General features: G+C 61.1%; 51 protein-coding genes (1 of these 51 cut by a window edge). 22 read left to right on the forward strand and 29 right to left on the reverse strand.

Annotated elements, in window-relative coordinates:
- A protein-coding gene (locus RV1423_RS02355) for a LysR family transcriptional regulator (RefSeq protein ID WP_034292729.1) crosses the window boundary here: on the reverse strand, positions 1-174 show its beginning. 747 nt of this gene lie to the left of the window's left edge; the window shows 174 of its 921 coding nt (coding positions 1-174); its start codon is at positions 172-174; the stop codon falls past the left edge of the window.
- A gap of 164 nt (positions 175-338) precedes the next feature.
- Here RV1423_RS02355 and RV1423_RS02360 point away from each other — a divergent pair, with 164 nt between their 5' ends.
- The 3 genes from RV1423_RS02360 to RV1423_RS02370 all read left to right on the forward strand — a co-directional run bounded on the left by RV1423_RS02360 (position 339) and on the right by RV1423_RS02370 (position 2,575).
- Positions 339-719, forward strand: a complete 381-nt coding sequence (locus tag RV1423_RS02360; protein ID WP_034292730.1) for a DoxX family protein — start codon at positions 339-341, stop codon at positions 717-719.
- Between the two features lie 88 nt (positions 720-807).
- The gene (locus RV1423_RS02365) at positions 808-1,671 is read left to right on the forward strand and encodes a pirin family protein (RefSeq protein WP_034292731.1); all 864 of its coding nucleotides are present in this window, start codon (positions 808-810) and stop codon (positions 1,669-1,671) included.
- Positions 1,672-1,696: 25 nt separating this feature from the next.
- Complete coding sequence (locus RV1423_RS02370; RefSeq protein ID WP_034292733.1) at positions 1,697-2,575, forward strand: pirin family protein; 879 nt, start codon at positions 1,697-1,699, stop codon at positions 2,573-2,575.
- Between the two features lie 220 nt (positions 2,576-2,795).
- On the opposite strand, the gene RV1423_RS02375 is transcribed toward RV1423_RS02370, so the two are convergent.
- Together RV1423_RS02375 and RV1423_RS02380 are read right to left on the reverse strand one after the other, a co-directional pair.
- On the reverse strand, positions 2,796-3,248 hold the full coding sequence (locus RV1423_RS02375) for a universal stress protein (RefSeq protein WP_034292735.1): 453 nt from the start codon (positions 3,246-3,248) through the stop codon (positions 2,796-2,798).
- Positions 3,249-3,259: 11 nt separating this feature from the next.
- Positions 3,260-3,562: a hypothetical protein gene (locus RV1423_RS02380; RefSeq protein ID WP_034292737.1), complete on the reverse strand. Its 303-nt coding sequence runs from the start codon at positions 3,560-3,562 to the stop codon at positions 3,260-3,262.
- 150 nt (positions 3,563-3,712) lie between these two features.
- Between RV1423_RS02380 and RV1423_RS02385 the strand changes: the two genes are divergently transcribed.
- A complete protein-coding gene (locus RV1423_RS02385) occupies positions 3,713-4,873 on the forward strand; it encodes a class I SAM-dependent methyltransferase (protein WP_034292739.1) in 1,161 nt (386 codons plus the stop codon).
- A 94-nt stretch (positions 4,874-4,967) separates the two neighbouring features.
- Entirely contained in the window at positions 4,968-5,366 is a 399-nt protein-coding gene (locus tag RV1423_RS02390) for a hypothetical protein (protein WP_034292741.1), read from the forward strand.
- Positions 5,367-5,398: 32 nt separating this feature from the next.
- On the opposite strand, the gene RV1423_RS02395 is transcribed toward RV1423_RS02390, so the two are convergent.
- Positions 5,399-6,298, reverse strand: a complete 900-nt coding sequence (locus RV1423_RS02395; RefSeq protein ID WP_034292743.1) for a LysR substrate-binding domain-containing protein — start codon at positions 6,296-6,298, stop codon at positions 5,399-5,401.
- Positions 6,299-6,438: 140 nt separating this feature from the next.
- Between RV1423_RS02395 and RV1423_RS02400 the strand changes: the two genes are divergently transcribed.
- Together RV1423_RS02400 and RV1423_RS02405 are read left to right on the forward strand one after the other, a co-directional pair.
- Entirely contained in the window at positions 6,439-7,302 is an 864-nt protein-coding gene (locus tag RV1423_RS02400; protein ID WP_034293105.1) for a class II aldolase/adducin family protein, read from the forward strand.
- 193 nt (positions 7,303-7,495) lie between these two features.
- On the forward strand, positions 7,496-8,821 hold the full coding sequence (locus tag RV1423_RS02405; RefSeq protein ID WP_034292745.1) for an ABC transporter substrate-binding protein: 1,326 nt from the start codon (positions 7,496-7,498) through the stop codon (positions 8,819-8,821).
- A gap of 352 nt (positions 8,822-9,173) precedes the next feature.
- On the opposite strand, the gene RV1423_RS02410 is transcribed toward RV1423_RS02405, so the two are convergent.
- Positions 9,174-9,635 carry a MarR family winged helix-turn-helix transcriptional regulator gene (locus RV1423_RS02410; protein ID WP_034292747.1) on the reverse strand — a complete coding sequence of 154 codons (462 nt, stop codon included), beginning with the start codon at positions 9,633-9,635 and terminating at the stop codon, positions 9,174-9,176.
- A 95-nt stretch (positions 9,636-9,730) separates the two neighbouring features.
- Here RV1423_RS02410 and RV1423_RS02415 point away from each other — a divergent pair, with 95 nt between their 5' ends.
- The 4 genes from RV1423_RS02415 to katG all read left to right on the forward strand — a co-directional run bounded on the left by RV1423_RS02415 (position 9,731) and on the right by katG (position 16,280).
- Positions 9,731-10,858 (forward strand): HlyD family secretion protein, encoded by a 1,128-nt coding sequence (locus tag RV1423_RS02415; protein ID WP_034292749.1) that lies wholly within the window; start codon positions 9,731-9,733, stop codon positions 10,856-10,858.
- Positions 10,855-12,396, forward strand: a complete 1,542-nt coding sequence (locus tag RV1423_RS02420; RefSeq protein WP_034292751.1) for an MDR family MFS transporter — start codon at positions 10,855-10,857, stop codon at positions 12,394-12,396. Before RV1423_RS02415 ends, RV1423_RS02420 begins: the two co-directional genes overlap by 4 nt.
- 7 nt (positions 12,397-12,403) lie before the next feature.
- Positions 12,404-13,843, forward strand: a complete 1,440-nt coding sequence (locus RV1423_RS02425; RefSeq protein ID WP_034292753.1) for an efflux transporter outer membrane subunit — start codon at positions 12,404-12,406, stop codon at positions 13,841-13,843.
- Between the two features lie 172 nt (positions 13,844-14,015).
- Positions 14,016-16,280, forward strand: a complete 2,265-nt coding sequence (gene katG, locus RV1423_RS02430; protein WP_034292755.1) for a catalase/peroxidase HPI — start codon at positions 14,016-14,018, stop codon at positions 16,278-16,280.
- Positions 16,281-16,396: 116 nt separating this feature from the next.
- On the opposite strand, the gene RV1423_RS02435 is transcribed toward katG, so the two are convergent.
- On the reverse strand, positions 16,397-17,878 hold the full coding sequence (locus RV1423_RS02435) for an MDR family MFS transporter (RefSeq protein WP_034292756.1): 1,482 nt from the start codon (positions 17,876-17,878) through the stop codon (positions 16,397-16,399).
- Positions 17,879-18,356: 478 nt separating this feature from the next.
- Between RV1423_RS02435 and RV1423_RS02440 the strand changes: the two genes are divergently transcribed.
- Entirely contained in the window at positions 18,357-20,039 is a 1,683-nt protein-coding gene (locus tag RV1423_RS02440; protein WP_081768651.1) for a methyl-accepting chemotaxis protein, read from the forward strand.
- A gap of 5 nt (positions 20,040-20,044) precedes the next feature.
- Here the strand turns inward: RV1423_RS02440 and RV1423_RS02445 are convergent, their stop codons facing one another.
- Genes RV1423_RS02445 through RV1423_RS02455 form a run of 3 tightly spaced genes read right to left on the reverse strand, consistent with a single transcriptional unit; the run spans position 20,045 to position 25,740 of the window.
- A complete protein-coding gene (locus RV1423_RS02445) occupies positions 20,045-21,499 on the reverse strand; it encodes an efflux transporter outer membrane subunit (RefSeq protein WP_034292759.1) in 1,455 nt (484 codons plus the stop codon).
- Positions 21,499-24,621: an efflux RND transporter permease subunit gene (locus RV1423_RS02450; RefSeq protein ID WP_197034868.1), complete on the reverse strand. Its 3,123-nt coding sequence runs from the start codon at positions 24,619-24,621 to the stop codon at positions 21,499-21,501. The genes RV1423_RS02445 and RV1423_RS02450 overlap by 1 nt, the downstream gene beginning before the upstream one ends.
- Positions 24,622-24,639: 18 nt before the next feature.
- Positions 24,640-25,740, reverse strand: a complete 1,101-nt coding sequence (locus tag RV1423_RS02455; protein ID WP_034292761.1) for an efflux RND transporter periplasmic adaptor subunit — start codon at positions 25,738-25,740, stop codon at positions 24,640-24,642.
- Between the two features lie 286 nt (positions 25,741-26,026).
- On the opposite strand from RV1423_RS02455, the gene RV1423_RS02460 reads away from it, so the two are divergent.
- From RV1423_RS02460 to RV1423_RS02485, 5 genes are all read left to right on the forward strand, one after another.
- Positions 26,027-26,740 carry a TetR/AcrR family transcriptional regulator gene (locus RV1423_RS02460; protein WP_034292763.1) on the forward strand — a complete coding sequence of 238 codons (714 nt, stop codon included), beginning with the start codon at positions 26,027-26,029 and terminating at the stop codon, positions 26,738-26,740.
- Between the two features lie 217 nt (positions 26,741-26,957).
- Positions 26,958-28,211, forward strand: a complete 1,254-nt coding sequence (locus RV1423_RS02470) for a SpoIIE family protein phosphatase (protein ID WP_034292767.1) — start codon at positions 26,958-26,960, stop codon at positions 28,209-28,211.
- Positions 28,212-28,219: 8 nt separating this feature from the next.
- On the forward strand, positions 28,220-28,786 hold the full coding sequence (locus tag RV1423_RS02475) for a SiaB family protein kinase (RefSeq protein WP_034292769.1): 567 nt from the start codon (positions 28,220-28,222) through the stop codon (positions 28,784-28,786).
- Between the two features lie 61 nt (positions 28,787-28,847).
- A complete protein-coding gene (locus RV1423_RS02480) occupies positions 28,848-29,240 on the forward strand; it encodes a DUF1987 domain-containing protein (protein WP_034292771.1) in 393 nt (130 codons plus the stop codon).
- Positions 29,237-29,968, forward strand: coding sequence for a GGDEF domain-containing protein (locus RV1423_RS02485; RefSeq protein ID WP_034292773.1), 732 nt, complete (start codon positions 29,237-29,239; stop codon positions 29,966-29,968). Before RV1423_RS02480 ends, RV1423_RS02485 begins: the two co-directional genes overlap by 4 nt.
- 3 nt (positions 29,969-29,971) lie before the next feature.
- Here the strand turns inward: RV1423_RS02485 and RV1423_RS02490 are convergent, their stop codons facing one another.
- Positions 29,972-31,351 (reverse strand): sensor histidine kinase, encoded by a 1,380-nt coding sequence (locus RV1423_RS02490; RefSeq protein ID WP_034292774.1) that lies wholly within the window; start codon positions 31,349-31,351, stop codon positions 29,972-29,974.
- Positions 31,348-32,043 carry a response regulator transcription factor gene (locus tag RV1423_RS02495; RefSeq protein WP_034292775.1) on the reverse strand — a complete coding sequence of 232 codons (696 nt, stop codon included), beginning with the start codon at positions 32,041-32,043 and terminating at the stop codon, positions 31,348-31,350. The genes RV1423_RS02490 and RV1423_RS02495 overlap by 4 nt, the downstream gene beginning before the upstream one ends.
- A gap of 94 nt (positions 32,044-32,137) precedes the next feature.
- Here RV1423_RS02495 and RV1423_RS02500 point away from each other — a divergent pair, with 94 nt between their 5' ends.
- Genes RV1423_RS02500 through RV1423_RS02510 form a run of 3 tightly spaced genes read left to right on the forward strand, consistent with a single transcriptional unit; the run spans position 32,138 to position 34,908 of the window.
- Entirely contained in the window at positions 32,138-32,941 is an 804-nt protein-coding gene (locus tag RV1423_RS02500) for an ABC transporter ATP-binding protein (RefSeq protein ID WP_034292777.1), read from the forward strand.
- A gap of 28 nt (positions 32,942-32,969) precedes the next feature.
- On the forward strand, positions 32,970-33,842 hold the full coding sequence (locus RV1423_RS02505; RefSeq protein ID WP_034292779.1) for an ABC transporter permease: 873 nt from the start codon (positions 32,970-32,972) through the stop codon (positions 33,840-33,842).
- Positions 33,843-33,885: 43 nt separating this feature from the next.
- Entirely contained in the window at positions 33,886-34,908 is a 1,023-nt protein-coding gene (locus RV1423_RS02510) for an ABC transporter substrate-binding protein (protein WP_034292781.1), read from the forward strand.
- Between the two features lie 223 nt (positions 34,909-35,131).
- Here the strand turns inward: RV1423_RS02510 and RV1423_RS02515 are convergent, their stop codons facing one another.
- From RV1423_RS02515 to RV1423_RS02540, 6 genes are all read right to left on the reverse strand, one after another.
- A complete protein-coding gene (locus RV1423_RS02515) occupies positions 35,132-35,920 on the reverse strand; it encodes a phosphodiesterase (RefSeq protein ID WP_034292783.1) in 789 nt (262 codons plus the stop codon).
- A gap of 31 nt (positions 35,921-35,951) precedes the next feature.
- Positions 35,952-36,800, reverse strand: a complete 849-nt coding sequence (locus RV1423_RS02520) for a carbohydrate ABC transporter permease (protein ID WP_051516429.1) — start codon at positions 36,798-36,800, stop codon at positions 35,952-35,954.
- Entirely contained in the window at positions 36,797-37,711 is a 915-nt protein-coding gene (locus RV1423_RS02525) for a carbohydrate ABC transporter permease (RefSeq protein WP_051516430.1), read from the reverse strand. The genes RV1423_RS02520 and RV1423_RS02525 overlap by 4 nt, the downstream gene beginning before the upstream one ends.
- Positions 37,712-38,050: 339 nt before the next feature.
- Positions 38,051-39,325, reverse strand: a complete 1,275-nt coding sequence (locus RV1423_RS02530; RefSeq protein ID WP_034292785.1) for an ABC transporter substrate-binding protein — start codon at positions 39,323-39,325, stop codon at positions 38,051-38,053.
- A gap of 49 nt (positions 39,326-39,374) precedes the next feature.
- Positions 39,375-40,490 carry an ABC transporter ATP-binding protein gene (locus RV1423_RS02535; protein WP_051516431.1) on the reverse strand — a complete coding sequence of 372 codons (1,116 nt, stop codon included), beginning with the start codon at positions 40,488-40,490 and terminating at the stop codon, positions 39,375-39,377.
- 2 nt (positions 40,491-40,492) lie between these two features.
- The gene (locus RV1423_RS02540) at positions 40,493-41,389 is read right to left on the reverse strand and encodes a DeoR/GlpR family DNA-binding transcription regulator (RefSeq protein ID WP_051516432.1); all 897 of its coding nucleotides are present in this window, start codon (positions 41,387-41,389) and stop codon (positions 40,493-40,495) included.
- A 202-nt stretch (positions 41,390-41,591) separates the two neighbouring features.
- Here RV1423_RS02540 and RV1423_RS02545 point away from each other — a divergent pair, with 202 nt between their 5' ends.
- Together RV1423_RS02545 and RV1423_RS02550 are read left to right on the forward strand one after the other, a co-directional pair.
- The gene (locus RV1423_RS02545) at positions 41,592-42,791 is read left to right on the forward strand and encodes a porin (RefSeq protein WP_034292787.1); all 1,200 of its coding nucleotides are present in this window, start codon (positions 41,592-41,594) and stop codon (positions 42,789-42,791) included.
- A 19-nt stretch (positions 42,792-42,810) separates the two neighbouring features.
- A complete protein-coding gene (locus tag RV1423_RS02550; protein ID WP_034292789.1) occupies positions 42,811-43,716 on the forward strand; it encodes a glycerophosphodiester phosphodiesterase family protein in 906 nt (301 codons plus the stop codon).
- A 71-nt stretch (positions 43,717-43,787) separates the two neighbouring features.
- Here RV1423_RS02550 and RV1423_RS02555 read toward each other — a convergent pair whose 3' ends face one another.
- From RV1423_RS02555 to RV1423_RS02615, 12 genes are all read right to left on the reverse strand, one after another.
- Positions 43,788-45,077, reverse strand: a complete 1,290-nt coding sequence (locus tag RV1423_RS02555) for an MFS transporter (protein WP_051516433.1) — start codon at positions 45,075-45,077, stop codon at positions 43,788-43,790.
- A 460-nt stretch (positions 45,078-45,537) separates the two neighbouring features.
- Positions 45,538-46,275, reverse strand: a complete 738-nt coding sequence (locus RV1423_RS02560; RefSeq protein ID WP_034292793.1) for a hypothetical protein — start codon at positions 46,273-46,275, stop codon at positions 45,538-45,540.
- Positions 46,275-48,254, reverse strand: a complete 1,980-nt coding sequence (locus RV1423_RS02565) for a DUF3274 domain-containing protein (RefSeq protein ID WP_051516434.1) — start codon at positions 48,252-48,254, stop codon at positions 46,275-46,277. The genes RV1423_RS02560 and RV1423_RS02565 overlap by 1 nt, the downstream gene beginning before the upstream one ends.
- A gap of 115 nt (positions 48,255-48,369) precedes the next feature.
- On the reverse strand, positions 48,370-49,131 hold the full coding sequence (locus RV1423_RS02570) for a hypothetical protein (protein ID WP_155835003.1): 762 nt from the start codon (positions 49,129-49,131) through the stop codon (positions 48,370-48,372).
- Between the two features lies 1 nt (position 49,132).
- On the reverse strand, positions 49,133-49,504 hold the full coding sequence (locus tag RV1423_RS30925; RefSeq protein ID WP_034292798.1) for a hypothetical protein: 372 nt from the start codon (positions 49,502-49,504) through the stop codon (positions 49,133-49,135).
- Positions 49,505-49,767: 263 nt separating this feature from the next.
- The gene (locus RV1423_RS02580; RefSeq protein ID WP_034292800.1) at positions 49,768-50,778 is read right to left on the reverse strand and encodes an SIS domain-containing protein; all 1,011 of its coding nucleotides are present in this window, start codon (positions 50,776-50,778) and stop codon (positions 49,768-49,770) included.
- Positions 50,771-51,901 carry an N-acetylglucosamine-6-phosphate deacetylase gene (gene nagA, locus RV1423_RS02585; protein WP_034292802.1) on the reverse strand — a complete coding sequence of 377 codons (1,131 nt, stop codon included), beginning with the start codon at positions 51,899-51,901 and terminating at the stop codon, positions 50,771-50,773. Before nagA ends, RV1423_RS02580 begins: the two co-directional genes overlap by 8 nt.
- A gap of 13 nt (positions 51,902-51,914) precedes the next feature.
- Positions 51,915-52,829, reverse strand: a complete 915-nt coding sequence (locus RV1423_RS02590) for a BadF/BadG/BcrA/BcrD ATPase family protein (RefSeq protein ID WP_034292805.1) — start codon at positions 52,827-52,829, stop codon at positions 51,915-51,917.
- A gap of 7 nt (positions 52,830-52,836) precedes the next feature.
- Positions 52,837-53,961, reverse strand: coding sequence for an ABC transporter ATP-binding protein (locus RV1423_RS02595; RefSeq protein ID WP_034292807.1), 1,125 nt, complete (start codon positions 53,959-53,961; stop codon positions 52,837-52,839).
- 26 nt (positions 53,962-53,987) lie between these two features.
- A complete protein-coding gene (locus tag RV1423_RS02600) occupies positions 53,988-54,896 on the reverse strand; it encodes a carbohydrate ABC transporter permease (RefSeq protein WP_081768654.1) in 909 nt (302 codons plus the stop codon).
- 9 nt (positions 54,897-54,905) lie between these two features.
- Positions 54,906-55,820, reverse strand: coding sequence for a carbohydrate ABC transporter permease (locus RV1423_RS02605; RefSeq protein WP_034292809.1), 915 nt, complete (start codon positions 55,818-55,820; stop codon positions 54,906-54,908).
- 275 nt (positions 55,821-56,095) lie between these two features.
- On the reverse strand, positions 56,096-57,367 hold the full coding sequence (locus tag RV1423_RS02615) for an ABC transporter substrate-binding protein (RefSeq protein ID WP_034292813.1): 1,272 nt from the start codon (positions 57,365-57,367) through the stop codon (positions 56,096-56,098).
- Positions 57,368-57,671 lie beyond the last annotated feature (304 nt).

Genomic DNA, 57,671 nt, shown 5'->3' on the forward strand with positions numbered 1-57,671 from the left:
GTAGCCGCTGCGGTCGAACAGCGCCACGCTGAGCTGGTTTTCGAGCGTGCCGATGGCGTAGCTGACGGCCGACTGGGCGCGGCCCAGCAAGCGGGATGCAGCCAAAAAGCTGCCGCTGTCGGCGACCTGGACGAATACGCGCAACTGGTCGAGGGAGAAGCGTTCTATGTTCATGGAGGCAACATTATCTATTTATTAGATATTGATTATAGAAAAATAATCAATTTCTTGTCGTGGGAATTCGCATTATTCTGACTCTGCTTTCTGATTCACCACGTTTCAGAGTTATTGACCGGACACTTACGCTTTATCCAAAACAATTTTCAGGGAGTTTCATCATGACCATTTCCAAATCCGCTTACACATTCGGACGCATCCTGCTGGCTTCGCTGTTCGTGGTTTCCGGCATCTTCAAGATCATCGGCTTTTCCGGCACGGTCGGTTACATGGGCAGCCTCGGCTTGCCGGCGCCGACGTTGGCCGTCATCGTCACGATCTTCGTCGAAGTCGGCGCCGGTCTGGCGCTGATGAGCGGCAGCCGCCTGGCGCGTCCGTCCGCCTTGCTGATCGCCGTCTTCACCGTCGGCGCGACCCTGGCCGCACATCGTTTCTGGGCCGTTGATCCGGCCGCCATGCAAGGCCAACTGACCAACTTCCTGAAGAACTTGTCCATCATCGGCGGTTTGCTGGTTTTCTGGTCGATCAAGCCAGCCGAGTAAGCCGCCAAACGCATCAAAAACGCATCAATCCAGACCATCAGGCGACGGCAGTTCCCGGAGCTGCCATCCCCCCAACAGGAGAAATACCATGAGCACCACTTTTACCCGCCAGCTCGAACGGCTGGTCAACGGCATCCCGACCCAGGATGGCGCAGGTGTCAGCCTCACCCGCGTGCTGACGCATGATCTGCAACGCCGCCTGGATCCTTTCCTGATGCTGGACGCTTTTCATTCGGACGAACCGGACGATTATCTGGCCGGCTTTCCCGACCATCCGCATCGCGGCTTCGAAACTGTGACCTACATGCTGCAAGGGCGCATGCGTCACCGCGACAATGCCGGCAACGAAGGTTTGCTGGAACCGGGCGGCATGCAATGGATGACCGCCGGCCGCGGCCTGGTGCATTCCGAGTTGCCGGAGCAGGAAGACGGCCTCATGAGCGGTTTCCAGTTATGGGTGAACCTGGCCGGGCGCGACAAGATGACGACGCCGGCCTACAGCGACATCCCGTCGACAGGCATTCCCGAAGCGACGCCGCAAGAGGGCGTGCAGGTGCGCGTGTTGGCCGGCGAGGCGTTCGGCGTCAAGGGCGCGGTCGAACGGCCGACCACCGCTCCGCTGTACCTGGATATCCACATCGCGGCCGATATCGTGGGCAATAAACGGCTCGCCTTGCCGATTCCGGCGACGCATAATGCCTTCCTGTATGTGTACGAGGGCGAGTTGCTGATCGGACAAGATCAACGCGTAGCCTCCGCCGGCCGCATGGCGATCCTGAGCAATACGCCGGGAGCGCAAGGCGTGGAGATTCAGGCCGGCAAGGACAGCCGCTTCCTGCTGATCGCCGGTCAGCCGTTGAACGAGCCAATCGCGCAATGGGGGCCATTCGTGATGAATACCCGCGAGGAAGTCGAGCAGGCGATCGACGATTTCCGCGCCGGCCGCTTCTGATACTTTTTTGATAAAGGAACGTCACATGAGCAGCATCCGTCATCTGATCCACGGCCTGGTGCGCGACATCGGCTTCCCGGTGCGCCGCCTGTTGCCGGCCGCCGCCGTGCGCACCGTCGGCCCGTTCGTGTTCTTCGACCACATGGGCCCGGTGGAATTCGACAGCGGCACCACCGAAGGCGATGTGCGCCCGCATCCGCACATCGGCCTGGCCACGGTGACCTACCTGTTCTCCGGCGCCATGATGCATCGCGACAGCCTCGGCATGGTGCAGCGGATCACGCCGGGCGCGGTCAACTGGATGGCGGCGGGGCGCGGCATCGTGCATTCCGAGCGCATCCCGGACGACATCCGCGACGGCAAGGTACCGGTGCACGGCTTGCAGATGTGGGTGGCGTTGCCGAGGGATGAAGAGCAGGGCGAAGCCAGCTTCCGCCACTATCCCGCAGACAACATGCCGCGCATCGAGCTGGACGGCGCCAGTCTGCATCTGTTGGCCGGCAAGGCTTATGGCCAGCAGTCGCCGGTCAGGACCTCCAGTCCGACGCTGTATCTGTCCGGGCGCATCAAGGCCGGCGCCACGCTGACCTTGCCGGCCGATTACAGCGAACGCGCGGTGTATGTAGTGACCGGCTCGGCATCGCTGGACGGCGAGGCGCTGGACGCCGGCGTGCTGGCGATCCTGGAGCCGGGCGGCGAGGTGGTGTTGACGGCGCAGAGCGACACGCTGTTCATGCTGCTGGGAGGCGAGCCTATCGACGGTCCGCGCTTCGTCTGGTGGAATTTCGTGGCGAGCAGCAAGGAGTTGATCGAGAGCGCCAAGCTGGCGTGGCGCGCGCAGGACCGGTCGGTGTTTGCGGCAATTCCTGGCGAAGTGGAATGGATTCCGTTGCCTGAAAAATAAGTTTCGCTGCCTCCGACCGCACATGAGAACCGCCCTGACTCCGGGCTAATGCCGTTCAGTCAGACCTATTTTCCCAACCATCGTCCCTGCGCACACGGGGACCCAGTGTCGTGATGACGTCCGGTACGACGCTGGGTCCTGACTTTCGTCAGGACGACAGGTTGTGATGAACTGAGCTGAATGGCATTAGCCCGGAGTCAGGGCGGTTTTCATTGGCGTTTCAGGCTTCCTTGCCGCGGATGATCCAGACCGGCAAAGGACACTGGTGCATCACTTTCTCGGCGACGCTGCCCAGCACCAGGCGGCGAAAACCGGTGCGCCCGTGCGAACCGATCACGACCAGTTCGGCCTTGCTGTCCTTGGCAGCCTTGAGGATGGCGCCGGGCACATCGCCCGGTGTCGACTGGCTCTCGACCATGCGCGTATCGCCCTGCAGTCCTGTCGCAACGATGCGCGCCTTTGCTTCGTCCAGGATGGCCTGGCCGGCATCGACGACGGCGCCGTGTATGTCGGCCGAGGGCGTAAAGCCGGTGTCGTACAGCAGGTGGCTATTATCGACGACATAAAGCGCCTCGATCGTGCTGCCTAGTGCATGGGCCAGCTTGATTGCTTCGTCCAGCGCCTGATTGGCCGTTGTGCTGCCGTCAACGGGGACGAGGATCTTTGCGTACATGCATTGCCTTTCTAGATCATGCCCAGGATACGGCCAAGTTCTGCGATGTAAGGACTGTCCTTGAGGATGGCGCCTTCCACCGAATCCATGAGTTCCTGGGCCGAGTTGCGGGTCTTGCCGATGTGCTCGCGCAGTACATGCGTCTGCACTTCGGGGGTGTCCAGGTGGCTCTTGAGGGCGGAGAAATCGTTTTTCAGGTTCTCGGCCTGCGGACTATCGGCGGAAATTTTCTGCAACTCCACTTCCAGTTCGGCGAGGATCTGCTTCAATCGTACGTGGTTGGCATCGTCTTGGCGCAGGATGGGATCGGACATGTTGACTCCAGGAGGGTTGATGATGATGGTTGTTGATTATCTGATAGGCCATCATAAGAGATGTGGGGATATTGTGCTGAGAAAGAAGGGTACCGCACATTTGTTACACTGCGGCATTCCATTCAGTCACTCACCCAAGAAAGCACCGAAATGAACGATCACCCCGTTATAAGCTGGACCGAAGCAGGGGAAAATTGTTCTGCCCGCTGGCGCTCCGAAGCCGGCAATTCTGCACCCAAACATGTCGCTCTCGCCGATGACCGCATATCGGCGGATGTCGCCTACAAACTGGTCTGCGAAGGCACCGGTTTGCTCTGGCGCGGCGATTACCAGAACGCCCGCCAACTGTTGCAGGCGCTGGCGCGCCGCATCGACAAGAAGTCGGAACGCAAATCCGGCAAGGCGGCCAAGGCGCCGGAGAAACCGCCGGCGCCTGTCTCGGCAACCCAGGCATTCCATCAGCACCGCCAGGCCCAGGCTCAGCGCGCGCGCATCCTCGGCATGCTCTTGTTGCCGTTGGAGGCCGACTACAGCATTCCCTTGCGGCGTGCGCCCGACGTCAGCCAGGCTTGCATGGAAGCATATGGGCAGGGCGGCGAAGCCAGCGTGGTTTCATTGCGCGAAGTGCTCGGCCTGATTGGCGCGCATGAATGGCGCAAGAAGGGCGTGCCGGTGCCTGCGCTGGGCGCCGACATCCATCCCTATTACGGCGTGTTCTCGCCGGTGCGCGGCGAATATGTCGACCTGGTTGCGCAAGCTACCTTGCCAGCCACCGACCTGGCGTTCGACATCGGCACCGGCACCGGCGTCTTGGCGGCGGTGCTGGCCAGACGCGGCGTCAAACGCATCGTCGCCACCGACCAGAATCCGCGTGCGCTGGAATGCGCAGCAGACAATCTGGCGCGGCTCGGCGTCGCACAACGGGTAGAGCTTGTCACGGCCGACCTGTTTCCGCCGGGGCGGGCGCCGCTGGTGGTCTGCAATCCGCCGTGGGTCCCGGCCAAGCCGAGTTCGCCCATCGAATATGCCGTTTACGATCCCGACAGCCGCATGCTGCGCGGTTTTCTCGACGGTCTCGGGGCGCATTTGACGCCGGGCGGGGAAGGCTGGCTGATCCTGTCCGATTTTGCCGAGCATCTGGGTTTGCGTTCGCGCGAGGATTTGCTGGCGATGATCGACAAGGCAGGACTGCAGGTCGCCGGAAAACAGGACATCAAGCCGCGCCACCCGCGCGCCAGCGATGCCGAAGATCCGCTGCATGCCGCACGCGCGAAGGAAGTGACGTCGTTGTGGTGCTTGAAAACGAAATAATCAATAAAAACATATAATTACCAATTATTTTTAATGTGATTTATTGGATTTTTGTGATTGAAACGACTAATTTTATTGTCGGAAAGGCATGCCAATGAAAGCGATTTCCTTCCCCTCTCTGTTCGCCGGCTTGCTGCTGGCGCTGGGCGCGGCGGGCGCAGCGTCGGCGCAGCCGCGCGACCGTCTTCCCTACCCATACGGCTACGAGCGCCCCGAGCCTGAGCAGCCCGTCGTCACCACCAGCGCCAATACCTGCAGGTGCGAAGTGGCCGACACCAGCGGCAGCGCCTGCATGATCTACATGCGCACCAACGCCGCCGACTGGCTGGCGCAGAACGCGCCGCAGACGCGCATGCGTTCATCCAACGACGGTCGCTATTACGACACGCCGTTCGCGTTGGCGGCGAGCGCTTGTGCGGGACGCAAAGTCAACGCATCGACTGTCAAGGTGCACTGGCTGGACAAGAAAAACGCCATTCTGGAGTGGAAGTGATTTCTCTGAGATCGCTTCCAACTTATTGTTTATCATCGATTTAATTCCACCTGCGAGAAGATCCAGTCGCGGAAGCGCACGATCTTCTTGCTGTTCTTCTCCCCCTCGCGATAGCTGAGAAAATGCGTCTCGCGCAGGACTGATTTCAATTCTCCCCCATCGAGCCGCACCAGTTCGCCGTTGGCGATTTCCTGTTCCGCCAGACGCGTGCTTTCCAATGCGATGCCGACGCTGTTGACTGCCGCCGCCAGCGCCAATGAAGCGCGGTCGAAGGACGGCATCGGCCGTCCGGGCGGGAGTTTCATGCCGTTCAGCGCGAACCAGTCGCTCCAGCGCACCGGGTTAAGCGTCGACTGGATCAGCGTCATGGCTGCGATGTCGGCCAGCGTCGGCGCAGGTTTGTCCTTGAGCAACGCCGGTGCGCACAGCGGCACGATGGTTTCCGAGCCGATCGCTTCGCTGACGATGCCGGCGCGTTGCGGCGCGCTGCCGTAGGCGATGGTCAGGTCTAGTTCTTCATGGCGCAACAGATCCATCGGTTCTGCGCCGGACGACATGCTGATGTTGATGTCGGGATATTGCTGCATGAAGCGCGGCAGGCGCGGCCCCAGCCATTTGGTGGCGAAGCTGGGCGAACAATGCACCGCCAGCGCATCGCTGCGGCGCACCGGTCCGAGTTCTTCGCAGGCGGCTTCCATCAGGTCGAAGGCGACCGACAACTGATCGAGCAGGCGGCGGCCGTCGGCGGTCAGTTCGACGCGGCGAAACGAACGGGTGAACAGGGGTTTGCCGAAATAGGTTTCCAGGCCGCGCACCTGATGGCTGATCGCCGAAGGGGACAAATGCAGTTCTTCGCTGGCGAGTGCAAAACTTTGCAGGCGGGCGGCGGCTTCAAAGGCGCGCAAGGAAAAGAAACTCGGAAGTTTTCGCATTGCGGCCCCGGCATCCGTTCATGAGGTGAATCAGATTCATCATATTGTGAATACTCGTCATTTGTCAAAGCGGAGGCCTTCTTGGGATGATCGGTCCATCGAAAAACGTATCAACACATCAATTCAGGAGACCAGCAATGATGATCGATATCGCCGAACGCGCGGCGCAGTCGGCCGCGTCCTACAGCGCCCTCAATGCTTCCGATCCCCGGGTGTCGGTCTATCAGCCCGAGCAGCAGGGTCTGAAATTCCCCGAAGTCCCGGTATTCGCCACCCACGCCGAAGAACGCCAGCATCGCAAGGAGCGCCTGGTCGCCGCTTGCCGCGCGTTTGCTCTGCATGGCCTCGACTACGGTTTCGCCGGACACCTGACGGTGCGCGATCCGGAGTTCCCGGACCTGTACTGGACCAACCCGATGGCGGTGCATTTCTCGCAGGTCAAGCTGTCCAACCTGATCCTCGCCAACCATCATGGCCAGGTGGTGCAGGGCTCGTATGCGTTGAACCGCGCCGGTTTCGTGCTGCACGCCGCCGTCCACGAGATGCACCAGGATATCGTCGCCATGTGCCACGCGCATACCGTGTACGGCACCGCGTGGGCGGCGCTGGGACGGCCGCTGGATCCGATTACCCAGGATGCGGCGGTGTTCTTTGAAGATCACGTGGTTATCACCGCCGAGGCCGGCGCGGTCGCCGTCAAGACCGAAGCCGGCAAGTCGGTTGCCGCCGCCTTCGGCAAGAACAAGGCCGCAATCCACCAGAATCACGGCTTGTTCACCGCCAGCCGCCACAGCATCGAGGATGCCGCGTTCTGGTTCATCGCGCTGGAACGCTGCTGCCAGGTCCAGCTCATGGTCGAAGCCACCGGCATCAAGCCGACCATGGTGTCGCCGGAGCGCGCCCGCTACAGTCGTGAAAACGTCGGCAACTCGTTCATCGGCTGGCTGCACTTCCAGCCGATTTATGAACAACTGGCGCAGACCAGTCCGGACATGTTCGACTAGTTTTGCTTCCTGTCTTTGCATCGAGGCAAGGATGCCGGCCATTTTCCATGGCCGGCATTTGCCGTTGCATCAACCACTGCCGCTGAAAGGAGATCGCCGCCCCAGACCACTTGCATCACCGCCGTCCTGATACGTCAAACCATATAACCGCGCGCACGCGGACCCATCCGTTCTAACACAAGGAGCAGGAGACATGACGAAGTTAAGCAGACGCGAATTTCTGATCGCCGGCGCAGCATCCGCGGCGGCCGCCTCGACGTTGGGGAACGCGGCATTCGCCGCCCCGACCGCACCCGGCGGCATCGACTACCCGATAGAAAAAGGCGCGACCCTGCGCGTCTTGCGCTGGAAGCGTTTCGTCCAGGGCGATGAGGATTTGTGGAACGAGAATGTCAGGAAATTCACCGAACTGACCGGGGTGGCGGTACGCACCGACAGCGAAGGTTTCGAAGACGTTCGGCCCAAGGCTGCGGTGGCTGCCAACGTTGGCAGCGGCCCCGACATCGTGCTGGGCTGGTTCGACGACCCGCATCAATACCCGACCAAGCTGATCGATGTCACCGACCTGGCGACCTCGCTCGGCAACCGTTACGGCGGCTGGTACGACGTATTCCAGAAATACGGCAAGAGCAACGGTAAATGGATCGCGATTCCGCTTGGCGTGATCGGCATTTGCCTGGTGTATCGCGACAGCCAGCTCAAGGCGGCCGGTTTCGAGGCCGTGCCGAAGGATTTGCCCGGTTTTCTCAAGATGGCCCAGGCGCTCAAGGCCAGGAACACGCCGGTCGGCTTCGCCCACGGCAAGGCGGTCGGCGACGCCAACAACTATGCGCACTGGTTACTGTGGGCACACGGCGGCAAGCTGGTCGACGAGCACGGCAACGTCGTCATCAATTCGGCCGAGACGCGCGCCGCGCTGGAGTACGGCAAGCAGCTTTACCAGACCATGGCGCCAGGCACGCTGTCCTGGCAAGACCCGTCCAACAACAAGGCCTATCTCGACGGCCAGATCAGCCTGACGAACAACGGCATCTCGATCTATTACGCCGCCAAGAATTCGACCGACCCCAAACTGCAGGAACTGGCCCGCGACACCCAGCACGCGCATTACCCGATCGGCGTTTCCGGCAAGCCGACCGAACTGATGCAGCTCACCCAGATGATGGCTTTCAGGCACACCAAGTACCCCAATGCAGCCAAGGCCTTCATGCAGTTCATGATGGAGCCGGACCAGTTCAATCCATGGATGAAGGCCGCCATCGGCTACGTCAGCCAGCCGCTCAGGGCCTACGAAAAGAACCCGGTCTGGACTGCCGACCCCAAGGCCACGCCGTACCGCGACGCCGCCTCGCTGATGCTGGACCATGGTCATGCCGGCCCGCTGGGGCAAGCGTCGGCGGCCTGTCTGGCGGACTATGTGATCGTCGACATGGTGGCGGAAGCCGCCAGCGGCTCCAAGACGGTGCAGCAGGCAATCGACAGGGCGGCGGAGCGGGCCAAGCGGTTTTACAAAACCTGATCCGGATGAAACATTTCCTTGTCCCGGTACAGGTCGGGACAAGGAGGGGGATTGCCGATGCAGTGCGGAATGAAACTTCAATAGAAATGGACGCGCCGCCGCTTCTGGCTGATTGCAGTCGTCAGGAGGTCGAATAATGTTGATTTTAGTGGCGCAATCTTGCCACGATGAGCTTCCGGTCGAGATCGCCGGGCTTCCGATGCTTCACGACAGGGCCTGGCGACGAGGCCGTTTTATTTTTCACTGAACGTGACAGACTCCAGACTGAAGTTGACCAATTTCGACCCGCCCTCCACGCCGACCGCGAATCCGCTGATTTGCTTAGCGCATTCTGAGCATCCTGAGTTTATGTCTACTCGTCCCGGCAACCGTCCTCCAACTCCAGCAAACGCTCATTGAGCCGCCCCAGCAGTTCTGCCAGTTGGGCAATCTCTTTCTCGCTCAGTACTTCAAAAAGCTGAGCGCCGAAGCGTTTGCGCACGGGCTCGGATGTGCTCAGCACTTCTTTTCCCAACTCAGTCAAAGAAATGTATTTGACGCGGCGGTCGGCGGCATCCGTTATCCGTTCGACAAGTCCGTCCCGTTCCAGGCCGTCTATCGCTTCCGTGATCGTGCGCGGTGCGAAACCGAATGCTTCCGCCAGATCGGTCGAGCGCGCTTTGCCGTCGCGCTGGATGCAACTCATTATTTTGATGCGCGCAATCGTAGCGCCTTGTCCCGCCATGAGCTTGTCGAGCGCGCGGTGCGAGCGCACGTAGAAATCGCGCAACGCTTCGGCTGCCTTGGTGTAGTCGTTTGTAAAGGTGGTAGACATGTTTTCTCTTTGTACCATATTATATGGTACCTCATTAATTTGCCGGCGAGCTTGTTTCTGGCTCACCAATGACACCAGTTCAGGATAAATCAAACATGACCGACGCGGTAGACAATCGCTCCGATGCGAAGCAAAACCCTCCCGAAGCAGAGTTGAAGGACGACAAACCAAAGAAGAGGCTGAATCCGCGCGCGCGATTCGTGCTTCGCGCGCTGTTGACGGCGGCGCTGTTGCTGGTTGCCGCGTGGTTCGTTTATTACCAGTTGCGCGGCAAGTACCTGGAAAGCACGAACGATGCCTTTGTCTATGCCGACAGCGTCACCGTCGCCCCCAAGGTTTCGGGTTATGTCGAGCATGTGTATGTGGCTGACAATCAGGATGTGAAGGCCGGCCAGCCGCTGGTGCGCATCGATCCGCGCGACTACGCCGCCCAGTCCTCGCAGTCGAAGGCGCAGATCGATGCCGCCGCCGCCAGCGAAGATGCGTCGAAGGCGCAGTTGCAGGAACAGAAGGCCGCGATCGCCCAGGCCCAGGCGCAACTGGCGTCGGCCGAAGAAGATGCGCGCTACGCCGCGTCGGAAGTGGAACGCTATACGCCGCTGGCGGCAAGCGGCGCGGAGACCCGCGAGCGCCTGACCACGTTGCGCAATCAGGCGGCGCAGGCCAAATCGACGGTGGCGTCGCGCCGCGCTGCGCTGGAGGCGTCGCAATTGCGCATGCACTCCATCGAGGCGCAGATCCGCCAGGCGCAAGCCCAGGGTGAGACGGCGCGGGCGCAATATGACGCGGCCAACGTCAATCTCGGCGCCACCGAAGTGCGCGCCAGCGTCGCCGGCAAGGTCGGCGACAAGCAGGTGCGGGTCGGCCAGTTCGTGTCGGCCGGCACGCGCATGATGACGGTGGTGCCGACCGATTTCTACGTGATTGCCAATTTCAAGGAAACCCAGATCGGCATGATGCGCACCGGCCAGCCGGTGACGATCAGGATCGACGCCTTGCCGGGCGCCAGATTCCAAGGACACCTGGATAGCATTTCGCCCGGCACCGGCGCGCAATTCTCATTGCTGCCGCCGCAGAATGCGACCGGCAATTTCACCAAGATCGTCCAGCGCGTGCCGGTGCGTATCGCCGTCGATGCGTCGGCGGAGGATCGCAAGGTCTTCGTCGCCGGGCTGTCGGTGACGGCGGAAGTCGACACCGGCGCCAAGGAGCAGGTTCATTGAGCGCTACACCTGAAGCCCAGAAAGCCGACGCCGGCGCATGGCTGGCGGTGGCCGCCGGCACGCTCGGGGCCTTGATGGCGACGCTGGATATTTCCATCGTCAACTCCTCGCTGCCGACCATCCAGGGCGAAATCGGCGCCAGCGGCACGGAGGGCACCTGGATTGCCACCGCCTATCTGGTGGCGGAAATCATCATCATCCCGCTGTCGTCGTGGCTGGAAAAGTTGCTCGGCCTGCGCACGCTCCTGTTGGCTGCGGCCAGTCTGTTTACGCTGTTTTCGGTGATGTGCGGTTTGTCGAGCACGCTGCCGATGATGATCGTCGGCCGCATCGGACAGGGCTTTACCGGCGGCGCGCTGATCCCGACCGCGATGACCATCATCGCGACGCGCCTGCCGCGCGCACAGCAGCCGGTCGGCAATGCGATGTTCGGCGCCACGGCCATCCTCGGGCCGGTGCTCGGGCCGGTGCTGGGCGGCTGGCTGACCGAGAACGTCAGTTGGCACTACGCCTTCTTCATCAACGTGCCGGTCGGCATTGCGCTGATCACGTTGCTGCTGGTGGCGGTGCCGTATGTACGGCCCAAACTGGAACAACTGGCCGAGGCCGACTGGTTCGGCATCCTGGGCATGGCGCTCGGTCTCGGCGGGCTGACGGTGGTGCTGGAGGAGGGCGAGCGCGAGCAATGGTTCTCCTCGCCCGATATCCGTTGGCTCGCCGCCGTGTCGCTGACGGGATTCGTCCTGCTGGGCATCGGCCAGTTGCGCGCCAGGCATCCGGTGATCCAGTTGCGGCTGTTGCGCGACCGCCAGTTCGGTTCGGTGGCGATGATGGCAATGATGGTTGGCGTCGCGCTGTACGGCACGGCTTACGTGATCCCGCAATTCCTCTCCGGCATCGCCGGCTACAACTCGCTGCAGTCGGGCGTGATCGTACTGTTATCCGGCGTGCCGATGATCCTGATGATGCCGTTCGCGCCGATGCTCATGCGCACGGTCGACATCCGGCTCGCGGTCGGCGCCGGCATGTTGCTGCTGGCCGTGAGCGCCTTCCTCGAAACCGACCTCAGTCCCTTGTCGTACGGCGGCTCCTTCGTGGCGTCGCAGCTCTTGCGCGGCCTCGGCACGGTGTTGGCGATGCTGTTCCTGAACCAGGCGGCGATCCGCTCGGTGCCGGCTTCGCAGGCGGGCGACGCGGCGGGAATTTATAGCGCCGCGCGCAATCTCGGCGGTTCGCTGGCACTGGCCAGCATCGCCGTGATCCAGGACCAGCGCTTGTGGCTGCACAGCCGGCGCCTGGAGGAGAGCATGCATGCCAATTCCGAGCTGGTGCAATCGAGCATGGCTGCGCAGGCGCATCTGCTGGGCGGCCAGGACACCGCCATGCAGATGCTCGGCACCACCATCCAGGCGCAGGCGCTCACCATGACCTACGCCGATCTGTTCTGGCTGCTGGGTGTGGCCATCCTTTGCATCTCGCCGCTGGTATTGTTTCTGCGGCCTTTGCCGACCAGTGCCCCGCCGGTTACGACTCACTGAAAATATCATGCGAACACTTCCTCTCATTCGTCTCCTTTCCCTTGCATCTGTCGCGACCCTGGCCGGCTGTGCGCTCGGCCCGGAGTATGCCGGACCGCCGGATGCCGCGCCGCAAGCAACGCAGGCCGGCCGCTTCGTGCGCGCCCAGGATGCCGCCAACGCCGAGGCGCCCGTCAACCGCTGGTGGGAAGCATTGGGCGATCCGGTGCTGAACGATCTGGTGCAACGGGCGCTGGCGGCCAATCCCAACCTCGGCATCGCCAAGGCGCGTCTGCAACAATCGCGCGCAGCGCTTAGCCTGGAGCAAGCCAATGCACAGCCGAGCGTCGGCGCTTCAGGGTTGGCAGGACACGCACGCCTGCCGCCCATCAATCTGGCGGGTTCGTCGGGCACCTCCGACTCTCCCGTCAACGTGAATTTGTACAGCCTCGGTGTTGATGCCACATGGGAAGCGGACCTGTTTGGCGCCCATCGCCGTTCGGTCGAGGCTGCCGGCGCCACCGCCGAGGCTGCGGAAGCTTCGCTGGCCGACGTTCAGGTCAGCCTTGAGGCGGAAGTGGCGAATGCCTACATCAACCTGCGCGACCGCCAGCGGCGCATCCGGCTTGCCGATGAGTCGATCCGAGCGCAAGAGCAGATGGCGGCGCTGACGCGCCAGCGCCTGGAGCGCGGCACCGCTTCCAATCTCGACCTGATCCGCGTGCAAAACCAGCTCGACGGCACGCGCAGCGACCAGGCGCCATTGCGGGCGGACCTCGATGCTTACCTGAACCAGTTGGCGACGCTGGCGGGGCAGGAGCCGGGAACATTGGACGACGTGCTCGCGTCCACCGACGCCTCGCCGCTGCCGTTGCCGCCTGCGCAGGTGGCGGTGGGCGATCCGGCGACGTTGCTGCGGCGGCGGCCCGATATTCGCGCGGCGGAACGCACCCTGGCCGCGGACACTGCCAAGATCGGCCAGGCCGAAGCTGCCCGCTATCCCAGCCTGAAACTGTTCGGCCTCATCGGTTTGGGCGGCGCACATCCTTCCGACCTGACCAGGCTGGATGACTTCACCGCCGTGGCGGCGCCGATGCTGAGCTGGAATTTCCTCGACTTCGGCCGCGCCAAGGCGCGCGTCACGCAAGCAGAGCGCGTACGCGACGAAGCGGAGATGAAGTACCGGCAATCGGTGCTGGAAGCTTTGCGCGACGCCGAGGATTCGCTCTCGCGCTTCCGTTATGGGCGCGTGACCGTCGCCACGGTCGCACGCACCAAGGCATCCGCCGACCGCGCGCTGGAACTGGCGCAGCAGCGTTACAGCGCAGGCACGGGAACACTGATCGACGTGCTGGACACGACACGGCAACAGATCTCCGCGCAGCAGAACCTGTCGCAGGCCGAAGCTGCCTTGACCCGCAGCTTCGTCGGCATCCAGAAAGCGCTCGGGCTCGGTTGGAGCAGTTGATTGCGGCCGGCGGCAAGATCGTGTCGGGCATCCATCATTCTTAGTCTTTGGCTTTGACCGTTATCGGGAAATTCAATTTCCGCCCCGATACCTGCGGTGCTACCATCTGGCAGATATTTATCCCTGCCCACGTCAGGGTGATGCTGCCGGATCAATCCAAGGAGGATGTCTCATGTCGAATGAAGCCAAGTGCCCTTTTAATCATGCCGCCGGCGGCGGCGCCACGAACCGCGACTGGTGGCCAAAGCAGTTGCGGCTGGATCTCCTGGCGCAGCATTCGTCGAAATCCAATCCGATGGATCCGGATTTCGACTATGCAGCGGCATTCAAGAGCCTCGACCTTGCCGCAGTGAAGAAGGATCTTGCCGCGCTGATGACCAATTCGCAGGAATGGTGGCCGGCCGATTTCGGCCATTACGGTCCGCTGTTTATCCGTATGGCGTGGCATAGCGCCGGCACCTATCGCATCGGCGATGGCCGCGGCGGCGCCGGACGGGGGCAACAGCGCTTTGCGCCGCTCAATAGCTGGCCGGATAACGTCAGCCTGGATAAAGCCCGGCGGCTGCTCTGGCCAATCAAGCAAAAGTACGGCCGGAAGATTTCCTGGGCCGACCTGATGATTCTTACGGGTAACGTCGCGCTGGAGACGATGGGTTTCAAGACCTTCGGTTTCGCCGGGGGCCGCGAAGACGTGTGGGAACCCGACCAGGATGTCTATTGGGGAACCGAGAGCACCTGGCTGGGCGGAGACGCGCGTTATGGCAAGAGCAAGCCCGGTGACGACACGGGAGAGATCGTCGCCGACGCGGACTTGCACGGTAAAGAACAGGACCGTACCGATAGCCAGGAACGCAACCTGGAAAATCCGCTCGCTGCGGTGCAGATGGGGTTGATTTACGTGAACCCCGAAGGTCCGGAAGGCAATCCAGATCCGATTGCCGCGGCGCATGATATCCGCGAAACTTTTGCCCGTATGGCGATGAACGATGAGGAAACCGTTGCGTTGATCGCCGGCGGCCACACCTTTGGCAAGACCCATGGCGCCGGCGACGCGAAGCATGTGGGACGCGAGCCCGAAGCGGCAGGTCTTGAGCAGCAGGGACTTGGATGGAAGAGCAGCTTCGGCACCGGCGTGGGAAAAGACGCGATTACCAGCGGCCTGGAAGTGACCTGGACCCAGACGCCGACAAAGTGGAGCAACCACTTCTTCGAAAACCTGTTCGGTTATGAGTGGGAATTGACCAGGAGCCCGGCCGGCGCGCATCAATGGACGCCGAAGAACGGCGCCGGCGCGGGCGTCATTCCGGATGCGCACGACCCGTCCATGCGCCATGCGCCCACCATGTTGACTACCGATCTGTCTTTGCGCTTCGACCCGGCCTACGAAAAAATCTCGCGGCACTTTCATGCCCATCCCGACGAATTTGCCGATGCCTTCGCCCGGGCCTGGTTCAAGCTGACCCATCGCGACATGGGGCCGCACGCGCGTTATCTGGGGCCCGAGGTGCCGGCTGAAGCGCTGATCTGGCAAGATCCGGTTCCTGCCGTGGACCATGCATTGGTTGACGATAAGGACGTCGCCGCACTGAAGGCCAAGGTATTGGCGTCGGGATTGTCCGTGTCGCAATTGGTGTCGACGGCGTGGGCATCCGCGTCTACCTTTCGCGGTTCGGACAAGCGCGGCGGCGCCAATGGCGCACGCATTCGCCTTGCTCCGCAGAAGGAGTGGGCCGTCAATCAGCCCGAACAACTGGCCAAAGTGCTCAAGATTCTTGAAGCTGTTCAGAGCGACTTCAACGCGGCGCAGTCCGGCGGCAAGAAGGTCTCGCTGGCGGATTTGATCGTGCTGGCCGGTTGCGCGGGCGTCGAGCAGGCGGCAAAGAATGCCGGTCATGCGGTGACGGCGCCGTTCACTCCCGGACGAACTGACGCAACGCAGGAGCAAACCGACGTCGATTCATTCGCGCCGCTTGAACCGATCGCCGATGGTTTCCGGAACTACCTCAAAGGCCGGTACAGCATCCCGGCCGAGGCTTTGTTGATTGACAAGGCCCAGTTGCTGACCTTGACGGCTCCTGAGATGACCGTGTTGGTGGGGGGTATGCGAGTTCTGGGGGCCAATGTCGGCCAAACCAGGCACGGCGTGTTCACTGAGCGTCCCGGGGTATTGTCCAACGACTTCTTCCTGAACCTGCTTGACATGGGTACGCAGTGGACGGCGTTGTCGGAGTCCGGGGATATGTTCGAAGGACGCGACCGCAAGACCGGTGCAATCAAATGGACCGGCACGCGAGTCGATCTGGTATTCGGTTCGCACTCGCAGTTGCGCGCGCTGGCGGAGGTCTACGGCAGCGCCGATGCGCAGGCGAAGTTTGTCCATGATTTCGTGGCGGCCTGGACCAAGGTAATGAATCTTGATCGTTTCGACCTCAGGTGATCTTGGAGAGGGCGCCCTGGAAGTCTTATTCCCTGGCAAAGCGGCGAATCCTGTGATTCGCCGCTTTTATTTTGCCGTCTTCACGACTCGCGCTTCTTCAGAGGAGAGGCGCCGCATCAAAGCCCGTCATGCGCGGACACTTGCACCGCCTGCCTGAGGGAAACAGGAGGCACGACCATCGCGGCGAGCAGAATCGCCACAGCAATCAGGAACATGACCAGGAACGTGATGTGCAACGAATGATGCAAGGCCAGCCGCACCAGCGTGTTCTGCAGGCCGCCGGCGGCCTGCGCGTCGAGCAGTTGCTTGATCTGGTCGGCGGTGATCGTGACCGCGCCTGACGTATGGGCAAGTCCGTAGTTGAGCACCGCGCCGAACAGCGTCGCACCGAGCGTATTTCCCAGATTGCGCGAGAACAGGTTCGACGCCGTGGCGCTGCCGCGCTGGACGGGTTCCACGATTTCCTGGATCAGCACCAGCGAGCTGATGCTGGCAATACCCATGCCGAGTCCCATGACCAGCGAGCCCATGCCGGCCAGCACCGCCGGGCTATCGGGCGTCAGCAGCACAAAGAACAGAGCGCCCAGCGGGATGATGCCGCTGCCGAACATCATCAACTGCCGCAACCCGAAACGATGCAGCGATTTCGCCGTCATGGTTGCGCCGAGCGGCCAGCCGACCATCATCATCGTCAGCGCCAGACCGGCAACGACCGGAGTACGATGCAGCACGCCTTGCACATACACCGGCAGGAACGTCGTCAACCCCATCATCGCCATGCCGACGAACACCGTCGCGCAATTTGCCGCCGCGATCGGGCGATGGCCCCATATGCTGAACGACACCATGGGATCTGCCGCGCGCCGCTCCTGCCAGACGAACAATACGGTACAGGCGACGAATACCGCCAACTCGGACAACGCCCGCTCCATATTGGACGCGCCGGCGTCGGTCAAGGCCAGCATCAGCGCCCCGATCGCGGCGGTAAACAGCACGGCGCCCGGAATGTCGAGCGACGGCTTGCCATGTCTGTCGCTGTCGCGCAGAAACACGGTGAAGCCGACCGCGGATGCCAGTCCGATCGGCACGTTCAGCCAAAAAATCCAGGCCCACGACATATCGTGAATGATCAGGCTGCCGACCAAGGGGCCCAGCACTGCCGAAATCGCCCAGACGCTGGCGAGATAACCCTGTACCTTGCCGCGTTCCCGGGCCGGATAGAGATCGGCGACGATGGTCATGGCGACAGGCTGGATGGCGCCCGCGCCGACGCCCTGGATCAGGCGAAACACGATCATCGCCGGCATCGACCAGGCGAAGCCGGCCAGTATCGAGCCGACCAGGAAGATCGCGATGCCGGCCAACATCACCGGCTTGCGGCCATAGAGATCGGAAAGCTTGCCGAAGACTACCGTCATCGCGGTCTGCGTGAGCAGGAACGAGGAAAAGACCCAGCTATAGAGATGCAGCCCGCCGAGTTGCGTGACGATTTGCGGCATTGCGGTTGCGACGATGGTGGCTTCAAGTGCGACCATCGCCATCGAGGCCATCACTGCAGCGATGACGAGCGGGCGGTTGGATTGATGTGATTCGGACATGGCGTCGGTGTAGGGGCGTTGCCTGATCCACCACAAGGGGAGTTGCGGCGGCCTAAGCAATTGCGGTCAGATGGATGGCTTGTGCCGCATTATGCCGTGTCTCAGGGAAACGTGCCGAGGTGCAACAAAAACTGACCCTGACAAGCTTGCAAACATCAGAAGCCGGATCGAGGCTTATCTCGCAGAGTGGCACCCGCACCCGTATTGACCTGAGGTCATCGTCAGAGCTGCGTCCCGCCTTTAGTAACGGGGGGACAAATGTCTTATGACAACAAGGAACTTCCTGATAGGGGAGCGTGGAATTTTCCTATAGAGTTGCCGCATCATACCGAAGATTATTCACCGTTATTTCTCTATGGAATCTCGTTGTATTTCTGTAACGTGAAGTGGGTATTGTTTGAAGGGTATTGTATTTTATGCAGTAGTTATAAATCGAATTATCCATGTCGCACCGTATCGTTTCCAGGGGAGTAATGTCATGAATCTATCCAGCATGAAAGTATCCAGCCGGCTTTACCTTGGTTTCGGATTGACTCTGATCCTTCTGCTCGGGATTGCCCTTTTTAGCTATACCCGCCTGTCCGTCTTGAACGACAACGTCAATTTCCTGGTCAGCGACAGATATGCCAAGACCGTGTTGGTCGACTCGATATCCAATAACATCAACCTGATAGCCCGCGCAGTGAGAAACGTGGCCTTGTCCGGCAACGAGACCATGACATCGCAAGAGTTGGCCCGGATAAAGAAAGCCCGGGAGGAAAATACCGCAACCTTGCAAAAGCTCAGTGACGCCATCACCAGCGAAAAAGGCAAGAAGCTGATGGCGGCGCTGAAACAGTCGAGCTCGGAGTATTACGTCGAACAGGGAAATCTACTCACGTTGCTGGCAAAGAAGGATGCCGACGATGCCAACAAGCTGATCTTCGGCGCCATGCGCACCAAACAAGCCGCGATGTTTGAATCGCTCAAACAGCTATCGGACTATCAGCGTTCCCTGATGGACGACACTGTCGCAGAAAGTCAGGAAACCTACCACAATGCGTCCGTGTTGTTGGTCACGCTCAGCACAGCGGCGTTTGCACTAAGTCTGATTGCGGCGTTGCTGATCACCCGTAGCATCATTCGTCAACTGGGCGGTGAACCTGACTATGCAATGTCCATCGCCAGCGACATTGCTAGCGGCAATCTTGCGCGCTCGATCACCATTCGCCAGGGCGATCAAACCAGTCTGATTGCATCCATTCGCGTAATGCGCAATCGTCTTGCAGAGATTGTCGGCCAGGTGCGTGCCGGCACCGATACGATTGCTACGGCTTCCGGTCAGATTGCCAGCGGCAATCTGGACTTGTCGTCCCGAACCGAACAACAAGCCAGTTCGCTGGAAGAAACTGCGTCGGCAATGGAAGAGATCACCTCCACAGTGAAGCAAAATGCGGATAACGCACGCCAGGCGAATCAATTGGCGGTCTCCGCTTCCGAGGTGGCCATGGCCGGAGGCAACGTGGTCAGCCAGGTGGTGGAAACCATGGGGTCGATCAATGCCTCATCCAAAAAGATCGTGGATATCATCAGTGTGATTGACGGCATTGCTTTCCAGACGAATATTCTTGCCTTGAATGCCGCCGTGGAAGCAGCTCGCGCAGGCGAGCAGGGCCGAGGCTTTGCCGTGGTGGCGACGGAAGTGCGCAGCCTTGCACAACGCTCGGCTACTGCCGCCAAGGAGATCAAATCTCTGATCGACAGTTCCGTCACGCAAGTGGATACCGGCAGCAAGCTGGTGGCGCAGGCCGGCTCGACGATGAATGATGTCGTCAATAGCGTCAAACGCGTCACGGACATTGTCGGAGAGATCACATCCGCGAGCCAGGAGCAAAGCGACGGCATTGAACAGATCAACCTTGCCATCACGCAAATGGACGAGGTTACTCAACAAAACGCCGCGTTGGTCGAAGAAGCTGCCGCAGCAGCCCAGTCAATGCAGGAACAAGCAAGCAAGTTGTCCGACGTGGTCAGCATTTTCAAACTCGATCCGACAAAGACCGGACCTCAGATCCAGATATCGACGGGGCATGAACAAATCCGCGATATCACGCCTATGTTGCCCAGACTGCAAACGGCGAAGCCTGCAAAGAAGCCGGCTTTTTCAACAGGGCAAGGTTAAGGATCTCACGGGTTTTTCTCATTCGCCAACGGCATCCCCATTGCCTGGAACAACGATGCCGTATCTGCCAACCTCGTCGCCACGGCGCGAATCTCCGTCAGCCTGGCGTTCTGGAATTGCTTTTCTCCCGAACGCACGGCGCTGGGCGCAATGGCGCCGAATTCCGCACGTCGTTCAGCGTCGCGCCAGTATTGCTCATTGCGCTGCCGCGCGCCGGCTGCCGCCGCCAAGGTGTCGGCATCGTGGGTCAGGGCGCTGAGGCTGTCGGCGACATTCTGGAACGCGTTAAGTACCGTTTGACGATAATTGTCTTCCGACGCCCGATAGGCATCTTGCGCGGCGCGACGCCTTGCCTGGAGGGCGCCGCCATGAAACAGCGGCTGCGTCAGCGAAGCGCCGATGCCCCACACGGCGCCGCTGGAAGCGATGGATGTGGGCCAGGTGAAGCCGGCCTGGCCGAAGGAGGCGGTGAGCGACAGGCTGGGGAACATTTCGGCCGTAGCCAGTGCTTCCTGGGCGGCGGCCACTTTCAATGCCGCATCTGCTGCGAGGATGTCGGGACGCTGTCGCAACAACTCGGAAGGAATGCTCACCGGCACGCGGTCAGGCAGCGTCAGGGCGGCGAGATCGAGGTCGGGCGGTGCAGCGTCGGGAGTGCGGCCCATCAGGACGGCCAGCATATGGCGGGCAGCTTGCCATTGCGTGTGCAAGCCGGGCAGCGTGGCGCGCAAGGCGTCGGCATTGGCCTGGGCATTCAGCAGGTCGCCGCGCGAGGCGGAGCCGAGTTCGAGGCGACGCTGCATTTCCGTCGCATCGGCATCGGCAAGCGACACCAGCCGTTCCGTCGTCTCGACCTGCGCGCGCAGCGCCGCGCCGTTGATGGCGGCGATGACGACATTGGCAGCCAGCGCGCGGCGAGCGGCGTCAAGCTGGTAGGACTGGGCGTCGACTTGCGCGGCGAGCGCCGAGTTGGCGTAGCGTTCGACGCCGAACAGATCGAAGGTGTAGCTGATGTCCAGTTGACCGGCGAAGACGTTATACAGATTGGTCTGCGGTCCCAGATTCGGCAGCCCGAGCGCGCGTTGCCGGTTGGACTGGACGGTGGCGTCGATGCTGGGGAACGTCGATTCGCCGACTTGCGCGCGCAATTGCTCGCGGGCGCCGGCCAGGTTGTGCATCGCTTGCGAGAGGGAGTAGTTTTTATCCAGCGCTTCGTTGACCCAGGCGGACAACTCGGCCGAGCGATAGGCTTCCCACCAGGCCGGCACCGGCCGTGCGCCCAGCACGAATTTCTGAGGAGCGTTGGCCGGACCTGTTTCCGCAGGAGCAGCTTCGACGCCATAGTGCGCCGGTTGCGGCATGTCGGGGGCAATGCCTTTCGGACCGAGAGCGCAACCCGACAGGGCCAGCGCAACGAGACACAGCGCATAGCGGGGAGAGTGAAAATCAGCGGCGCGCATCAGCGGCTCCCTTCTGGCGGAATGGTGGAATTGGCTGGGCCGGTTTCATCCGGCTTGACCCGGTAGCAGAGCGCGTACAGCGCGGGCAGATAAAACAGGGTCAGTACGGTCGCGATGGTGATGCCGCCCATCAGCGCAGTCGCCATCGGACCGAAGAAATTGCTGCGCAACAGCGGTATCAGCGCCAGCACCGCGGCGGCGGCGGTCAGCGTGATCGGCCGGAAGCGCCGCACGGTGGCGCCGACGATGGCGTCGAGGCGGCCGCGACCGGCGGCGATGTCCTGCTCGATCTGATCGACCAGGATCACCGAGTTGCGCATGATGATGCCGAGCATGGCAATGGTGCCGAGCATGGCTACGAAGCCGAACGGCTGATGGAACAGCAACAGCGCGCCGACCACGCCGATCATGCCGAGCGGCGCGGTCATCACCACGATCAGGACGCGGCTGAAGCTTTGCAACTGCACCATCAGCAACAGCAGCACGGCGATGACCATCAGCGGCATCTGCGCCGAAATCGACGATTGCGCCTTGGCGTTTTCTTCGACCGGGCCGCCGACCTCGATGCGATAGCCGACCGGCAGTTCGCGCCGCAGCGCGCCAAGTTTTTCGTCGATTGCATTGCTGACGTCGATGCCCTGGGCGCCGGCGCGCACGTCGGCCTGCACCGTGATCGTCGGCTGGCGGTCGCGCTCCCAGATGATGCCGTATTCCAGTTCGTTGCGGATGCGGCCCAGCGTACTGAGCGGTACCGGGCCGAACGCGGTCGGTATCGCCATCGAATCCAGGCGCGCAGGATTGACGCGCTCGTTGCGGGGAGCGCGCAGATCGACGCTGATCAGTTTGTCGCGTTCGCGGTATTGGGTGACGTTGTAGCCGGACAGATTCATGGCCAGGAAATTGGACACTTGCTGCGAGGTCAGTCCCATTTCGGCGACGCGCTTCTGGTCGATCTCGAAGCTGATGGAGCGTTGCGCCGGTTCGTCCCAGTCGAACTGGACATTCGTGGCGCGCGACTCCTTGCGGATTTCGGCGGCGACCTTGTCAGCGACGGCGCGCACCTCGGGGATTTTCTCGCCGCTGATGCGGAACTGCACGGGAAAGCCGACCGGAGGGCCGTTTTCCAGACGCGTCAGGCGCGTGCGCAGGCCGCTGAATTGTTCACGCAATGGCGCTTCCAGCGCTTTCGCCAGCTTTTCGCGGTCTTCCACCGATTTGGCGGTCACCACGAATTGCGCGAAGTTGGTGCTCGGCAGTTGCTGGTCCAGCGGCAGATAAAAACGCGGCGCGCCGGTGCCGACGAAATTGATGACGTGGTCGATTTCCGGACGCCCCTTGAGGACGGCTTCCATGCGCATCGCCTCGCGCTGCGTTGCTTCAAACGAGGCGCGTTCGGGCAGGCGCAGATCGATCAGCAGTTCCGGGCGGTCCGAACTCGGGAAAAACTGTTGCGGCACCAGCCCGAAAGCGGCAAGGGAACCGAAGAACAGCAGCGCCGTGACGATCACGACGCGCCCGCGATAGTGGACGCACCACGACACCATGCTGCGCAGGCGCGTGTAGATGCGGGTCTGGTAAATCGCGTGGTCGTGATCTTCGGCGTCATGGTCGGCGTGCGGATGATCCATTGCGTCGTCGTCCTTGCCGGCATGCGCGTGCGGCTTTTCCTTGAGCATGTGAAAGCCCAGCAACGGAATCAGCACGACCGCCGCCAGCCACGACAGCAGCAGGGCAATCGCGGAGACTTCAAAAATCGAACGCGTATATTCGCCGGTGCCGGATTTCGCCAGCGCGATGGGAAGGAAGCCGGACACCGTCACCAGCGTGCCGGTCAGCATCGGGAAGGCCGTGCTGGTATAGGCGAAGGCGGCGGCGCGGCGGCGATTCCAGCCTTGTTCGAGTTTCACCGCCATCATCTCGACGGCGATGATGGCGTCGTCCACCAGCAATCCCAGCGCCAGCACCAGCGTGCCCAGCGACACCTTGTGCAGGCCGATGTCGAACATGTACATGAACAGGGCGGTCACCGCCAGCACGATGGGAATCGAGATCACCACCACCATGCCGGTGCGCAATCCCAACGACAGCAGGCTGACCACCAGCACGATGGCGATCGCTTCGGCCACGGCTTCGAGGAAATCGTCGACCGACTTCTCCACCGCGTGGGGCATGCTGGCGACGGCCGTCAGCTTCAGGCCGGCCGGCAGCCGCGTGCGCAGCGCGTCGGTCTTTTCGTCGAGCGCCTTGCCGAGCCGGATGACGTCGCCGCCCGGTTGCATGGTGACGCCGATGCCGAGCACCGGCTTGCCGTCGGCGCGCATTTGCTGTTCTTGCGGATCGTCGTAGCCGCGCGTGACGGCGGCGATGTCGCCGAGGCGGAAGTTGCGGTTGTTGATGCGGATGATCTTGTCGGCAATCGCCTTGACGTCGTTGAATTGCCCGCTCGGGCGCACATACAGGCGGTCGTCGGCGGTGGTGACGAGGCCGCCGGGGGCGACGGCGTTCTGGGCGCCGATCAGGTCGCCCAATTGTTGCGGAGTGATGCCCAACCGCGTCATCTGCGCGTTGGAAATGTCGATGTAGATGTGCTGGTTGCGGTCGCCGAAATAATCGATCTTGCCGACGCCGGGCACGCGCAGCAGTTCGCCGCGCAATTGATCGGCATAGTCGTGCAACTGCGCCGGCGAAAAGCCGTCGCCTTCGAGCGCATAGATGTTGGTATAGACGTCGCCGAATTCGTCATTGAAATAGGGACCTTTGACGCCGCCGGGCAAGGTCGCCGCTATGTCGCCGACTTTCTTGCGCACCTGATACCAGGTTTTCGGCACCTGGCCGGCGGGGGCGGTGTCCTTGATGGTGAAGAACAGTTGCGATTGTCCGGGGCGCGAATAGCTGCGCAGGAAATCGACGTCGGGCGTTTCCTGCAGCTTGCGCGCGATGCGGTCGGTGATTTGTTCCTGAACCTGGCGGGCGGTGGCGCCGGGCCAGTCGGTCTCGATGACCATGACCTTGAAAGTGAAGGGCGGATCTTCCGATTGCGACAGGCGCGAATAGGAACCGATGCCGAGCAAGGTCACCAGCGCCAGGATGAACGTGACCAGCGCCTGATGCTGCCGACAGATTGAAACGGCCGGGAGCGCTCATAGTGCGAAGTCCTCGGCATGCAGCGGCGCGATCGCTTTCACTTGTTCGCCTGCCGTCAGCGTGTGCACGCCCTGGACCACGATTTTCTCGCCTGTGGCGATGCCGTCACTCAAGGTCACGCTGCGTTCGCCATAGGCGCTGACCGTCACCGGACGCAATTCCAGCTTGCTGTCGGCGGGTCGCACGATCCAGACCGCCGGACGGTTGCCCTGATGGAACAGCGCCGTGGCGGGAATCACGGTGGCCGTCGCAGGATTCTTGTTCTGCTGCGATGCCTGTGATGAAACAGCGGCGGAGGCGCTGGTGTTGATCGCCACTTCGCCGCTCATGCCCAGACGCAGCGCCGGGTCTTGCGTCTCCAGCGTCACCTTGACACGGTAGGTGCGGCTCTGCGGATCGGCCGCCGGACTGACTTCGCGCACACGGCCGTTCAAGGTGCGATCCGGCATGGCAGTCAGTCTGATGGTCGCCGGTGCGCCGACGCGGATTTTGGCGACCTGGCTTTCGGAGACTTCGGTCGTCACATCGGTCGCCCCCGACCAAGCCAGCGAAAAAACCGGTTGCCCGGCTGCCAGCACTTCGCCAGTGTTGGCCTGCTCGGCGCTGATCACGCCGTCGTGTTCGGCGATCAGCCCGGTGTAGCTGCGCTGATTGCCGGCGACCGCGGCGCGCGCTTGCGCGCTTTTCAGTTGCGCCTTGGCGGCCGCGTAGGCATCCTGCGTCTGCTCAAGCTGCAAGGCGCTGATCAGCTTGTCTTGCGCCTGCCGGGTGTCGCGCTGGAATTGCTTTTCCGCGGCGTCGTAATGTTCGCGCGCGGACGCCAGTTCGGCTTCGGCGCCGGCGGCATTGTGATCGGCGTCGGCCGGATCCAGTCGCGCCACGACGTCGCCCTTGCGCACGCTGTCGCCCAGATGGACGCGCCGCTCGATCACCTGACCGGCAATCCGGAACGACATCGGCGTGACAAAGCGCGATTGCACTTCGCCGGGCAAGGTCAGCACATCCGCTTTGCCGTCCACCTGCGCCGGCAACACCACGACTTCGCGCGGCGCATCCGCGACGACGGCGGCCTTCTGGCAGGCGCTCAGCGAGAGCATCACTGCCAGGGCAAGCGGCAGCAGGATCGGCGCGGCAACGCGCCTGGAGGGCGGAACAAGCTGCGCCGGAAGACGAGCAGCGGACCGGGGCAGCGGTGAGCGGGAATGATGGGCAAACTTCACGACGTTCCTTTCTGGGGAGGGGATGTCCAGATCGTCGATCGCTCCGAACATTGTCAATACGACGAAATCAAAATGCCCGAAACGGGAATTTTTTGCATTCTAATACACTAATGAATCCAGATGCAACATTGTATTTGAATTGTGGCGATGCTAAAATCACGCCATGACACGCCAACGCCTAAGTCGCGAACAAAGCCGAGAACAGACAAGAGAACGCCTGCTTGAAGCGTCGCATGCCGTCTTTTTGCAAAAGGGATTCGCGCTCGCCAGCGTCGAAGATATTGCCGCCGCTGCTGGCTATACACGGGGAGCGTTCTATTCAAACTTCAATGACAAAACCGAATTGTTTCTGGAGTTGCTGCGCCGGGAAAGCGCGGAAATAGACCTCGAATTTCACCGTTTGTTGCAAGGGCCGTTGATCGACCCGGCCGAGTTGCTGGAAAAACTTGCCGCGTATTACAGCACCCTTTATCGCGACGACATGTGCAGCCAGTTGTGGATAGAGGGGAAAATCGTCGCCGCGCGCGATGATAAATTCCGCGACAAGCTAAGCGTTTTTCTCAGGGAGCGGCACGAACAGATCGCCGAGTTTGTCGTCACCTTCGCGACCTTGAGCAATACGCCGCCCGCCGCACCTCCGCATCAAATCGCCATCGGCCTGATGGCCTTGTGTGAAGGCGTTTGTTTCGCGCATCGCTGCGACCCCGAACGGGTCGACGACAAGACCGCCGAAGCCGTGCTGGCATGGTTTCTAAAGGCAACGATCGCCATGCCGCCGGCATCGCCCAAGGCATTGAAGGCGATTGCCAAACCGGCTGCGTCAAAGAGCGGGAGCGCCGCTACTCGGAATAAGCCGGCTGCCTCCAAGCGCAAATAAACATGGCCGCAGCGTTTGTGAAAACGCTGCTCGTCCTCCTTCGCAAACGACAATTTTTGTCCCGCGAAAGCAAGGCTTCCTTTGCCGCACTCGACGCGTGTTCCGCGATATTGCCTGTCGACAATGTTTTTTTTCAGTGCTGTCATAACGTTGTCACGCAACTTTATTACGATTGCAAATTAAACAATAATTTGCTGTTAATCGGGGTGCGAACTAAGTGGATACGGATTTCAATCTAGCGCCAGTTGCCGGCAGCTATCTGCAGCAGCCTACAGCCAGCGCTCTGGCAGTTGCCGTACCTGTCGTCACTTTCGAAGAGAACAATGCCAAGGTGCTGGAAGTATTCGGCCGGCATCGCGAGTTGATCAGCTTGCCGGTGCTGGAGAACGATCGCCCGATCGGACTCATCAGCCGCAATATCTTCATGTCGCAAATGTCCAAGCCCTACCATCGCGAGCTTTACGAGAAGAAGAGCTGCATCGCATTCATGGACAAGGATCCATTGATTGTGGAAGTCGATACGACCATTGAAACGCTCGGCGCGCTGGCGGTGGAATCCGGCGACAAGACGCTGGCGGACGGCTTCCTGATCGTGGATGGCGGCAAGTTTTCCGGCCTGGGTTCAGGCCTGGAATTGATGCGCATGATGGTGGCGTTGCAGGCGGAGAAAAACCGTCATGTGATGCAGAGCATCGACTACGCCAGCGTGATCCAGCGCGCCATGCTGAGCGCTTCGCGCACGGCGATGGCGCGCGCACTCGACGACGCCTGCCTGGTATGGGAGCCGCGCGATGTGGTGGGCGGCGACTTTTATCACCTCGAGTGTTTTCCCGACGGCTGGTTCGCCGCGGTGGCGGACTGCACGGGACACGGCGTGCCCGGCGCCTTTCTCACGCTGATTGCTTCCTCGTCGCTGAAGCAGGCGTTGGAATTGCATGGCCCGCGCGACCCGGCCCTTGTCATGAGCGAAGTCAATCGCGGCATGAAGCGCGTGCTGGGGCAGCATGCGACGGCAGAGCAATTGTCGGAGTCGGACGACGGCATGGATGCCTGTTTCTTCTGGTTCGAGATGGCCACCGCTCAACTGACTTGCGCCAGTGCCAAAATGTCCTTGCTGGTGCTCCTGCCAGACGATGAAAAAGTGCAGACCGTCGACGGTGAACGCACCGGCCTCGGCTATGTGGATACGCCGGACGACATGCAGTGGACAAACCGCCGCGTGCAGTTGGTTGACGGAGCGATCGTGATGACTGCGACGGACGGCATCATCGACCAGATTGGCGGTCCCAAGAACATTGCATTCGGCAAGCAGCGCCTGCGCAATGCCATGCTGGCTTACCGGCATTTGCCGATGCATGAATTCGGTAAAAAGATCATGGAAGAACAAAAGACGTATCAAGGTCATCAGCGTCGCCGCGATGATCTCACTTTCTTCAGTTTTCGTTTGAGCGGATCTACTAACAGGAAATAGAGCGACAGATGGATGTCAATGGAATGCAGCAGCAATGGGATGATTTTCACCGCTATGTGGAGCGGCGCGATGTCATCTTTTACTATATGGGTTATTTTTCGCAAACCATCATCGCGGCGATGGCGGACGCCGTCAAGCTGCGCGTCGAGCATGTCGGCGCCGTGGCGCTGACGCGCAGGAAGTTGTTTTCTTCATTCATCGAGATGGCGCAGAATATCGTGCATTATTCGGCGGACTCCTACGAAAAAGAGGGACATGCCGAGCCGTCGATCCGCCACGGTGCGGTGTTCATTTCGCTGACCGACGAGCGCTACTATCTCCATTGCGCCAATCCCGTCAATGCCGACGTCGCCGAGAAGTTGCGCGAGAAGCTGGAGCATCTGCGGTCGCTTACAATTGACGAGATCAAGCGGGAATACAAAGAAATGTTGCGGGCGGAGACTCCGGCAGACAGCAAAGGGGCTGGTCTGGGTTTTCTGACGATGGCGCGCGATGCGAGCGCGCCGCTGGAATTCGAGTTCTCGTCTCCGACCGTCGACGGCACATCGATGTTTTATTTAAGAGCGACTATCTGACCAACAGCATGCGGCGGAAAATCCGTTTTTTTCGCGGCCTGTCTGATTTAAGAATGAGTATATGGATAATCTATTTATAGCGGCTAGCCCGAGTTCTCCCGAAGTGGATTTTCGTTTTGACGAGCGCCTGCTGTCCCTGAAAGGGGAGTCCTACCCTGAGAACGCGGCGCAATTCTGGGGCGACATCATTGCCGTCCTGCGCCAGTTCCTGGAGCAGGACGCGCTTGCCGCAGCCATCACGGTGAATGTGGCGCTGGCTTACTTCAACAGCTCCAGCACCAAGATGCTGTTTTCCCTGTTCGGGACGCTCAATGAAAAGGCGAAGTCCGGCACCGAGGTCGTTCTCAATTGGTACCATGACGAAGAAGACGACACCATATTCGAGTTCGGGCAAGAGCTGAGCGAGGATTTTCCGAATCTCACGTTTCGCGATCAAGCGGTGAAAAGCTCATGAAGGGCGTTGATCTTTTCGAGGTGGAAACGGCCATCCTGGCGCGCGCCACGCAGGTCGCGGCAAGCGGCACCGAGGATCTTGCCCAATATCGCCTGACGCTGGAAGAACTGGTCCAGGGCTATGGTCGGCTCATGCGGGAAAGCCGGCGCCTGATCGCCCGCAGCGACCGCACCGAGCTCGAGTTGAATCAACTGAATTCCAGGCTGAAGCAGCTCAGCGATGAACTGGATTACAAGGCAAGGCATGACAATCTCACGGGCGCGTTGAACCGTGGTGCCGTTTTTGAGCGTGCGCATCATTTCCTCAAGAATTCGGCATTGTCACTTGTCGTTCTCGACATCGATTTTTTCAAAAGCATCAATGACGAGTTCGGGCATCCGGCCGGCGACGCCGTCATTCGCGAGCTGGTGAACCGCTTGCGCATTACGCTGGACGGCAAAGGCGAGATAGGCCGCGTCGGCGGCGAAGAGTTTACGGTTCTGTTGCCCGAAGTCGCTCTCGACGACGCTGTGGTGCTGGCGGAAAAAATCAGGATTTCAATCATGCAGGAAGTTTTCCCTTGCCTGCCGTCGCGCCCGGTAACGGCGAGCTTCGGCGTTTCCTGGAGCGGAGCAGGGAGTGATTTCGAAGACGCCTATGCGCGCGCCGACGCGGCATTGTACAAAGCCAAGCACGGCGGCCGTAATCGCGTCGAACGCGAATCGCAAGCGTCGGCAGTGTCTCTGTAGCCGTCAAGCCGGCGCATCCGTTTGCGCCGGAAAGCTAAGCACCACCATGAAGCTGCCCGCGCCGCTATAGCCGAAGCGCAACTGGCCGCCGTGGGCGCGCATGACTTCCTCGACGATGGACAAGCCCAGACTGGCGCCGACGCGCTCGCCGCCGCGCGGAGAAAACGGCTTGCGGATGCGCTCCCACTCGGCTTCGGGAATGCCGGGGCCGTCGTCGATGACGCGCAGTTCGATCTGCTCGTCCTTGCCTTCCAATTGCACATGCAGGAAACTCGCGGCGCCGTATTGCAGCGCATTGCCGAGCACGTTCTTGATCGCTTCGCGCAAACTGACGGCGTCGCCCATGATCAGGCAGGGCTGCTCCGGCGCTTCCACGGCGAGGTCGAGCCGGCGCTCCTGATGCGACAGCATGTCGGCCATTTCCTGGCGCACCAGTTGGGCCAGGTCGATGCTTTCCAGGGCGACGGTATCGCTGCGGTGCTGCACCATCGCATGGTTGATCAACTGGTTGATCAGGGCGCCGAGATGGCGCGTGCGGTCGCGCAGCCGCTCAAGATGATGGCGCCGTCCTTCTTCGCTGCCTTGCACCGACAACAACTCCATCTGCGAAATCAATGCCGTTACCGGCGTGCGCAACTGGTGCGCGGCGTCGCCGATGACGCGGCGCATGGTGGCGCGATGCACCGCCAGCCGTTGCATGAAGGCATTGATCGAACTGACCAGCGCATGCGTTTCGACCGGCACGGTGATCGACAGCGGCGACAGGTCGTTGAGGTCGCGTTCGCGGATCGCCGCTTCGATTTTCTTCAATGGCGACAGCGCCTGGTAGAGCGTGAACATCGCCGCAATCAGGGTCAGCACACCCATCGCAAGGATCACCAGCAACGCGCGCGTGCCGACGCTCTTGGCGAACGAGAGGCGGGCATTGTTGGTTTGCGCCAGCACGATGACCGCCCACGGATGATCGCCCGCGACCGGCATGCGGCGGCCGATGACGGCCATGCGCACGGGCGTGTCGAGGTAAGCGCCGTCCTGCAGCAACGGTCCGTCTTCCAGCTTGTTCCAGGGAATCTCCGGTTTGAAATCGGGATCGCCGGCTACCGTGCGGCCGTCCGGATCGACCACGACATAGAACACCTGGTCGCCGGCGGTGAGCATGGAGAAGGCCGCCAGCGGCACGTCGACGTTGACGGCGCCGTTCTGGTACCAGGTGTTTTCGGCGATCTGCAGCGCGCTGCCGGCGAGGATGCGGTCATAGGCTTCGTTGGCCGCGAGCTGGGTGGAAATCCAGATGGCGACCAGCAGGACGGTCGAGCTGACGGTCAGCACGATGCCCACGCGCATGACCAGCCGCGTGTACAGCGAGCGTCCCGCGATGATCATGGCTGATGCGCCGCGGCATCGGCGCCGGCCGGCAGCAGCACCAACTGATAGCCGAGGCCGCGCAGCGTGCGGATTTCAAAACCGGCGCCGGCCAGTTTCTTGCGCAGGCGGCCGATATATTGTTCGACCGTATTGGCATTGGGCGTATCGTCGACGCTGAACAGGCGGTCGATCAGTTCATCCTTGGCGAAGATGCGGCCCGGACGGGCGGCGATGATCTCGAGCAGCGTCACTTCGCGCCGCGTCAATTCCAGCGGCAGGCCGTCCAGCGCGGCGGTGCGGCTCTTGCGATCGATGGTCAGGTTGGCGCAGGTCAGCAGATTGGTCGCCTCGCCGCCGCTGCGCCGCAGCAAAACCCGGATGCGCGCTTCCAGCTCGCGGAAATCGAAAGGCTTGATCAGGTAATCGTCGGCGCCGAGGTCGAGCGCACGCACGCGTTCCTCGATTTCGGCGCAGGCGGTCAGCATCAGCACCGGCGTGGCCAGGCCCTTTTCGCGCACGCGCCTGAGCAGCGAAAAACCGTCCTGCTGCGGCAGCATCACGTCGAGGATCAACAGGTCGTAAGGATCGGTGACGAGCCGGGCAGCGTCGTTGCCCTTGCTTTGCCACTCCACCGTATGGCCGATGCGCGACAGGTGGGCGACGATCGCCTCGGCGACGTCGGCCGTGTCTTCGACCAGGAGTATGCGCATTGGAGAGTCCGGGTAATTGGTTATGTCAGTTTCGTTACAGCTTGCGAGATTAGCATTCTTCACAGAATTTATAAAAGCACCTTCAGGAGATATCGTGAAAATTGATCAGGCAGCCGCGCTGCAGTCTTCCTCCACGCCTGTGGATCCTTCCAGGCCCTTGCTGGAAATCGACAACGTCACCCTGCAATACAAAACCTCCGACTCGCTGGTCACTGCGACGCAGCAGGTCAGCTTCAACGTCCATCCGTCCGACCGCTACATTTTGCTTGGCCCGTCCGGTTGCGGCAAGTCGACCCTGCTCAAGGCCATCGGCGGTTATCTGCAGCCGACCAGCGGCAAGATCCGCCTGAAGGGCAAGGAAGTGACCCAGCCCGGTCCGGACCGCATGATGGTGTTCCAGGAATTCGACCAGTTGCTGCCGTGGAAGACCGTGCGCCAGAACGTCGAATTCGCGCTGCACGCCAGCGGCCGCCTGCAAGGCAAGGAGGCGTCGGATCGCGCCTCCTACTACATCGAAAAGGTCGGCCTGGCCAAGTTCATCGACAGCTATCCGCACACCTTGTCGGGCGGCATGAAGCAGCGCGTGTCGATCGCGCGCGGCATGGCGATGGAGCCGGACGTGCTGCTGATGGATGAACCCTTCGCCGCGCTCGACGCGCTGACGCGTCGCAAGATGCAGGACGAACTGCTGCGCCTGTGGGACGATACCAATTTCACGGTGCTGTTCGTCACCCATTCGATCGAGGAAGCGGTCCGCATCGGCACCCGCATCCTGCTGCTGTCGCCGCATCCGGGTCAGGTCAGGGCCGAGCTCAACAGCATCCCGTCCGAAGAAATGGGCACCGCCAGCCAGGCCCAGCTTGAGCAGCGCATCAACGACATGCTGTTCGCGCATTGAAAAAAATAGAGAAAAGAGAGACATTGCCATGAGCAAAAACCACACGCTTTTCGTGCGTCCGGAAATCATCGTCGAGCCGAACCGCAACGCCATCGCCGAAGTCCAGCGCCCGCTGTCGGCGTTCGAGTCGATCTATCGCATCGGCTGGATCCGCAAGACGGCGATCCTGCTGGTGCTGGCGCTGATCTGGGAGGTCTACGGCCGCTGGCTGGACAATTCGCTGCTGTTCCCGAGCTTCAGCGAAACCCTGCACGCTTTCCTGAGCGGCATCAGCAGCGGCGTGTTGCTGCAACGCGCCGCCGTGTCGCTGCAAACGCTGCTGATCGGCTACGGCCTCGGCATTCTGCTGGCCGGCTTGCTGACCACGGTGGCGATCAGCTCGCGCATCGGCAACGATTTGCTCGAGACATTGACGTCGATGTTCAATCCGCTGCCGGCGATCGCCTTGCTGCCGCTGGCGCTGATCTGGTTCGGCCTCGGCACCGGCAGCATCATTTTCGTGCTGGTGCACTCGGTCCTGTGGGCGGTGGCGCTGAATACGCACGGCGGTTTCCGCTCGGTGTCGAACACCTTGCGCATGGTCGGGCAGAACTACGGCCTCAAGCGCTTTTCGCTGGTGCGTTCCATCCTGATCCCGGCGGCTTTTCCGAGCATCCTGACCGGCCTCAAGGTGGGCTGGGCGTTTGCCTGGCGCACGCTGATCGCGGCCGAGCTGGTGTTCGGCGTCTCGTCCGGCACCGGCGGCCTGGGCTGGTACATCTTTGAAAACCGCAACCAGCTTGAAACGGCCAATGTGTTCTCGGGATTGTTCTTCGTGATCATGATCGGCCTGTTTGTTGAAAACCTGATTTTCGCCAACATCGAAAAAAGGACGATTCATCGCTGGGGCATGCAACACTAATTCTTAAAAACGATATAAATCGACACCTTCCAAAGGAGACTACATGAAGCGCAGACATTTTTCCAAACTGATGATGGCCGCAACGCTGGGCCTGTCCATGCTGGCCGCGACTGTTCCGGCCCGCGCCGAAGCGCCGATGGTGCGGCTGTCGCATGGCTACGGCTTGCTGTACCTGCCGCTGATGGTGATCCGCGACCAGGGCCTGATCGAGAAGCATGCCAAGGCGCTCGGCCTGGGCGACGTCAAGACCACCTGGGCGCTGCTCGACGGCGGCAACGTGATCAACGACGCGATGCTGGCCGGCAACCTGGACATTGCCGGCACCGGCGCGCCCGGTTTCATCACACTGTGGTCCAAGGCGCACGGCATTCCGCGTTCGGAAGTCATCGGACTGGGTGCGTTGAGCACCTCGCCGCTGTGGCTCAACACCAATAATCCGAACATCAAGTCGCTCAAGGATTTCACTTCCAAGGACAAGATCGCCATCCCCGGCATCAAGACCTCGCTGTCGGCGGTGCTGCTGCAAATGGCTGCCGCCAAGACGTTCGGCATCGAGAATTACGCCAAGCTCGATCCGTTCACCGTCAGCCTGAGCCATCCGGAAGCGCTCGGCTCGCTGTTGTCGGGCAAGACCGAGATCACGGCGCACTTCACCTCGCCGCCGTTTTCCTACCAGGAAGTCAAAGATCCCAAGATCAAGCGCGTGCTGAATTCTTCCGATGTCTTGGGCCATATCACCATCGACGTGGTGTTCGCGCTCAAGCAGTTCACCGAAAAGAATCCCAAGCTGACGCAAGCCTTCATGGAAGCACAGGAAGAAGCCAACGCCTACATCGCCAAGAACCGCAAGGGCGCGGCCGAGACTTTCCTGCGCGTGTCGAAGATGAAGCTGACGCAGGATGAAGTCGAGAAGATGCTGGCCGATCCCGATACGCAATTCACCACCACGCCGGAAGACATCATGCAATACGTGGTGTTCATGGACAAGGCCGGCACCATCAAGACCAAGCCTGCGGTGTGGTCGGATCTGTTCGTTCCTGCATTCAAGACGCGCAAAGGCAGTTAATCAGACGTTCCGGTTCCGGAATGTCCGATGGAAACGGGGCGTGCACGGTGTGCCGCCCCGTTTTTTTTGCAGTCGCGTTGAACATCCTTGTCGGTTCTCGCTTCCTTGTCGTCCTGACGAAAGTCAGGACCCGGCGTCGTATCGGTCGCTTTAAAGATACCGGGTCCCGGCGTTCGCCGGGATGACGGTGAAGTTACTCGCCGCGCTTGTTGGAAAACAAGCCTCAGCCGTAATAAGGAAACTGTTCCGACTGATCCATGAAGGCATGGTAATGCACCACAACACCGGCGTCGCGCAAGCTCAGTACAGCATAGGCGGGCGGCTCCATCGACGTCGTCGCCGGGCCGGTCAATGCGAAATCGAGCGCGTGCTGGTGATTGGTGCCGGGTACGGTGGCGAACGGCGTGCCGTACCAGGTGCCGCCCGAGGGACGATGCACATGGCCGGAAAACATATAACGCACGTTGCCGTGCTTCCTCACCAGTGCGCGCAGGTCAGCTTCTTCGCGCAGGCGTATCCAGTCCATCGAAGGCAAATCCAGCTCGAACGGCGGATGGTGTGAAAACAGATAGACCTGCCGTTCGCCGGCTTCGGCCAGCGTGCGATCCAGCCATTCCAGGCGATCGGCGCACAGGCGGCCTTCGTGGGTGCCGGGTTCTTTGGTGTCGAGGAAAACCAGGCGCGCCGCGCCGGCGTCATGCACGCCCTGGACGAAGCCGTTGCCGTCGACCGGCGCATCGGCAAAGACCTTGCGGAATGCCGGACGCTCGTCATGGTTGCCGAGCAACAAGCGCACCGGCAATGCCAATTCTTTCAGGCAGTCGGCCAGGATGCGGTACGAAGCTTCGTCGCCGTCGTGCGCGAGGTCGCCGGTGAGGACGCACAGGTCGGCGTCGGGATGATGCTGGTTGACGTGGGCGACGCAGGTGCGAAAGCGCGTCACCGGATCTTCGCCGAACAGCAGGTTTCCATCCGGCGTCAGATGGATGTCGGTAATTTGTATGACTTTCATCGGGGAATATTCTTAAATCTTGAAAGAGGTGTCAGCGGATTCCCGCACGCAGGAAAGCCTGGATGAATTGGCGTTGGAACACGAGGAAACCGGCCAGCAGCGGCGCAATCGCCATCAGCGTGGCGGCGCTGACGATGGAAATGTTGACGCCGCTTTCCGGCGCGCCGAACAGCGACAGGCCCACCGTCAGCGGCCGCGTCGCCGGCGAGTTGGTGACGATCAGCGGCCACAGGAAATTGTTCCAGTGCGTCGCGACCGACACCAGCGCATAAGCCAGATATACCGGCCTGGCGGCCGGCACGTACACGCGCCACAGCACGCCGAACCAGCCGCAGCCTTCGATGCGCGCGGCTTCTTCCAGTTCGCGCGGGATCTGCATGAAAGCCTGGCGCAGCAGGAAGATGCCGAAGGCGCTGGCCATATACGGCACCGCCATGCCCAGCGGCGTATCGAACAGGCCCAGGCGCGTCACCATCGCATAGTTCTCGACGATCAGGATTTCCGGCAGCACGAACAATTGCAGCAGCACCAGCACGAACACAAGGTTCTTGCCGGCGAACTGAAAGCGCGCAAAGGCGAATCCGGCCAGCGTGCAGAGCGTGAACTGGCCGATCAGGATCAGGCTGACCAGCACGAAGGTATTGAGGAAATAGCGCAGCCACGGCGCCGCCTGCCAGGCCTGGCGGAAGTTGTCGAGGATCAGCGGCGCGCGCCAGTCCAGCCCCAGGGCGGCGCTGGCGGTATGGAAGGCGGCCCACAGCGCAAACAGCAGCGGCGTGATCCACAGCAGCGCCAGCACCCAGGCGCCGACGGTGTCGACGATGTTCCAGAAGCGGTCGTGGGCGGCGGCAGCCGGAGCGGAAAAGGTGGCGGTATTCATCGGTAATGGATGCGTCGGTCAAAGAACATGAATTGCAGCGCGGCGATCAGTCCCAGCGCGGCAAGCACCAGCACGGTCATCACGGCGGCGCCGGCCTGGTCGAGATAGGCGAAGGCCATTTCCCAGATCCAGTACAAGATCAGCTTGGAGGCGTTGTCGGGGCCGCCCTTGGTCAGGATGAACAGATGGTCGATCAAACGCACCGAATTGATCAGCGCATTGATCAGTACGAACAGCGTGGTCGGCATCAGCAGCGGCAGCAAGACGCGGCGCATATATGCCCAGCGTCCGACGCCTTCGATGCGCGCGGCCTCGCGCAGGTCCGGCGGAATCGCCTGCAGCGCGGCGAGATAAAAGATCATGAAAAATCCGGATTCCTTCCAGATCGTCACCGCCATCACGGACCACAATGCCGTGCCGGACTGGCCGAGCCAGTTGGTCGGCCCGATGCCGAACAATGCCGTGACATGATCGAGCAGGCCGAGGCCGGGCGTGTAAAAGAACAGCCACAGGTTGGCGGCGGCGATCATCGGCAGCATGGTCGGCGTGAAAAAAGCGGTGCGCACCAGCCCGCGTCCGCCGATGCGGGCGTTGGCCCACAAGGCCATGCCGAGCGCCAGCGCGATCGATACCGGGACGGTGACGCCGGCATACAGCAAGTTGTTGCCGGCGACTTGCCAGAAGGTCGGATCGGCCAGCAGGTCGCGGTAATTGTCGATGCCGTTGAACACGCTCGGGCGGCGCGCCGTGCCGCGTGAAAAAAAGCTGCTCCACAAGGTCGCGAGCATCGGATAGAACGCGAACAGCGTCAGCAGGATCAGCGAAGGCGTCAACAGGCCCCAGCCGAACAGGTTGTGCAGACGGCGTTCGGCCGGATTGGCCGACGCTATGCGAGATGTTGCTTGGTTCATCAGGATCTTGTCCGGTGGTCGGATTTTTCGCCATCGTCCCGGCGCACGCTGGGACCCAGTGTCGTGACGACCGTCGCTACGACACTGGGTCCTGACTTTCGTCAGGACGACGGCATTGCAAGGAACTGGCAGTAAGGTTTCAGCAGGCGTTCGGCCGCGACTTGCGCTTCATCGAGCGCCTGCTTCAACGTCTTGGCGCCGGTCAGTCAGGCATTTTCCTGTTTTGCGCTGTCGTCCCAGCGCACGCTGGGACCCAGTGTCGTGACGACCGTCGCTACGACACTGGGTCCTGACTTTCGTCAGGACGACAGCGGTACAAGGTTTGCAGCTTGTCAGCGATTAACGGTAAGGCTTCAACAGGCGTTCGGCCGTGGCTTGCGCTTCATCGAGCGCCTGCTTCGAGGTCTTGGTGCCGGTCAGCGCGGCTTGTACGGCATTCGACAAGGCTTCACGTACGCGCGCGGTCTGCTCGGTCGAGAACTCCGGGATCGCTACCGCCAACTGGTCGCGCGCCACCAGGGCCTGCGGGAATGACTTGGCATAGTCGCGCAGGGCCGGCGTGTTGTACGAGGCCGGGCTGGTGCCGACATAGCCGGTGGCGATCGACCATTGCGCGGCGCGTTCCGGCGCCGTCATCCAGCGCACGAAAGTGACCGAAGCGGCTTGCTGTGCGGGCGTCGAACCCTTGAACAGGTAGAAGTTGCCGCCGCCGACCGGCGAACCGGGCTGCTTGTTGGCCGGCAGCATGGCGACGCCGAAATCGAACTTGGCTTCCTTCTTGACGGCCGTCAGGTTGCCGGTCGTGTGCCACATCATCGCGGTCTGGCCTTGCACGAAAGCCTGGCGCAGCGTGCCCCATTCAATCGCGCCGGCCGGGCTGACGTGATGCGTCGCGGCCAGCGAACGCCAGAATTCCAATGCCTCGACGGCGGCCGGCGTGTTGAAGTAGACCTGCGTACCTTCCTTGTTCATCAGCGACACGCCGTTCTGGATCGCGAAGGCCTGGAACATCCAGTACGGATAACCGGTCGACGGCACCATCAGGCCGTACCTGTCCTTGCCGGTCAGCTTGGCGGCGGCGGCCAGCATTTCCTTCCAGGTCTTTGGCGGCGCATCCGGGTTCAGGCCGGCGGCGCGGAACATGTCCTTGTTGTAGAACATCACGATGGTCGAGCGCTGGAACGGAATACCCCAGACATGGCCGCCGATGGTGCCGTTGGCCATCAGGCCGGGGTAGAAGCTTTGCAGCCAGGCCTTGTCTTCGGCGCTGGTGGCGACCTTGTCGAACGGTTCGATCAGGTTCTGGTCGATCAGGTCGTAGGTGTCGAGCGCGCCGAGCACCGACAATTGCGCAGGCTGCCCGCCCTTGATGGCCGACAGCGCGCGCACGCGGGTTTCGTCATAGTTGCCGGAGTAGACCGCCTTGACCTTGATCTCCGGATTGGACTTCTGGAAGTCGTTGATCATGCCGTCGATCACGTCGGTCAGCGGGCCGCCGACGGCGATCGGGTAGTACATGGTCAGTTCGGTTGCGGCCGACGCCGACGATGCTGCGGTCAATGCACCGGCAAAAATTGCCGCCAGGGCTGTTTTTTTGATGAGTTTGCTCAGCATTGCTGTTCCTTTTTGAGGGAGGTTCATGTTGAAAAGCACAGGGTGATTCTTAAATTGCGAGCGGTGCGGCGTCTTGCGCCACGCGTACGTGAGCGGTGGCAGCCGGACCGGATGGCGGCGACAGGCGGCGTCCGTCTTCCGCCGCAAAGACATGCATATGCGCGGGATGCCATCCCAGGCCGATGCGGTCGCCGAGTTTCAGGCCGGTCTTTTCGGGACTGCGCACGATGATGCTGTCGCCGCCCGGCAGGTCGAGGTAGATGTAGGATTCCGCGCCCTGGAATTCGACGCCGGTCACGGTGCCGAACAGTTCGGTGGAAGACGGCGCGACGATGTGGAAATGCTCCGGCCGCACGCCGATCAGGTAGCCGGCGGCAACGTCATCGGCGGGAACCACGCCGGCTTGCAGCGCCGCCGGGAGTTTCTCCGCAGCCATCAGCATCATCGGCGGGCTGCCGATGAAGGCGCCCGAGAATGCGTTGGCGGGCGTCTCGTACAACTCTGAGGGCGTGCCGCTCTGGACAATGCCGCCGCCGTTCATCAGCACGATCTTGTCGGCCATGCCCATGGCTTCGGTCTGATCGTGCGTGACGTAGACCACGGTCATGCCGAGCCGCTGTTGCAGCGCGCGGATTTCATGGCGCACCGAATGGCGCAGCTTGGCGTCGAGGTTGGACAGAGGTTCGTCCATCAGGCAGATCGAATGGCCTGCCACGATGGCGCGCGCCAATGCCACGCGCTGGCGCTGGCCGCCGGACAATTGCGCCGGCTTGCGTTGCTCCAGTCCCAGCAGATTGGTCAGCGCCAGCGCGTCGTGCAGACGCTGGCGGCGTTCGGCGGCATGCACGCCGCGCACCTGCATGCCGAAGCAGATGTTCTCGGCGACGTTCAGATGCGGGAACAGCGCATACGACTGAAACACCATCGACAGGCCGCGCGCCGACGGCGCGGCGGCGGTGACGTCTTTGCCGTCGATCTCGACGCGGCCGCTGTCGGGCGTCTCCAGTCCCGCCAGCAGGCGCAGCAGGGTCGATTTGCCGCAGCCGGACGGGCCGAGCAGGGCGACCAACTGGCCACGCTCGAATTCCAGGTCGAGCGATTTGATGACCTGGTGCGCACCCCAGGATTTGCTGATGCCGCAGAGGCGGATGGCGATGTCGTTCATGGTCATTTTCCTGCGGCGATGGCGGTCATGGCCGAGCCGGTTGCGGCGGTATCCGCCGATGTTGTCGCGGCCGATGCCGGGTCGCTCGCAAGATCGGCGTCGCGCTCCAGCGAGGTGATGACGACACGCGTGTTGCCGGCCAGCATGGCGGCCAGCGTCGGGCTCAGGGGACTGTCGGTGACCAGGATGTCGGGATCGGACAGATGCCCGCCGCGAACCGGCGCCTGGCGGCCGAACTTGGAGTTGTCGGTCACCAGTATCTGGGTGCGGCAACTCTCGCGCAACGCATGGCGCGAACTCGATTCCATGCGATCGAAGTCGAGCAGCGTGCCGTCGGTGTCCACGCCGCCGACGCCGTAAATGCCGAAGTCGGCGCGGAAGTTGCGGAACAGTTTGTCGGCGTCGCTGCCGAGGATTTCCGGATTGGGGAAGCGCAGCGTGCCGCCCGGCACGATGACCTGGTTGTTCTGGTTGGTCGATAGCGCCAACGCCGCGCGCAGGTTGTTGGTGATGACGGTGAGGTGATCATGCTTGGCCAATGCCAGCGCGACCTGCTCGGGCGTGGTGCCGATGCCGATGAGCACGCTGCACGAATTGGGAATGAGTTTCGCCACCACCGCGCCGATCTCGGCTTTTTGTTCGAGATTGTTGATGCGGCGCATGTCATAAGGCTGGTTGCGCGCCGACAGGATCAGCTCGGCGCCGCCGTGTCGCCGGCGCAGGATGTCGGCATCGCACAAGGCGTTGATGTCGCGCCGGATGGTTTGCGTGGTGACGGCGAAATGCTCCGCCAGCGCCTCCATCGTCATGAAGCCGTGTTGACGGAACAGCGCAATGATTTCGTTGTGCCGCAGCGAAGCGGGCTTGGCGACGGACTTGGCCGCAGGATTCGCCGACATGTTCACTTATCCACTCACTCGTTCATTTGAAAACGTTGTGAATGTTATCTGTCGATTGTTACCGGATCGTGACGTTCATATGAATGTATTTGCGTTTTCATATCGTCACAACGTCATGGCGATGTCATATATCGAAGGCATAGTTCGCAGCAGTTTTACCACTGCTCGTACTTTTCCTTTTAAACTTTCCTGAAGACCATTCATGAAAAAATATGCTCTCGCCATTTCGCTCTCCGCCGCCGGCATGTCCGTTTTCGGAGGCGCTCATGCGCAAACCACCGGCGCCTCATCGGGCGTCACCATCTACGGGATCATCAATCCCAGCCTGACCTATACCGACAAGGTCGCCAACGCCACGCCCTCCAATCCCACCGGCACCGGTGCGCGTCTGAGTATGGACACCGCCGTGGCGCAGGGATCGCGCATCGGCTTCAAGGGTGTGGAAGACCTGGGCGGCGGATTGAAGGCGCTCTTCACGCTGGAGAACGGCTTCAACGCCGACACCGGTCAACTGGCGCAAGGCGGCCTGTTCTTCGGCCGTACCGCCATCGTCGGCCTGTCGGGCGGCATGGGCACCGTCTATCTCGGCCGCCAGAAGGACTATATCGACGATCTCTCGTCCTACAACGGCGCGCTCGATTTCGGCAGCCTGGTCAACAACATCCACGCACTGAATCTCGACCGCACGCAAGGTTCGCGCGTCAATAATTCGGTGCGCTACAACTCGCCGGTGATGGGCGGCGTGACGCTGAGCGCGTTGTACGGCTTCGGCGAGCAGGCCGGATCCACCGGCGCCGGACAGTCCTTCGGCGTGGGCGGCAGTTACAGCAACGGTCCGCTGTCGTTCGGCGCGGCCTATTTCCAGAACAAGCTGACGGCGACAAATACGTTCACCGGTTCGAGCGATTCCGGCATCGCGCCGGGCGCAACCACCGGCAGCATCGCCAGCACCTCGCTCAAGACCTTCCTGATCGGCGGCTCCTACAAGCTGGGCGACGTGCGCATGTACGGCTCGTTCTCGCAGGTGAAGCAGCCGCTGGCGGTGGCGGCAGGCGCGGCGATGACCGGTTTCACCGCAGCCAGCGGCGCGGCGTTCACATTCGGCGGCGTCAACAACAGCAAGGTCAATCTTGTCGATTTCGGCGTCAACTATAACGTCACGCCGACCACGCAATTGCTGGCCAACTTCGTCACGACGCGCTCCAAATTCGTCGGCGCCAAGGATGGCAAGGCTTCGCAGGTCTCGCTGGGCGTGGACTACTTCCTGTCCAAGCGCACCGATCTCTATCTGTTTTACGCCAACATCCGTTCCTCGGACATGTTCAACCCAGGTTTGTATGTCGCGCCAGGCGCCAGCAATACCCAGAACGTGCTGACGGCCGGTATCCGTCACAAGTTCTGATCCGATCGCGGAGGTATCGATGAGCAAGATATTGAAAAACGCAATTTGCGCCGCGCTGCTCGGCATGTCGCTGGCGGCGGGCGCCGATCCGCTGATCGCCGCGCACCGCGGCGGTACCGGCGACGGTCCGGAGAACACCATTCCGACGCTGCAGAATTCGCTGAAGCACGGCGCCGACATCCTGTGGATGACGGTACAGGTGTCCAGCGACGGCGTGCCGGTGCTGTATCGTCCGGCCGACGTCTCGGCGCTGACCGACGGCAAAGGGCTGGTGAATACGCTGACGGCGGCGCAACTGATGGCGCTTAATGCTGGCTATATGTATGGCGAGACCGATGCCGCCGGCAACAAAAGCTATCCCTATCGCCAACAGCCGGTGAAGGTGCCGACCTTGCGCGATGCGCTGCGCGCAGTGCCGGCGTCCACACAGATCCTGATCGACATGAAGCAATTGCCCGCCGAAGCATTGGTCTCGGCAGTCGCCAGAGTCGTCGAGGAAGAAAATGCCTGGCAGCGCGTGCGTTTCTATTCCACCGATGCCGATGTCATCGCCTTGATGGCGAAGCAGCCCAAGGCGCGCGTATTCGAATCGCGCGACGCCACGCGGGATCGTCTGGCGCGCATCGCGTTGAACGGCGGCGCCTGCGAGGCGCCTCCTGCAGCCGGCACCTGGTCGGGCATCGAGCTGGAACGCAAGGTCAGGGTGGTCGAGAAGTTCACCCTGGGCGAAGGCGTGTCGGAAGTGGTCGCGCACTGGTGGACGCCGGCGGCAATGAAATGCTTCAAGACCAATCCTGACGTCAAGGTCGTCGTGTTCGGCGTGGATTCACAGGCGGCTTACCGCACTGCGCAGCAATTGGGCGTGGATGTGGTGATGACCGATTCGCCGGTGAAGATGAAAGCCCTGCGCGAAGCCGCGAAGTAAAAAGAACGGCGGATGTGAAAAAAGCGGGAAGGGCGCAAGCCGCTTCCCGCTTTCTATTTGAACCGGTCCGGTCAGGCCGGCAGCGGCACCGCCAGCGACTTCTTGCGATACAGCACCAGCGTGGCGATCAGGCCGCACACCGCCGCGAAGCTCATCCACAAGCCGGGTGCGCCCTTGTCGTGGGTCAGTTCGATCAGGCCGGTGGCGATCGCCGGCGTGAACCCGCCGAAGACGGCCGTCGCCAGGCTGTAAGCCAGCGAGAAGCCGGCGGTGCGCACGTCGACCGGCATGACTTCCGTCAGCGCCACCACCATTGCGCCGTTGTAGCTGGCGTACAGGAAAGACAGCCACAGTTCGACGATCAGCATCTTGGCGAACGTGGCATCGCCGACCAGCCAGGTCATCGCCGGATACGCGGTCAGAATCGTCAGCAGCGTGAACACGATCAGCAGCGGACGGCGACCGACGCGATCCGACAGCGCGCCCATGATCGGCAGCCAGATGAAGTTGGAAATGCCGATGCAGAAGGTCACGATCAGCGCATCTTCGGTGCTCAGCTTGAGCACGTTCTTGCCGAAAGTCGGGGTGTAGACCGTGATCAGGTAAAACGACACGGTGGTCATCGACACCAGCATCATGCCGGCGATCACCAGTTTCCAGTTCTCCAGCATCGAACGGAAGATTTCGGAAAGGCTGGGCTTGCGTTTGCGCGCCATGAATTCTTCCGTTTCCTGCAACGAACGGCGGATGACGAACAGTACCGGCACGATCATGCAGCCGATGAAGAACGGCACGCGCCAGCCCCAGTCGCCGACCTGCGCCGGCGTGAGCGTTTTGCTCAGGCCGTAGCCGAGCGCGGCGGCGACGATGATCGCCACCTGCTGGCTGGCGGATTGCCAACTGACGTAGAAGCCCTTGTTGCCCGGGGTGGACATTTCCGCCAGATAGACCGACACGCCGCCCAGTTCCACGCCGGCCGAGAAGCCTTGCAGCAGGCGGCCGATCAGCACCAGCGCCGGCGCCAGCAAGCCGATGCTGGCGTAGCCCGGCACGAAAGCGATCAGCATGGTGCCGATCGCCATCAGCGCCAGCGTCGTGATCAGCCCGCGGCGGCGGCCGACGCGGTCGACATAGGCGCCGAGGATGATCGCGCCCAGCGGACGCATCAGGAAACCGGCGCCGAAGGTCATGAAAGTCAGCATCAGCGAGGCGAATTCGTTCCCGCTGGGGAAGAAGGCTTTGGAGATATAGCTGGCGTAGAAACCGAACAGGAAGAAGTCGAACATTTCCATGAAATTGCCGCTGGTGACCCGCAGGACCGTGGCGAATTTCGAGGAGGGAGCTGAAATTTGAGAGGTCATAATATGTCTCTGTTATGCCCGAAGGTTCAGGCTATGTGTTTTCTGAGCAATGCGTCAGGCGTGCGGATTTTCTTGTTTTACGCCGTGGCAGGGAGTCTATCCCAACCGTCCTGTTCATAGCTTTCTAACAGCTTTCAAGATGCGTTTATTTTGTCAGCCTTGCATGCGCCTATGCTGACAAAATGCTGACAAAACGCTAATTGAATGGCGGGATGGATAAGTATATGCAGCCGGTGTGTCGGTGCAACGACGCAAAAAAATAGGCCGCGTGAACCCTTTCGGGTCGACACGGCCAAGTTGCGGCAGGGAGGAACGCTTTTTAGTTGATCTTGACCCACCCTGAAAGTAGCTTGTGTGAATTGCCGATGGCTTCCTGGGCATCCGTCAGCCGCTTGAAATACTTATTTTCGTAGTTGATTGGCGACAGCCGCCTCGTCGCGGTCAAGGCATTGCGCAAGTATTATTTTGTCTTGGGCAAGTTGCTGGGACGGATGCTGGCGTCGCAGGTGAAGCGGTCTTGACCGGAGGGAGTGCGTAGTGGGGGTAACGGTTTATTTGATAAATATTCGTCATGCACTCCTGGCGGATATGGTTTGCGATCGTCAAAATCAATGCCAGGGTAAAGAGGATATTTAGTAACGTCATTGTCAAATTTCCCCTTCGCATATTCCAATGTCTTCACTACATAAAATCCATCCTTGGCGACGAGGATGGAGTAGTTTTCTGAATCTACAGAAGGCGTCTGTCCATTCATATAGACCTTCCCTTTGAAGGTGCGTCCGCCATCGGTCGAATAAATTAAGGAGGAGTCACATCCGCGATTGCCACATGGCCCGGGTCTGGCTGATGGAATGACGACGTTAGTCCCGCTCGGATCGTCAATGATCAAACGACCCCGATAATATTCAATACCGCCCCGTCCCAATTTGGTGTGGATATTTTCTTTCAGATTGTTGTAATACGTGTCGCCATAACATTGATCGTAGTTCTCCAGCGAAATGAAGCGGTTGTTATCGATGTTGTAGATGACTTGTGGGGCAACGTCATACTGTGGTGGCAGGGCCGGTTTTCTGTATTGATCGGAGCGGTAGTAGGCCTCCTGATTGACGCACGCCGTTACGCCGATTGCCAGCAAGACAGCGCTGATCGTTTTTAGTACATTCATCATCTTTTCTTTCAAAGTTGTTGTTGCCTTCATTACGCCCCGCCATACGTTTTATTGCTCTTGATCCGTTCTTCATCGGCCTTGCGGATTTGTTCACTGACCGTCTCTGGATCAAGTCCTGCCGGCTTGGGCGGCACAATCATTTCTCCTTTAGAGAAGTACCGATCCTCAAAGCTGGTCCAATCGGCCAGATGGATGAGCCGGGACCAATGCTCCCTGTTGTAGCTCTCGGCATAGCCGATGGGTAGGTCGTAGGCCACCACGCGCTTCATGAATTCGACGTGCATGGGCATGGTGCTGTGGTTAGTGGGCATCGGATACCAGTTGGTGATGCGTTGTTGCATTTCTTCTTGTGTTTCCAGTTCGCGCTTTTTGCCGCCGGGGCTGTAGACGTCGTCGCGGTCTATCCAGGCTTCGCGCCTATAAATGGACGTGTGATACGGAAAATCAGGCTCTCGATATTTTCCGGTCTCTGGATTAATCGCGCCCCAACTATCGGCGGTTTGCAATGATTGATCAAAGTAGACATCGACACTCACTTCTTTACCATCGCGATAGATTTTTTTTGTTTCGACAACCCGACTCATCTCCTCGGCCGTCAACGGATTAGGCACCTTCTCCGCATTAATGGACACCATCTGATCCTTGGGCGGTTCGGCCCACAGTTTGGCAAACACGGCGATGGTCTTGTTCTTGTTCCAGAAGTCGCTGGGCAAGACGCCCGGCTCCGGATCGGATATCTCCGGCAAGGTGCCGAAGGGCGTCAGGGCCGGTTCGTCGCCGCAGGGCATGCCGCGCGCCATCATGCGTTGCTTGACCACGTCCTGCATGCCAAACAATGCGCCGCCGGGGATGCTCTGCCAGCCGATGCTTTGCAGCGGCGTAGATCCCATGACGCGGTCGTGCGGGTTGAAGTAGTTATAGAGTCGTCCGTGGTTGTCGCGCTCGGGCGTGCCGCAAGGGTGGACAATGTCGGGTTTCCAGAAATGCATTTGGCCGCACTTGGTGGCGCCAACACGCAGGCAGTCGAGCCGCTTCTTATTGAAGAACTGCTTATTTGGCCGCAGCTTGTCGACAACGGCCTGCAAGGTGCGCAGCCGCGCGCCGTCGGTGGGACGATCATTGCCGATAGCGACGGTATCGGTGAACTTGTCGGTCAGTGCATAGGGCGAGTTCATCAGCATGACGGCATCGGGAGGACGCTTCTTGCATAGCAGGGTGGCGGCCAGCGCGATCATGGTGCCCTGGCTGTGCGAGAGCAGGGTCAAGCTGTTCAGGGATTGTTCGCGGATGGTGTCGATCAGGTTGGCCAATCGTTGGGCGGCGTGGGCGAAATACTCGCGTGGCGGCGCATCGTTGAGTTGCCGCTCGACCTCGGTATTCAAGTGCTGCATGTCGAAGCCGAGCACGTGGCGACTGAAGCCTTTCTTGTCCCACAACTGCTGCAGGTTGTTGGTGCCGTTCTGGAAGGGGCCGCCGCCCCAGTACCAGAGGTTTTCCATCTCCGGATTGTTGTCGTGGCCGTGTGTGGCGTAGTCCAGTTGGTCGGGATTCTTGAGGGGAATGCGCCACTTGCCCTTCTCGCTGTCCTGGGCACGGTAGCCCCAGTAGAAGCGGATGACGGGGGAGCGGCCATCGTTGTCGGGATCTAGCTTACGACGGATAGGCTCTTCTGTTTTTGGATCTTGGGTAAGGTATTTATTTGTTTTTAGGTCATCCCGATTAAGCCGTTCATTCAGTCCTTGGCACAAGGCATCTTCGGCCGCGTCATACCACTCCCCTTCGGAATTGACTCCGTGCACAAAGATAACGATGCCGGGCATGCTGATAGGCAGATCGGCGCGGGCCCATACCTGATAGCTCTCCGGCGTTTCATAGGATTTCCAGTTGAAATTGCCGAAGGTATCCATGGTGCGCTCACACGGATTCATTGCGTCGGGATGTTGGTAGTCTGACTTTGCCGGTTTGCCGTCGAAGCAATTTGTTTCAATGGGGTAGTTCACAACTGCCATATCAGTTTCCTTTCACTATTCGATCTGTAGATACAGACTGCGGAGCACTTCGGTCGCGTTTAGTCTGTGTGTGGACAAAGACGATGCTTGCCATCATTGGCAGGGATGCAAAAACCTATTTCTTCTTGGGTAGGTTGCTGGGACGGATGCTGGTGTCGCAGATAAAGCGGTCTTGGCCGGAGGGAGTGCGCAAATTGGGAAGAGGTTTTTTCGACGTAGAAAAAGTCTCGCCGCTAATTCCCTCTGGATAAGGGCTGCGATTATCGAAATCAAGACCCGGAAAAAGTGGATATCTTCGTACATACGAATTAAACTTCCCTTTCGCATACTCCGATGTCTCCACCACATAAAAATCATTCTTGGCGACGAGGATGGAGTAGTTTTCGGAGTCCACAGACGGCGTTTGTCCGTTCATATACACCTTCCCTTTGAAGGTGCGTCCGCCATCGGTTGAATAGATCAATGAAGAGTCGCAACCTTTGTTACCGCACGGACCAGGGCGTGCGGAAGGAATGACCACGTTGCTTCCGCTCGGATCATCAATGATCAAACGTCCCCGATAATATTCAATCCCGCCGCGTCCCAATTTCGTGTGGATGTTCTCTTTAAGATTGTTGTAGTACGTATCGCCATAACATTGATCGTAGTTCTCCAGCGAGATGAAGCGGTTTCCATCAATGTTGTAAATGACTTGCGGAGCAACGTCATACTTTGGCGGAGCGGCTGGCTTCTTGTATTGATCGGAGTTGTAGTAGTCATCCTGAGTGACGCATGCCGTCACGCTGACGGCCAACAAGGCCGCGCCGACCATTTTTAATACAGTCATCATGTTGCTTGCTTTCGTTGTCTTTGTTGTGAGAAGAAAATTCATGCGCATGTCAGCCATCCTCGAAACGTTCGCTCAATAAGGTCATCCCGCGTGCGACTTCATTTTGGTAAGACTGGTCCGACCTTGATCGTCGGTAGTACCGGTGGCGGTGGTGCCATCGGGCCAAGGCGGATAAAGCATCGATGGCGGATGGCGTGATCCTGGAGCCGGCGTCCTTGCCGAGGTAGTCGGCGCGCTGTAATTCCTGCGGATGGGTGAGTTGGATGGTGATGCGATACGGTTCGCCCAACTTTTCGACGGCTTCGAAGGACACCACCGACAGTAGTGCCGCAGAGGCGGTGCCGGGGACCGTGACGTGGTAACGCTGTTGACCTGACGCTGCACGAGCGAGCGCGGCGGCTTGATTGGATTGTGTGTTCATCTCTTGCATTCCTTCGAGGTGTCGTCGGGGTGACGTTATCGAAGGCTCATGCTAAAAGACGGTGAAAAATATTTATATAGAATATTTTTTGAAGTTTTCGGTTTTTTTTCTTTTGGGGTTAATTGAATTCTTTTTTTGTGCCTTGTTCTCCAGGCCGCATCAGATTGCTGGTATGGCCAAGGCAGTGTCATGAAAAAACCGCGCAGTCCTTTCGGGCTTGCGCGGCCAAGTTGCCACAGGGAGGAACGCTTTTATAACCGGCCTTAACTGGTTTTGGTCACCTTGCTCAGATGGCGCGGCTTGTCCGGGTCCATGCCGCGCGCCGCCGACAATTGCGCCGCCATCACATAGAAGGCCTGGATCGCCGTGATCGGGTCGAGGTCGGGTGTGACCGCGGTGGGCAAGGTCAGGTCGCGCTCGGCGACGTCTTCCGGCGCCGCCAGCAAGACCTTGGCGCCGCGCTGGCGCATGTCGGCGGCGAGCTGCAGCATGCCGGCCTGGGTCGGTCCGCGCGTGGCGAACATCAGCAGCGGATAGCCTTCGTCGATCAGCGCCATCGGACCGTGCTTGATTTCCGCGCCGCTGAATGCCTCGGCCTGTATGGCGCAGGTCTCCTTGAATTTCAATGCCGCTTCCAGCGCCAGCGGAAAGCCGATGCCGCGTCCCACCACCATGATGCTGCTGGCCGGGGCCAGTGCTTCCACGGCCCTGGACCAGTCGCTGCCGGCGGCGCGTTGCAGCGCTTCCGGCAGGCTTTCCAATGCGTGCAGGAAGGCGGCGTCGTCTTGCCAGTGGCCGGCGAACAGGGCGCCGGCAACCAGGCTGGCGATGAAGCTTTTGGTGGCGGCGACGCTGAGTTCGGCGCCGGCATGCAGCGCGATGCTCCATTCGGCGGCTTGCGCCAGCGGCGACCCGGCGTCGTTGACCAGCGCCAGCGTGGTGGCGCCGCCGTCGCGGAAGTAGCGGATCGGCTCCACCACGTCGGGGCTTTGTCCCGATTGCGAGATGGCGATGGCGAGCGTGTCGCGCGCAATCAGCGGCGCCTTGTTGAGCGTCACCAGCGACATCGGCAGCGAGGCCACGATGTGGCCGAGGCGGGCCATGGTCAGGTAGGCGCAATAGCCGGCGGCGTGATCGGAACTGCCGCGCGCCACCGTAACGATGCGCGCAGGCGGCGCGGCGCGCAACCGGCGGCCCAGCTCGGCATAGCGCGCCTGGTCGCGGACGAGCTGCTCGGCGACATGGCTGCCGGCCGAGCGGGCCTCCTTAAGCATGAGCGAGGTCAATCTTTTCTCCTTCTATGTAAACTTCCTTGAGTCTGAACTGGCGGTCGAACACCAGGATGTCGGCAAAACAGCCGGTCCTGAGGCGGCCGCGTTCCTTGATGCCGAGATAGTCGGCCGGATACGTCGAGGTGCGCAGCGAGGCTTCGGAAATGTCCAGGCCGAGGGTGATCAGGTTGCGCATGGCCTGGTCCATGGTCAGCGTGCTGCCGGCCAGCGTGCCGTCGGCCAGCCGCACGCCGCCGGCGCATTTGTGCACCACTTGGCGGCCCAGGGTGTAGTCGCCGTCGGGCATGCCGGCGGCGGCGGTGGAGTCGGTCACGCAATACAGGCGCGGGATCGCGCGCAGCGCCGCGCGGATCGCGCCCGGATGCACGTGCAGCATGTCGGGAATCAGTTCGGCGTATTCGGCATGCGCCATCGCTGCGCCGGCCATGCCGGGTTCGCGATGATGGAAGCCGCTCATGGCGTTGAACAAATGGGTGAAGCCGGCGGCGCCGTTCTTCAGCGCCGCCACGCCGTCTTCGTAGGTGCCCAGCGTATGGCCGATCTGCACCAGCATGCCGCCGGTGGTGAGGATGCGCACCAGGTCGAGATGGCCGTCGACTTCAGGCGCGATGGTGATCAGTTTCAGCGGCGCGAAGCTGGCCAGCCAGTCGACCTGCTCCAGCGTCGCTTCGATGGCGAAGTCCGGTTGCGCACCGAGTTTGCCGGGGTTGATGTAGGGGCCTTCGAGATGCACGCCGAGGATGCGCGCATGGCCGGGCTCGCGCTTGCGGCTGGCGCTGCCGATGGCTTTCAGGGCGACTTCGAGTTCTTCCAGGGGCGCGGTCATGGTGGTCGCCAGCATGCTGGTGGTGCCGTGGCGCGCATGCAGGCGCGCGATGACGTTGACGGCGTCGCCGCCTTCCATCACATCCTTGCCGCCGCCGCCATGCACATGCAGGTCGATGAAGCCCGGCAGGATGTAGTCGCCGTGATGCGCAGCGTCGGAAGGTTCGATATCGAGCGGCGTGCCGTCGATGTTGCAGATCAGGTCGCCGAAGCTGATGGCGCCGTCGATCCAGCCGTGCGGCGTCAGCACATTGCCGCGGACCCGGGAGATGGAAGACATGAAGTTCGCTCCGTCAAAAAAATGAGAGGTCCCTGCGCAGCAGCAGCAGCAGGGCGCCGTCGGCGGAATCCGCCAGCGCGGGCGTGATGCGCTGTTGCAAGTCCGGGGAAAAATAATCGTACAAGGCGCCCGCCAGTCCGCCGCACAGGGCCAGCGGCAATTGCCTGCCGGGATCCAGCGTGGCCGCCATCAGTTCGATTTCGGCGCCGGCCTGCGCCATGATGCTGCGCGCCGCGTCGTCGTCCTGCGCGTGCGCCACTACCAGCCGCGCCAGCCGGGCGAACGCGGCCTGGTCGGCTTGCGACAGCCAGTCGAGCACGACGTCGCGCTCGGCGCGCCCGGTGGTTTTCGTTGCACCGTCCGCCGCGCAGAAGACCACCGTCGCCGCCGACAGGGCGCCGTGCGGCGCACGGCCGTCGACCACGTGCTGGACGTGATTGATGGCGCGCAGGCCCATCCATGCGCCGCTGGCGTCATCGCCGGAGGGGAAGCCCCAGCCGTCCACCACACGCTCGCTGCCGTCGGCATACAGCGCCACGCCGATGGTGCCGGTGCCGACGGCGATGACGGCGCCGGGCTGTCCCTGATGCGCGCCGAGCAGGGTGGTAACGGCATCGGAGACGATGCGCAGGGCGCCGAATGTCGGCGCCTGTCGGCGAAAATCCTCTGCCCATTGCGCCACGTTGTAACCGGCCACGCCCATGCCTGCCGCCAGGCGCGTCAACGGCGGCATGGCGACGCCGGCAAGCGCGAAAGCGTCGCGCATGGTCGTCCGGATGGCATCCCACGCGGCCGGCGCGCCGTTGCGCAAGGCTGAACCTGGGCCGGTCGCCTCGGCCAGCAGGCTGCCGTCGGCGCGCACGACGCGCGCCAGCGTCTTGGTGCCGCCGCCGTCAATGCCGATCAGGTAGTCGTATGTCCGGTCCATGAGATTCTCAGTGCTGGCGCGACGACACCAGATTGCCGGGCTTCAGGCGGCGCAGCGATTTGCCTTCGGCATCGAACACGTGGAAGGCGTTGCCGGGCGCCGACAGGGCGATTTCCTCGCCGATCCCGACGTTGCGGTTGCCGTCGCCGCGCACCACGATGTCCTGTCCGCCGGACAGCGTCACGTAGATGAAGTTGGCTTCGCCCAAGTGTTCGACCAGGTTGACCTTGCCGCTGAATTGTTCGGAACCGGTCGCGTTTTCATGGATGTGTTCGGCGCGCAGGCCGAGCGTGACCTGGTCGCCGATCCTGGCGTCGCCGGGCGCGACGTCGGCGCTGACCTGCCGCCCGCCCGCGACGGCCACGCGCAGCCCGTCTTCGAAGACGGCGGAAACCAGGCCGGTGAGGAAATTCATTTTGGGTGAGCCGATGAAACCGGCCACGAACAGGTTCTGCGGATGCTGATACAGCTCCAGCGGCGTGCCGGCCTGCTGGATGTGGCCGTCGTGCATGACCACGATCTTGTCGCCCAGGGTCATGGCTTCGACCTGATCGTGGGTGACGTAGACGATGGTGGCGGCCAGTTGCTTGTGCAGCTTGGCGATCTCCAGCCGGGTCTGTACGCGCAGCGCGGCGTCGAGGTTGGACAGCGGTTCGTCGAACAGGAACAGGCGCGGCTTGCGCACGATGGCGCGGCCGATGGCCACGCGCTGGCGCTGGCCGCCGGACAGTTCGCGCGGCAGGCGTTCCAGCAGGTGGTCGATCTTGAGGATGCCGGCGGCGTGGCGGATGCGCTCGTCGATGTCGGCCTTGTTGCTGCCGGCGATCTTGAGGCCGAAGGCCATGTTCTTGTATACGTTCATGTGCGGGTACAGTGCATAGCTTTGGAACACCATCGCGATCCCGCGCCTGGCCGGCGGCAGGTGGTTGACGACGTCGCCGCCGATGGAGAGTTCGCCGCCGCTGATGTCTTCCAGGCCGCACAGCATGCGCAGCAGCGTCGACTTGCCGCAGCCGGACGGGCCGACCAGCACGCAGAATTCGCCGTCGCGGATATCGAGGTTGAGCCCGGCCAGCACGTTCTGCTTGCCGTCGTAGGATTTGGTCAGGTCTTTGATGCTTACGTTTGCCATGATGTTTTACCTTGCTTGTCTGTGGATTACTTCACTGCGCCGGACGTCAGGCCGCGGATCAACTGGCGCGAGAACAGCACGTACAGGACCAGGATCGGGATGACCGCCATCGACAGCGCCGCCAGCACCGAATTCCAGTCGGTCGCATACTGGCCGATGAATTGCTGCACGCCCAGCGTGACGGTCTTGGTCTGGTCGCCGGGCGCCAGGATCAGGGGGAACCACAGATCGTTCCAGGCCGGGATCATGGTGAACACGGCGACGGTGGCGATGGCCGGCCGGATCAGCGGCAGGATCACCTGGAAGAAGATCTTGAATTCGCCGACGCCGTCGCAACGCGCCGCATCCTTCAATTCGGTCGGAATCTGGCGGATGAATTCGGACAGGATCATCACCGCCAGCGGCAGGCCCTGCGCGGTATAGACCAGGATCAGCGCGGTGCGCGTATTGATCAGGTCGAGCGCCACCACCAGTTGCAGGATGGACACGGTGCCGAGGCGGATCGGAATCATGATGCCGATCGCCATGAACAGCGTCATCAGGCGGTTGCCGCGGAACTTGTATTCCGACAGCGCCCAGCCGGCCATCGCGCCGAACAGCACGATCAGGACCAGCGAACCGACCGTCACCACAAGGCTGTTGCCGAAGTAGAGCAGGAAGTTGGTGTTCGACAGCACCTTGTGAAAGCCGATCAGCGAAAAACTCTCGGCCGTCGGGAACGCCATCGGGTCGTCGAAAATCGCCTGGCGCGTCTTGAGCGAATTGATCAGGATCAGCGCAATCGGGAACAGCGCGATCACCGCATACAGGCACAGCACGATATGCACCCAGATGTGGCCGGCCGGGCCGAAGCTGCGCCGGATCAGCGACGGGCCTCCGGCGGCGCCGGTGTGCGCGGGAGCGATGGCGGAAGAAGCGGAAGAAGCGGAGGTCATCGCGGTTCCTTAAAGCTCGTAGCGGGTCAGCTTGCGCTGCACCAGATAAAAATAGGCGCCCACGCCGGCCAGGATCACCAGGAACATCAGCGTAGCCACCGCCGCGCCCATGGTCGGACTGCCGATCTGGGCCTGGTAGCCGAAGAAGGTACGGTAGAAGAACGTGCCGAGCAGGTCGCTGGAATAGTTCGGACCGGCCAGCGCGCCCTTGACCGAATAGATCAGGTCGAAGGCGTTGAAGTTGGCGACGAAGGTCAGGATGGTGACCAGTCCCAGCGTCGGCCAGATCAGCGGCAGCTTGATCTGCCAGAAAATGCGCATGGCGCTCGCGCCTTCGGCGTGGGCCGCTTCCAGTATTTCTTCCGGCACCGCCAGCAGGGCGGCGTAGATCAGCATCATGGGGATGCCGATGTATTGCCAGACCGAGATCAGCGACAGCGTGAACAGCGCCGTCGATTCCTGCCCCAGAAAGGGCGCGAAGTAGTTGCCCAGGCCGACCAGCGTCATGAGCTTTTCGCCGACGCCCCACAACGGGGAAATGATCAGTTGCCAGATGAAACCGATGATCACCACCGACAGCAAGGTCGGCAGGAAGATCAGCGTGCGGTAGGTGCGCGCGCCGCGCAGGCCCTTGAGGCTGAACAGCGTCGCCAGCAGCAGGCCGATGGGATTTTGCAGCAGCATGTGGATGCAGAAGAACTTGACGTTGTTCCACATCGCGTTCCAGAAGGCGCTCGACCAGTCCGAGTCGAACAGGATGGTGCGATAGTTGTCGAGGCCGACGAAGCTGTGCACGCCGGCGTCGTTGCTGGTGTAGAAACCCAGCCGCAGCGTATCCAGCAGAGGGAGGGCGCTGAACAGGGAATAAATGATGACCGCCGGCGCCAGGAAGACGACGATGTGCCAGGGACGGGCTGTTTTCACTGTGACTCCGGACGAGAGAGGGCTGAGAAAGCATCGCTGCATCGATACTGCCGTTCAGTCAAGCTCAGAAACATTCGTCCCTGATGGCAAACCTGCACACCTCGTCGTCCTGACGAAAGTCAGGACCCAGTGTCGTATCGGATGTCTTCACGACACCGGACCCCGGCATTCGCCGGAACGACGGCGACAGGAGGGAATCGGCTTGACCGAACAGCATTACCGCTTCATCGACTCTTTCAGCCTCCTTGTTGAGACGATGCAATATCCATTCAGGTTTATTGTTGCGGCTTGTACCATTTGGCGAACCCGGTCTGGATCTTGGTCGCTGCTTCCAGCGGCGTCATCTTGCCGTTCAGGACTTGCGCGTTGACGTTCCACATCTCGTTTTCCATGCTCGGCGTGCCGCGGTTGAGGATCTGCGAGTTCACGCGGATGGTCGACGAGCACGACTTGCGCCAGTCGATCATCTGCTTGGCGATCGGATCCTTGACCGAGATCAGGTGGTTCGACAGCGAGAAGAAGCCGGTGACCTTGTTGGTGTAGATGTCGGCGAACTCTTGCGAACCCAGCCAGGCCAGGAATTTGTAGGCGTCTTCCTTGTTCTTCGACTTCTTGTTCACGCCCATGCCGATGTCGTTGTGGTCCGAGATGTAGCAGGCGTCGCCGGCTTTCGGCACCGGCGGCGGGAACGCGCCCAGCTCCAGCTTGGCGTTGGCATTGGTGTTGAAATAGGCGATGTCCCACGAACCGGCCGCATACACCGCGCCCTGGCCCAGCGCGAACATGTTCTGGCTGTCGCCGTAGCTCTGCGCGGAGGCGCCCTTGGACAGGTACTTGCCGAGTTTTGCTTCATATTCCCAGGCGCTGACGAACTGCGGATCGGTGAACTTGGCCTTGCCCGCGATCAGCGCCTTGCGGCCGGCTTCGCCCTTCCAGTAGTTGGGGCCGACGCCGGTGAACAGCACCTGGTGCGCTTCCCATTGGTCGGCGGTGCCCAGCACCAGCGGCGTATATTTGCCGCCGGCCTTGACGGTCTCCAGCAATTTGAAGAACTCGGCTTCGGTCTTCGGCGGCTGCAGGTTGAGTTCCTTGAAGATCTTCTGGTTGTACAGGAAGCCGTGCATCACGGAAGCGATCGGCATGCAGAACGTGTCCTTGCCGTCGTCGGTCTGCCAGGCGACTTTGGACGATGCCGGGAAGGACTCCATGCCGGCCTTGCCGTCCAGTTTTTCCAGGTGGCCCTTGTTGTAGAGCGACAGCGACACGTCGAACGGACGGCAGGCGACCAGGTCGCCGGCGGTGCCGCCGGCCAGGCGCGCGGTCAGACTGGAGTCGTATTCGGTGGGGGCGGTCGGGGAGAATTTGACGGTGATGCCGGGATTCTTCTTCTGGAAGGCCGGGATCAGGACGTTTTCCCACAGCGCCAGGTCGTCGACGCGCCAGCTTTCGATGGTCAGGGTGCCGGCCTGGGCGTTGCCGCCGGCCAGAGCGACCAGTACGGCGCTGCCGAGGGTGGCGAGAGCGAGGGCTTTCTTGACGGTTTGCATCAAAGGTCTCCTAATGGTGTTTTTAACATTGATGAAAAGGCCGCTCTGAGTTTCCGAAAAAGTCCGCAATTGCAGAGCCAGCGCCGCGACAGTAGCACCGGAGAAAATGTGATGCGAGCATTGGCAATGACAGTGCAAATAATTTCTTAAGTATTTGATTTGATTAAGAAATGACGGGATTTGCAATCGCGCCGGATTACATATGTTTACAGAAGGTTCGGGGCGATCCGGCGTTGCGGCAAGGGCGGCGCATCGTGCGGCTTTGTAAGGCGTCCGGGCCGGTTAACAGGAAACTCAATAAAAC

Source organism: Herbaspirillum sp. RV1423 (genome assembly GCF_000577615.1).
Lineage (GTDB): Bacteria > Pseudomonadota > Gammaproteobacteria > Burkholderiales > Burkholderiaceae_D > Herbaspirillum.

Bases quoted from the DNA above. Each gene is read 5' to 3' on its own strand.
- RV1423_RS02360 (WP_034292730.1), top strand. From the start codon at position 339: ATGACCATTTCCAAATCCGCTTACACATTCGGACGCATCCTGCTGGCT.
- RV1423_RS02365 (WP_034292731.1), top strand. From the start codon at position 808: ATGAGCACCACTTTTACCCGCCAGCTCGAACGGCTGGTCAACGGCATC.
- RV1423_RS02370 (WP_034292733.1), top strand. From the start codon at position 1,697: ATGAGCAGCATCCGTCATCTGATCCACGGCCTGGTGCGCGACATCGGC.
- RV1423_RS02375 (WP_034292735.1), bottom strand. From the start codon at position 3,248: ATGTACGCAAAGATCCTCGTCCCCGTTGACGGCAGCACAACGGCCAAT.
- RV1423_RS02380 (WP_034292737.1), bottom strand. From the start codon at position 3,562: ATGTCCGATCCCATCCTGCGCCAAGACGATGCCAACCACGTACGATTG.
- RV1423_RS02385 (WP_034292739.1), top strand. From the start codon at position 3,713: ATGAACGATCACCCCGTTATAAGCTGGACCGAAGCAGGGGAAAATTGT.
- RV1423_RS02390 (WP_034292741.1), top strand. From the start codon at position 4,968: ATGAAAGCGATTTCCTTCCCCTCTCTGTTCGCCGGCTTGCTGCTGGCG.
- RV1423_RS02395 (WP_034292743.1), bottom strand. From the start codon at position 6,298: ATGCGAAAACTTCCGAGTTTCTTTTCCTTGCGCGCCTTTGAAGCCGCC.
- RV1423_RS02400 (WP_034293105.1), top strand. From the start codon at position 6,439: ATGATCGATATCGCCGAACGCGCGGCGCAGTCGGCCGCGTCCTACAGC.
- RV1423_RS02405 (WP_034292745.1), top strand. From the start codon at position 7,496: ATGACGAAGTTAAGCAGACGCGAATTTCTGATCGCCGGCGCAGCATCC.
- RV1423_RS02410 (WP_034292747.1), bottom strand. From the start codon at position 9,635: ATGTCTACCACCTTTACAAACGACTACACCAAGGCAGCCGAAGCGTTG.
- RV1423_RS02415 (WP_034292749.1), top strand. From the start codon at position 9,731: ATGACCGACGCGGTAGACAATCGCTCCGATGCGAAGCAAAACCCTCCC.
- RV1423_RS02425 (WP_034292753.1), top strand. From the start codon at position 12,404: ATGCGAACACTTCCTCTCATTCGTCTCCTTTCCCTTGCATCTGTCGCG.
- katG (WP_034292755.1), top strand. From the start codon at position 14,016: ATGTCGAATGAAGCCAAGTGCCCTTTTAATCATGCCGCCGGCGGCGGC.
- RV1423_RS02435 (WP_034292756.1), bottom strand. From the start codon at position 17,878: ATGTCCGAATCACATCAATCCAACCGCCCGCTCGTCATCGCTGCAGTG.
- RV1423_RS02440 (WP_081768651.1), top strand. From the start codon at position 18,357: ATGAATCTATCCAGCATGAAAGTATCCAGCCGGCTTTACCTTGGTTTC.
- RV1423_RS02445 (WP_034292759.1), bottom strand. From the start codon at position 21,499: ATGCGCGCCGCTGATTTTCACTCTCCCCGCTATGCGCTGTGTCTCGTT.
- RV1423_RS02455 (WP_034292761.1), bottom strand. From the start codon at position 25,740: ATGCTCTCGCTGAGCGCCTGCCAGAAGGCCGCCGTCGTCGCGGATGCG.
- RV1423_RS02460 (WP_034292763.1), top strand. From the start codon at position 26,027: ATGACACGCCAACGCCTAAGTCGCGAACAAAGCCGAGAACAGACAAGA.
- RV1423_RS02475 (WP_034292769.1), top strand. From the start codon at position 28,220: ATGGATGTCAATGGAATGCAGCAGCAATGGGATGATTTTCACCGCTAT.
- RV1423_RS02480 (WP_034292771.1), top strand. From the start codon at position 28,848: ATGGATAATCTATTTATAGCGGCTAGCCCGAGTTCTCCCGAAGTGGAT.
- RV1423_RS02485 (WP_034292773.1), top strand. From the start codon at position 29,237: ATGAAGGGCGTTGATCTTTTCGAGGTGGAAACGGCCATCCTGGCGCGC.
- RV1423_RS02490 (WP_034292774.1), bottom strand. From the start codon at position 31,351: ATGATCATCGCGGGACGCTCGCTGTACACGCGGCTGGTCATGCGCGTG.
- RV1423_RS02495 (WP_034292775.1), bottom strand. From the start codon at position 32,043: ATGCGCATACTCCTGGTCGAAGACACGGCCGACGTCGCCGAGGCGATC.
- RV1423_RS02505 (WP_034292779.1), top strand. From the start codon at position 32,970: ATGAGCAAAAACCACACGCTTTTCGTGCGTCCGGAAATCATCGTCGAG.
- RV1423_RS02510 (WP_034292781.1), top strand. From the start codon at position 33,886: ATGAAGCGCAGACATTTTTCCAAACTGATGATGGCCGCAACGCTGGGC.
- RV1423_RS02515 (WP_034292783.1), bottom strand. From the start codon at position 35,920: ATGAAAGTCATACAAATTACCGACATCCATCTGACGCCGGATGGAAAC.
- RV1423_RS02520 (WP_051516429.1), bottom strand. From the start codon at position 36,800: ATGAATACCGCCACCTTTTCCGCTCCGGCTGCCGCCGCCCACGACCGC.
- RV1423_RS02525 (WP_051516430.1), bottom strand. From the start codon at position 37,711: ATGAACCAAGCAACATCTCGCATAGCGTCGGCCAATCCGGCCGAACGC.
- RV1423_RS02530 (WP_034292785.1), bottom strand. From the start codon at position 39,325: ATGCTGAGCAAACTCATCAAAAAAACAGCCCTGGCGGCAATTTTTGCC.
- RV1423_RS02535 (WP_051516431.1), bottom strand. From the start codon at position 40,490: ATGAACGACATCGCCATCCGCCTCTGCGGCATCAGCAAATCCTGGGGT.
- RV1423_RS02540 (WP_051516432.1), bottom strand. From the start codon at position 41,389: ATGTCGGCGAATCCTGCGGCCAAGTCCGTCGCCAAGCCCGCTTCGCTG.
- RV1423_RS02545 (WP_034292787.1), top strand. From the start codon at position 41,592: ATGAAAAAATATGCTCTCGCCATTTCGCTCTCCGCCGCCGGCATGTCC.
- RV1423_RS02550 (WP_034292789.1), top strand. From the start codon at position 42,811: ATGAGCAAGATATTGAAAAACGCAATTTGCGCCGCGCTGCTCGGCATG.
- RV1423_RS02555 (WP_051516433.1), bottom strand. From the start codon at position 45,077: ATGACCTCTCAAATTTCAGCTCCCTCCTCGAAATTCGCCACGGTCCTG.
- RV1423_RS02560 (WP_034292793.1), bottom strand. From the start codon at position 46,275: ATGAAGGCAACAACAACTTTGAAAGAAAAGATGATGAATGTACTAAAA.
- RV1423_RS02565 (WP_051516434.1), bottom strand. From the start codon at position 48,254: ATGGCAGTTGTGAACTACCCCATTGAAACAAATTGCTTCGACGGCAAA.
- RV1423_RS02570 (WP_155835003.1), bottom strand. From the start codon at position 49,131: ATGCGCATGAATTTTCTTCTCACAACAAAGACAACGAAAGCAAGCAAC.
- RV1423_RS30925 (WP_034292798.1), bottom strand. From the start codon at position 49,504: ATGAACACACAATCCAATCAAGCCGCCGCGCTCGCTCGTGCAGCGTCA.
- RV1423_RS02580 (WP_034292800.1), bottom strand. From the start codon at position 50,778: ATGCTTAAGGAGGCCCGCTCGGCCGGCAGCCATGTCGCCGAGCAGCTC.
- nagA (WP_034292802.1), bottom strand. From the start codon at position 51,901: ATGTCTTCCATCTCCCGGGTCCGCGGCAATGTGCTGACGCCGCACGGC.
- RV1423_RS02590 (WP_034292805.1), bottom strand. From the start codon at position 52,829: ATGGACCGGACATACGACTACCTGATCGGCATTGACGGCGGCGGCACC.
- RV1423_RS02595 (WP_034292807.1), bottom strand. From the start codon at position 53,961: ATGGCAAACGTAAGCATCAAAGACCTGACCAAATCCTACGACGGCAAG.
- RV1423_RS02600 (WP_081768654.1), bottom strand. From the start codon at position 54,896: ATGACCTCCGCTTCTTCCGCTTCTTCCGCCATCGCTCCCGCGCACACC.
- RV1423_RS02615 (WP_034292813.1), bottom strand. From the start codon at position 57,367: ATGCAAACCGTCAAGAAAGCCCTCGCTCTCGCCACCCTCGGCAGCGCC.